55 protein-coding genes, 1 other RNA gene and 1 pseudogene (2 of these 57 only partly in view) are annotated in these 55,958 nt (G+C 67.2%); 35 read left to right on the forward strand and 22 right to left on the reverse strand.

Annotated features, from left to right (window positions below):
* The 3 genes from chrA to P7644_RS12040 form a co-directional block, all read right to left on the reverse strand.
* Positions 1–587, reverse strand: the start of a protein-coding gene (gene chrA, locus P7644_RS12030; protein WP_404299423.1) for a chromate efflux transporter. Its footprint begins 637 nt before the window's first position; only the first 587 of its 1,224 coding nucleotides appear in the window; the start codon lies at positions 585–587; the stop codon falls past the left edge of the window.
* A 141-nt stretch (positions 588–728) separates the two neighbouring features.
* Complete coding sequence (locus P7644_RS12035; protein ID WP_404299425.1) at positions 729–2,807, reverse strand: TonB-dependent receptor domain-containing protein; 2,079 nt, start codon at positions 2,805–2,807, stop codon at positions 729–731.
* A gap of 213 nt (positions 2,808–3,020) precedes the next feature.
* Positions 3,021–3,374: a hypothetical protein gene (locus P7644_RS12040; protein WP_404299427.1), complete on the reverse strand. Its 354-nt coding sequence runs from the start codon at positions 3,372–3,374 to the stop codon at positions 3,021–3,023.
* A 143-nt stretch (positions 3,375–3,517) separates the two neighbouring features.
* Between P7644_RS12040 and P7644_RS12045 the strand changes: the two are divergent.
* Positions 3,518–3,891 (forward strand): annotated as a pseudogene (locus P7644_RS12045) (transposase); the annotation flags it as partial.
* A gap of 325 nt (positions 3,892–4,216) precedes the next feature.
* Here P7644_RS12045 and P7644_RS12050 read toward each other — a convergent pair.
* From P7644_RS12050 to ompA, 7 genes are all read right to left on the reverse strand, one after another.
* Positions 4,217–4,444, reverse strand: coding sequence for a hypothetical protein (locus tag P7644_RS12050; protein ID WP_404299429.1), 228 nt, complete (start codon positions 4,442–4,444; stop codon positions 4,217–4,219).
* 3 nt (positions 4,445–4,447) lie between these two features.
* Positions 4,448–4,768, reverse strand: coding sequence for a type II toxin-antitoxin system YafQ family toxin (locus tag P7644_RS12055; protein ID WP_404299431.1), 321 nt, complete (start codon positions 4,766–4,768; stop codon positions 4,448–4,450).
* Positions 4,740–5,018, reverse strand: a complete 279-nt coding sequence (locus P7644_RS12060) for a type II toxin-antitoxin system RelB/DinJ family antitoxin (protein ID WP_114483913.1) — start codon at positions 5,016–5,018, stop codon at positions 4,740–4,742. The genes P7644_RS12055 and P7644_RS12060 overlap by 29 nt, the downstream gene beginning before the upstream one ends.
* A 323-nt stretch (positions 5,019–5,341) precedes the next feature.
* Positions 5,342–5,718: a transfer-messenger RNA gene (gene ssrA / locus P7644_RS12065) on the reverse strand.
* A 12-nt stretch (positions 5,719–5,730) separates the two neighbouring features.
* The gene (locus P7644_RS12070; RefSeq protein ID WP_404299433.1) at positions 5,731–6,402 is read right to left on the reverse strand and encodes an HAD family hydrolase; all 672 of its coding nucleotides are present in this window, start codon (positions 6,400–6,402) and stop codon (positions 5,731–5,733) included.
* Positions 6,399–7,118, reverse strand: coding sequence for a bifunctional 2-polyprenyl-6-hydroxyphenol methylase/3-demethylubiquinol 3-O-methyltransferase UbiG (gene ubiG, locus P7644_RS12075; protein ID WP_404299435.1), 720 nt, complete (start codon positions 7,116–7,118; stop codon positions 6,399–6,401). Before ubiG ends, P7644_RS12070 begins: the two co-directional genes overlap by 4 nt.
* Positions 7,119–7,196: 78 nt before the next feature.
* Positions 7,197–7,868 carry an outer membrane protein OmpA gene (ompA, locus tag P7644_RS12080; protein ID WP_404303190.1) on the reverse strand — a complete coding sequence of 224 codons (672 nt, stop codon included), beginning with the start codon at positions 7,866–7,868 and terminating at the stop codon, positions 7,197–7,199.
* 228 nt (positions 7,869–8,096) lie between these two features.
* Between ompA and gyrA the strand changes: the two genes are divergently transcribed.
* The 25 genes from gyrA (at position 8,097) to tolA (ending at position 33,278) form a co-directional block, all read left to right on the forward strand.
* Positions 8,097–10,730: a DNA gyrase subunit A gene (gyrA, locus tag P7644_RS12085; RefSeq protein WP_404299436.1), complete on the forward strand. Its 2,634-nt coding sequence runs from the start codon at positions 8,097–8,099 to the stop codon at positions 10,728–10,730.
* Positions 10,731–10,799: 69 nt separating this feature from the next.
* Entirely contained in the window at positions 10,800–11,909 is a 1,110-nt protein-coding gene (gene serC / locus P7644_RS12090; protein WP_404299438.1) for a 3-phosphoserine/phosphohydroxythreonine transaminase, read from the forward strand.
* Positions 11,910–12,027: 118 nt separating this feature from the next.
* Positions 12,028–13,128 carry a prephenate dehydratase gene (pheA, locus tag P7644_RS12095; RefSeq protein WP_404299440.1) on the forward strand — a complete coding sequence of 367 codons (1,101 nt, stop codon included), beginning with the start codon at positions 12,028–12,030 and terminating at the stop codon, positions 13,126–13,128.
* 9 nt (positions 13,129–13,137) lie between these two features.
* A complete protein-coding gene (locus P7644_RS12100) occupies positions 13,138–14,022 on the forward strand; it encodes a prephenate dehydrogenase (protein WP_404299442.1) in 885 nt (294 codons plus the stop codon).
* Positions 14,022–16,037, forward strand: coding sequence for a bifunctional 3-phosphoshikimate 1-carboxyvinyltransferase/cytidylate kinase (locus P7644_RS12105; RefSeq protein ID WP_404299443.1), 2,016 nt, complete (start codon positions 14,022–14,024; stop codon positions 16,035–16,037). Before P7644_RS12100 ends, P7644_RS12105 begins: the two co-directional genes overlap by 1 nt.
* 169 nt (positions 16,038–16,206) lie before the next feature.
* A complete protein-coding gene (rpsA, locus tag P7644_RS12110; RefSeq protein ID WP_404299445.1) occupies positions 16,207–17,892 on the forward strand; it encodes a 30S ribosomal protein S1 in 1,686 nt (561 codons plus the stop codon).
* 92 nt (positions 17,893–17,984) lie between these two features.
* Positions 17,985–18,278 carry an integration host factor subunit beta gene (locus P7644_RS12115; protein WP_404299447.1) on the forward strand — a complete coding sequence of 98 codons (294 nt, stop codon included), beginning with the start codon at positions 17,985–17,987 and terminating at the stop codon, positions 18,276–18,278.
* 138 nt (positions 18,279–18,416) lie between these two features.
* Complete coding sequence (locus P7644_RS12120) at positions 18,417–18,731, forward strand: lipopolysaccharide assembly LapA domain-containing protein (RefSeq protein WP_404299449.1); 315 nt, start codon at positions 18,417–18,419, stop codon at positions 18,729–18,731.
* A complete protein-coding gene (gene lapB / locus P7644_RS12125) occupies positions 18,721–19,878 on the forward strand; it encodes a lipopolysaccharide assembly protein LapB (RefSeq protein WP_404299451.1) in 1,158 nt (385 codons plus the stop codon). The genes P7644_RS12120 and lapB overlap by 11 nt, the downstream gene beginning before the upstream one ends.
* Positions 19,879–19,891: 13 nt before the next feature.
* Positions 19,892–20,236, forward strand: coding sequence for a ComEA family DNA-binding protein (locus tag P7644_RS12130; RefSeq protein WP_404299452.1), 345 nt, complete (start codon positions 19,892–19,894; stop codon positions 20,234–20,236).
* Positions 20,237–20,323: 87 nt separating this feature from the next.
* Complete coding sequence (locus tag P7644_RS12135) at positions 20,324–23,281, forward strand: monovalent cation/H+ antiporter subunit A (protein WP_404299454.1); 2,958 nt, start codon at positions 20,324–20,326, stop codon at positions 23,279–23,281.
* Positions 23,282–23,647, forward strand: coding sequence for a Na+/H+ antiporter subunit C (locus P7644_RS12140; protein WP_404299456.1), 366 nt, complete (start codon positions 23,282–23,284; stop codon positions 23,645–23,647). It begins immediately after the preceding gene.
* 94 nt (positions 23,648–23,741) lie between these two features.
* Positions 23,742–25,442 (forward strand): monovalent cation/H+ antiporter subunit D, encoded by a 1,701-nt coding sequence (locus P7644_RS12145; RefSeq protein WP_404303191.1) that lies wholly within the window; start codon positions 23,742–23,744, stop codon positions 25,440–25,442.
* Positions 25,439–25,930 (forward strand): Na+/H+ antiporter subunit E, encoded by a 492-nt coding sequence (locus P7644_RS12150; RefSeq protein ID WP_404299458.1) that lies wholly within the window; start codon positions 25,439–25,441, stop codon positions 25,928–25,930. Before P7644_RS12145 ends, P7644_RS12150 begins: the two co-directional genes overlap by 4 nt.
* Positions 25,927–26,208, forward strand: a complete 282-nt coding sequence (locus tag P7644_RS12155; RefSeq protein WP_404299460.1) for a K+/H+ antiporter subunit F — start codon at positions 25,927–25,929, stop codon at positions 26,206–26,208. Before P7644_RS12150 ends, P7644_RS12155 begins: the two co-directional genes overlap by 4 nt.
* Positions 26,205–26,576: a monovalent cation/H(+) antiporter subunit G gene (locus P7644_RS12160; RefSeq protein WP_404299462.1), complete on the forward strand. Its 372-nt coding sequence runs from the start codon at positions 26,205–26,207 to the stop codon at positions 26,574–26,576. Before P7644_RS12155 ends, P7644_RS12160 begins: the two co-directional genes overlap by 4 nt.
* Positions 26,577–26,914: 338 nt before the next feature.
* Complete coding sequence (locus tag P7644_RS12165; protein WP_404299464.1) at positions 26,915–27,208, forward strand: 2Fe-2S iron-sulfur cluster-binding protein; 294 nt, start codon at positions 26,915–26,917, stop codon at positions 27,206–27,208.
* Between the two features lie 145 nt (positions 27,209–27,353).
* On the forward strand, positions 27,354–28,475 hold the full coding sequence (ribBA, locus tag P7644_RS12170) for a bifunctional 3,4-dihydroxy-2-butanone-4-phosphate synthase/GTP cyclohydrolase II (RefSeq protein ID WP_404299466.1): 1,122 nt from the start codon (positions 27,354–27,356) through the stop codon (positions 28,473–28,475).
* A 2-nt stretch (positions 28,476–28,477) separates the two neighbouring features.
* Entirely contained in the window at positions 28,478–28,942 is a 465-nt protein-coding gene (ribH, locus tag P7644_RS12175; protein WP_404299468.1) for a 6,7-dimethyl-8-ribityllumazine synthase, read from the forward strand.
* Positions 28,939–29,466 (forward strand): transcription antitermination factor NusB, encoded by a 528-nt coding sequence (gene nusB, locus P7644_RS12180; RefSeq protein WP_404299469.1) that lies wholly within the window; start codon positions 28,939–28,941, stop codon positions 29,464–29,466. Before ribH ends, nusB begins: the two co-directional genes overlap by 4 nt.
* Positions 29,467–29,525: 59 nt before the next feature.
* Positions 29,526–30,710, forward strand: a complete 1,185-nt coding sequence (locus tag P7644_RS12185; RefSeq protein ID WP_404299471.1) for a pyridoxal phosphate-dependent aminotransferase — start codon at positions 29,526–29,528, stop codon at positions 30,708–30,710.
* 5 nt (positions 30,711–30,715) lie between these two features.
* The gene (locus tag P7644_RS12190) at positions 30,716–31,138 is read left to right on the forward strand and encodes a YbgC/FadM family acyl-CoA thioesterase (RefSeq protein ID WP_404299473.1); all 423 of its coding nucleotides are present in this window, start codon (positions 30,716–30,718) and stop codon (positions 31,136–31,138) included.
* The gene (tolQ, locus tag P7644_RS12195; RefSeq protein ID WP_404299474.1) at positions 31,135–31,836 is read left to right on the forward strand and encodes a protein TolQ; all 702 of its coding nucleotides are present in this window, start codon (positions 31,135–31,137) and stop codon (positions 31,834–31,836) included. Before P7644_RS12190 ends, tolQ begins: the two co-directional genes overlap by 4 nt.
* A 13-nt stretch (positions 31,837–31,849) precedes the next feature.
* Positions 31,850–32,275 carry an ExbD/TolR family protein gene (locus P7644_RS12200; protein ID WP_404299476.1) on the forward strand — a complete coding sequence of 142 codons (426 nt, stop codon included), beginning with the start codon at positions 31,850–31,852 and terminating at the stop codon, positions 32,273–32,275.
* A gap of 19 nt (positions 32,276–32,294) precedes the next feature.
* Positions 32,295–33,278 (forward strand): cell envelope integrity protein TolA, encoded by a 984-nt coding sequence (gene tolA, locus P7644_RS12205; protein ID WP_404299478.1) that lies wholly within the window; start codon positions 32,295–32,297, stop codon positions 33,276–33,278.
* A 128-nt stretch (positions 33,279–33,406) separates the two neighbouring features.
* Here tolA and P7644_RS12210 read toward each other — a convergent pair whose 3' ends face one another.
* Positions 33,407–34,738, reverse strand: coding sequence for an MFS transporter (locus P7644_RS12210; protein ID WP_404299479.1), 1,332 nt, complete (start codon positions 34,736–34,738; stop codon positions 33,407–33,409).
* Between the two features lie 307 nt (positions 34,739–35,045).
* Between P7644_RS12210 and cyoA the strand changes: the two genes are divergently transcribed.
* The 9 genes from cyoA (at position 35,046) to P7644_RS12255 (ending at position 44,337) form a co-directional block, all read left to right on the forward strand.
* On the forward strand, positions 35,046–36,092 hold the full coding sequence (cyoA, locus tag P7644_RS12215; protein WP_404299481.1) for a ubiquinol oxidase subunit II: 1,047 nt from the start codon (positions 35,046–35,048) through the stop codon (positions 36,090–36,092).
* Positions 36,093–36,151: 59 nt separating this feature from the next.
* The gene (cyoB, locus tag P7644_RS12220; protein ID WP_404299483.1) at positions 36,152–38,155 is read left to right on the forward strand and encodes a cytochrome o ubiquinol oxidase subunit I; all 2,004 of its coding nucleotides are present in this window, start codon (positions 36,152–36,154) and stop codon (positions 38,153–38,155) included.
* Positions 38,148–38,783, forward strand: a complete 636-nt coding sequence (gene cyoC / locus P7644_RS12225) for a cytochrome o ubiquinol oxidase subunit III (RefSeq protein ID WP_404299485.1) — start codon at positions 38,148–38,150, stop codon at positions 38,781–38,783. Before cyoB ends, cyoC begins: the two co-directional genes overlap by 8 nt.
* Entirely contained in the window at positions 38,784–39,200 is a 417-nt protein-coding gene (gene cyoD / locus P7644_RS12230) for a cytochrome o ubiquinol oxidase subunit IV (protein WP_404299487.1), read from the forward strand.
* Positions 39,201–39,220: 20 nt separating this feature from the next.
* Positions 39,221–40,024, forward strand: coding sequence for an SURF1 family protein (locus tag P7644_RS12235; protein WP_404299489.1), 804 nt, complete (start codon positions 39,221–39,223; stop codon positions 40,022–40,024).
* Positions 40,021–41,352, forward strand: coding sequence for an ATP-binding protein (locus P7644_RS12240; RefSeq protein WP_404299491.1), 1,332 nt, complete (start codon positions 40,021–40,023; stop codon positions 41,350–41,352). The genes P7644_RS12235 and P7644_RS12240 overlap by 4 nt, the downstream gene beginning before the upstream one ends.
* The gene (locus P7644_RS12245; RefSeq protein ID WP_404299493.1) at positions 41,342–41,875 is read left to right on the forward strand and encodes a response regulator transcription factor; all 534 of its coding nucleotides are present in this window, start codon (positions 41,342–41,344) and stop codon (positions 41,873–41,875) included. The genes P7644_RS12240 and P7644_RS12245 overlap by 11 nt, the downstream gene beginning before the upstream one ends.
* Positions 41,876–41,973: 98 nt before the next feature.
* Positions 41,974–43,350, forward strand: a complete 1,377-nt coding sequence (gene yegQ, locus P7644_RS12250; protein ID WP_404299495.1) for a tRNA 5-hydroxyuridine modification protein YegQ — start codon at positions 41,974–41,976, stop codon at positions 43,348–43,350.
* 105 nt (positions 43,351–43,455) lie between these two features.
* Entirely contained in the window at positions 43,456–44,337 is an 882-nt protein-coding gene (locus P7644_RS12255) for a plasmid replication/partition related protein (RefSeq protein WP_404299497.1), read from the forward strand.
* 4 nt (positions 44,338–44,341) lie between these two features.
* On the opposite strand, the gene P7644_RS12260 is transcribed toward P7644_RS12255, so the two are convergent.
* The 11 genes from P7644_RS12260 to P7644_RS12310 all read right to left on the reverse strand — a co-directional run.
* Positions 44,342–44,998, reverse strand: a complete 657-nt coding sequence (locus P7644_RS12260; protein WP_404299499.1) for an NTP transferase domain-containing protein — start codon at positions 44,996–44,998, stop codon at positions 44,342–44,344.
* The gene (locus P7644_RS12265; protein WP_404299501.1) at positions 44,998–46,038 is read right to left on the reverse strand and encodes an XdhC family protein; all 1,041 of its coding nucleotides are present in this window, start codon (positions 46,036–46,038) and stop codon (positions 44,998–45,000) included. Before P7644_RS12265 ends, P7644_RS12260 begins: the two co-directional genes overlap by 1 nt.
* 2 nt (positions 46,039–46,040) lie before the next feature.
* Positions 46,041–46,592 (reverse strand): CoxG family protein, encoded by a 552-nt coding sequence (locus P7644_RS12270; RefSeq protein ID WP_404299503.1) that lies wholly within the window; start codon positions 46,590–46,592, stop codon positions 46,041–46,043.
* 16 nt (positions 46,593–46,608) lie between these two features.
* Positions 46,609–47,871, reverse strand: coding sequence for a VWA domain-containing protein (locus P7644_RS12275; protein WP_404299504.1), 1,263 nt, complete (start codon positions 47,869–47,871; stop codon positions 46,609–46,611).
* A gap of 11 nt (positions 47,872–47,882) precedes the next feature.
* Complete coding sequence (locus tag P7644_RS12280; protein WP_404299506.1) at positions 47,883–48,803, reverse strand: AAA family ATPase; 921 nt, start codon at positions 48,801–48,803, stop codon at positions 47,883–47,885.
* Positions 48,804–48,872: 69 nt separating this feature from the next.
* On the reverse strand, positions 48,873–49,664 hold the full coding sequence (locus P7644_RS12285) for an FAD binding domain-containing protein (protein ID WP_404299508.1): 792 nt from the start codon (positions 49,662–49,664) through the stop codon (positions 48,873–48,875).
* Between the two features lie 13 nt (positions 49,665–49,677).
* Positions 49,678–52,050 carry a xanthine dehydrogenase family protein molybdopterin-binding subunit gene (locus P7644_RS12290; RefSeq protein ID WP_404299510.1) on the reverse strand — a complete coding sequence of 791 codons (2,373 nt, stop codon included), beginning with the start codon at positions 52,048–52,050 and terminating at the stop codon, positions 49,678–49,680.
* Positions 52,051–52,083: 33 nt separating this feature from the next.
* Positions 52,084–52,551, reverse strand: coding sequence for a (2Fe-2S)-binding protein (locus tag P7644_RS12295; RefSeq protein WP_404299512.1), 468 nt, complete (start codon positions 52,549–52,551; stop codon positions 52,084–52,086).
* A gap of 193 nt (positions 52,552–52,744) precedes the next feature.
* On the reverse strand, positions 52,745–53,893 hold the full coding sequence (locus P7644_RS12300) for a CaiB/BaiF CoA transferase family protein (RefSeq protein ID WP_404299514.1): 1,149 nt from the start codon (positions 53,891–53,893) through the stop codon (positions 52,745–52,747).
* A 5-nt stretch (positions 53,894–53,898) separates the two neighbouring features.
* The gene (locus tag P7644_RS12305; protein ID WP_404299516.1) at positions 53,899–54,891 is read right to left on the reverse strand and encodes a Bug family tripartite tricarboxylate transporter substrate binding protein; all 993 of its coding nucleotides are present in this window, start codon (positions 54,889–54,891) and stop codon (positions 53,899–53,901) included.
* A gap of 191 nt (positions 54,892–55,082) precedes the next feature.
* Positions 55,083–55,958, reverse strand: partial view of an acyl-CoA dehydrogenase family protein gene (locus tag P7644_RS12310; protein ID WP_404299518.1) — the 3' portion only. Its footprint extends 831 nt past the window's final position; the window shows 876 of its 1,707 coding nt (coding positions 832–1,707); its start codon lies beyond the right edge, outside the window — the gene reads right to left on this strand; it ends in the stop codon at positions 55,083–55,085.

Consider the following 55,958-nt stretch of genomic DNA (forward strand, 5'->3'; position numbering starts at 1 on the left):
AGCGGCACGCCGCCGCCCCGCCCCCACAGGGCCAGCCCGGCCAGGGCGGCCAGCAGCATGGCGCCAACCTGCCCCGCCACGCCCGGCCACAGCAGCACCAGGGCACAGGCCAAGGCCATCAGCAGCAGCCGCTCCCATCCCCGGCACAGGCTGCGCGCCATGCCCCACACCGCCTGGGCCACCACGGCCACGGCCGCGATCTTCAGCCCGCCGAGCACGCCCGCGGGCACCAGAGCCTGGCCCGCCACCAGGCCCAGGCCCAGCAGCGCCATGGCCAGGGCCGATGGCAACGTGAAGCCCAGCCAGGCCGCCAGCGCGCCCGGCATGCCGGCCTGGCGCAGGCCCAGCGCCATGCCCACCTGACTGCTGGCCGGGCCGGGCAAGAACTGGCACAGCGCCACCAGGTCGGCATAGGCATGCTCGTCAAGCCAGCGGCGGCGCGCGACAAACTCCTGGCGGAAAAAGCCCAGGTGCGCCACGGGCCCGCCAAACGAAGTCAGGCCCAGGCGCAGGAAGATGACAAACACCTGCCATGCGCTACTGCGGCTGGCGGCCATGGGGTCTGCGGGGATCGGGCGGTGGTGCATGCTGGCGGTGAGTATCGCCGCTGATACTCTCCCGCCGTGTCATTCCGTTTCCAAATCATTCGTGTCTAGGCGCGAAGCCGCAGACAGTGCTATAGCACGGCAAGGCGAAGCAACAACGACACGGATGGTTTGGAAGTGGAATCAGAACGACACGCGCATGCCGAGCGTGAAGTTGCGCCCGGCCAGCGGCGCCGCGTCCTTGATGAACGAGGTGTGGGCATAGGCCAGGCGGTTGGTCAGGTTGCGCGCCTTCAGGTACAGCTGCCAGGGCATGCCGCCGCGGGTCAGGCCGTTGTAGGCCAGGCCCAGGTGCAGCATGCCGTAGCCGCGGGTGGGGCTCTCGAACTGCGCCACGCGGTTCTGGCGCGCCACCTGCACCCATTCCACCTGACCTTCCCAGGACTGCCAGTTGGCGTCCAGGCGCAGGCCGGCCCGCATGGGCGCGATGCGCGGCAGCAGGCCGCCGCCGTCTAGGCGCGCGCGCACGCTGTCGCCGAACAGCGTCACGCCCAGGCGGGGCGTGAGGCGCTGGCGCACGCGGCCTTCGATGCCGGTAAAGGTGGCGTCCGCCTGGGCGTACTGCAGCAGCTGCAGGCCGTCGTGCTCGTCGAGCGTGCGGCCGTAGATGTAGTGGTGGATGCGGTTGCGGAACACGCTCACGTCGAAGGTGGTGTCGCCGCTGGTCTTGCGCAGGCTCAGGTCGATGTTGCGCGAGGCCTCCGCGCGCAGGCCGGCATCGCCGCGCTCGTAGGTGGAGGTGGCCATGTGCAGGCCGCGCGCGTACAGCTCCTCGGCCGTGGGCGCGCGGCTGGCGCGCGTGAGGCTGGCGCCCGCCGCGTAGCCGGGCGCGAAGCGCCAGACGGCACCCAACGACGCCGAGGTGCCGTTGTGGCTACGCCGGTCCGTGCCGTCCTCCAGCTCGGCCGTCTGCCGGTCGTGGCGCAGCGCGGCCTCAATCCTCCAGTCACCGTGCCAGTCGCCGATGCGGTATTCCTCCAGCGCGAAGACGCCCCACTGGCGCGTGCGCGTGGGCTGCACATAGGCCTCCTCGCCCACGGCGCTGAACCTGCGCTGCGCGGTCTGCACGCCGAACATGCCGCGCAGGCCCGCAACGGGCGCGTGCTGCAGCTCCACGCGCAGGTCGTGCGCCTTGTTCCTGAAGGTGGTGGCGATGACGCCGTCCTCCACCTCGTCGTGCCGGTAGTCCGTCACGCCGCCTCGCAGGCGCAGCGCGGTGAAGCCGGCAAACGGGTCGCGCAGCTCGCCGCGCAGGTCCATACGCTCGCTGCGCAGGTCCACCACCGGCACGTCGCCATGGTCGTGGTTGTGGTCATGGTCGTCGTCGTGGTCGTGGCCGTCGTGGCTGCCGCAGTGCAGGTGGTCGCCATGGGTGTGGCAATCCTCGAAGCCGTGGTTGTGGCCCGGCAGGCCGTACTTGGCGTTCTGACGCGTGAGTGCCATGCCCAGGTAGCCGCGGCTGCCCACCCACGACAGGCCCACGCTGCCCGTGTCGGTGCGGTTGAAGCTGCCGGGCACGCGGCTGCCGCCGGCCCAGCCGCTGCCCACGCGGTAGTCGCCCGCGTCGCGCCCCGCGGCCTCCACGTGCACAGCCACATTACCGGCGCCGCCGGTCAGTGCCACGGCACCGGCCTTCTCGCGCGCGGCGCTGCCGGCGCGCAGCTCGGCGCTGCCCTCGTAGCCCTTGTCCGGGATGGCTGTGGGCACCTTGCCGTCCAGCACATTGATCACGCCGCCGACGGCGCCCGCACCGTAGACCAGGGCCGACGGGCCGCGCAGCACCTCGACCTGCGTGGCCAGCAGCGGCTCGGAGACCACGGCGTGGTCCGGGCTGACGGTGGAGGCGTCCTGCAGCTGCGAGCCGTCGGACAGCACGCGCACGCGCGCGCCGTCCATGCCGCGGATCACGGGGCGGCTGGCGCCCGCGCCGAAGTGGCTGCCGGTGATGCCGGGCTCGCCCTCCAGGGTCTCGCCCAGCGTGGCCCCGCGCCGGTGCACCAGTTCGTCGCCCTCCAGCACAGAGACGGGCTGGGTCATCTCGGACGCACCCAGTTGCAGGCCGCTGGAGGACACGGTGACCTCGGGCAGGCTGGACTCGGCCTGCGCCCAAGCGGGTGCGACGCCGGCCAGGCACAGCAGTGCGGCCCAGGCCAGCGGATGGCGCACGCCCGGTGCACGGAAAGAGGATGGAAAGGAATACATGGATAAGTTCGTTCAAAAAGGCGGCAGGCGCGCAAGCACGGGCCGCGCGTGGCCGCACTGAAATTTCAATGAAAAGTGCATATAACGCTTATGAAGAAAGCGTTAGTAGCTATCAAAATAGTATTTATTGACAAGCCCTCCCAGACGCCTTCCCCCCTCTGGGGAAAGGCTGGGATGAGGGCTGGTGCCCCGGCACCCTGCCGGCAGCAAGGCTCAGGCGCCCAGTGGCGGGGCGCGTGCGTGAAACGGCGCCGCGCCGCCCGTGCCAGGTGCGGGCACGGGTGTGCCAGCGGGCGGCAACTGCGGCTGTGCCTGCAGCAGCGCCGGTGCTTGGCCGAGCGCCGCGCCCACCAGCGTCTGCTGGTCCAGCACCTGGCAGTCTGCATTGCCATGGCCGGCAAACAGGGCATGCAGCACGTCGAGCGCCTGCCGCTCCGCCCCATGCGCATGCACCTGGAGTGCCGCGCCGCCGGGCAGATGCAGCACCTGGTGCATGCGGCCCAGCGTAGGCCCGAGCACCAGCGCCAGCAGCAACCAAGCCAGCGCCAGGCGGCGGCTCAGAGGCAAGGCGTGAAGGTACGGTGAGCGCGGCATGGCGAACGGGAGTGAGATAAAGAAAGAGTGAGAGACGCGATAAATGGGGATTATGACCTTGCCCTCGAAAAACGTATCCCTTGCTGAGTGTTTCAATACAAGCAAGGAAGACGTAAATGATGAAGACGACGAGAGCGCGCTACACGCTCGAATTCAAGCAGGAGGCGGTGCGGCTGGTCGCTGGTGGCCAGAGCATCGCGGCGGCGCGCACATTGGGCATGGTCGAGCAAACGCTGTTCAACTGGGTCAAGGCGCGGCGCGAAGGCAAGCTCAGTGGTGCTGACAGCAAGGCTGTGAGTGCCGAGCAGATGGAGATCAGCCGGCTGCGTGCGGAACTGGCGCGCGTGAAGATGGAGCGTGACATCCTGGAAAAAACGACGGCGTACCTCGCGAAAGCGCAGCGGTGAAGTACGCCTTCGTCCAACGCCACCGACGCGTGTGGCCGATCTCGGTGCAATGCTGGGTGCTGCGGATCAGCGTGGCGGGATGGGGCGGTCAAGTCGCAGGGCAAGGTCGCCAGCCAGATCGACCAGCCCTTGCTGGTGGCGCTGACGCGGGCCTTCTTCTATTGGCAGCAGTTGCTCGACGATGGGGTGGTCGGCAGTGGCAGTGAGACCGCCCAGCGCGAAGGCCTGCTACCACTCGACGGTCAACGAGCTGCTGCGCCTGACCCTGCTGGAGCCTGCCATCATCCAGAGCATCTTAGCTGGCCAGCAGCCCAAATGTATGTGTTTGCTGTGGTTCCAGCGGAATCCGCTGCCGACCGACTGGGTGGGGCAACGGGAGGTGGTAGCGGGGTTTGATGCCTGATCGGCTTACGAGCCCTCGATGACCCGTGCTACATCACCATGGCATTCGGCGCACTTGCCCACCAGCAGCAAGTCGCCGCCCTTGATGGTGCCGGTGAAGTTGGTGATGGTCGTTTCGTGACGACACTGGCCGCACCAGACGTTGGACAACAGGCGCTGGCGGATGTCGGCGGGGATCGACTCCCAGCGCTGGCGGGCTGGCTTGGTGAAAGCGGGCAGTGATTCAATCGCCACGGATCACTCCTCGAATAATTCAGCGTGCGTGCCAGCCCGCACAAAGATGATATCGTTGGCATCCAGACGGTAAATGAGCAGGAAGTCGCCGCCGATGTGACATTCGCGGTGATCGGCCCAATCGCCCTTGAGCGGGTGGTCCAGCCATTCCGGGCCCAGCGGCGCATCGTTGCCAATGAGCAGTAGCATCGCCTCCTTCAGGCGCTTCAGGTCGTATCGGCCTGAGCGCGAGAGGCGTTCCCAGTCTTTGAGGAAAGTCTTGGTGTAGTCGCACGCCCTGGGCGGCGCTGCCCGCTTACTGCTGGCGGGCTTTTTCGAGGTCATCGATCAGGGCGTCGGCAGAGTCAAAACGGGTGGTGCGCGCCTTGGCCATGGCGCGGGCTTCTTCCATCGCAGCACGGGTCTGGGCGTTGGGCACCTTCAACTCCAGCGGGAACGCTTGGTCATTGACCACGCGCTTGAGCAGGATGCGAACAGCGTCGGACACCGACAGCCCCATGGCTGCGAGCGCCTCGCTGGCTTGCGTCTTGATTTCGTCGTCCACTCGGACGTGAAGCATCGTGGAATGGGCCATGGTCAGATTCTCCGTTTCCACAATTATGTATCTCGTTTGCGATACGGTCAAGCAACCGCTGACGATGCTCTGGTGGCGTTCGATGTCTGACCAGTGGCCTTGGTTGACAGCGAACCGGCGCGCGTAAGTTGTTGATTTTTATAAACCTCCATCTGCGCCTACCCGCAGGCCAAACGGAGAATAGAGACGACTCTGGTGGAGAAAGTGGCCGATTTCGGGCGTTTCGGCAGGTGGCCGCCCGCAGCAATGACAGCCGGAACCCCGCGTGGCGCGGGGATTTCAGGCAAGAAAAAGGGCCCGGAGACTATCCGAGCCCTTGTATATGGTGGAGCTGGCGGGAATTGAACCCGCGTCCGCAAGCCTTCATCGGACAGATCTACATGTTTAGCGGTCTGTTTTGGATCTCACCCGGAAGAACGCGCAGCCGCACGCTTTATTCCAAGCCAGTACCCTTGTTTCTCGCCTAGTGCCAAGGTACCCGACACCAAGCCAGCTGATGTGAATTCCCTTGCAGCCGGGAGGCCTTGCGACCCCCTTGCCCAGCCCATCAGCGTGCTGTTGCAAGGCTCACCGGATTAAGCGGCGAGTGCGAAACGTTCGTCGTTTGCAGTTAGTTTTTTGAATGCAGATTTACGAGCACCACTCAAGCTCGACATGCACCGCGCCGACTCCGAACCCACGTCGAAACCAGGACAGCCCCTCAAACACTATTTTAATCCGACTCCATAAATTTCAAGAGCTCGAGGGGAGAATAAATCATTGCATCGGCCCCCCAGCCTGCCGGATGCCCTCCGGTACCCAAGTAGCCATACATGGCAGCAATCGTTCCCATGCCTGCGGCGCGACCCGCCTGTATGTCGCGCTCATCATCACCCACGTAAATGCATTCCCGAGGCTCTACCCCCAGTCGCTCAGCCGCCGCCAGCAGCGGCGCGGGGTGGGGCTTCGAGTAGGGAGTGCTATCCCCACTGACTATGACACCTGCACCACCAAACAATGCGACGCGCTGCGCAATGAGCAAAGTGAAGCGGGATATCTTGTTGGTCACCACGCCCCATTGAAGCGAATGCTGCATCAGCGTTGCGACCAATTCCGGCACACCCGCAAACACATCCGTACGCTCATGAATGCAGCGTTCATAGTTGGCAAAAAACTCCTCCCTCAGATGTGGAAAGTCCGGGTGCTCGGGGGTGATGCCAAAAGCCACTGACAGCATGCCGCGGGCCCCCGCCCCAGCCATTGGACGATAGGCGCGCAGGGGCAGTGATTCGAGGCCGCGATCTGTGCGCAACCTGTCAGCGGCAGCCCCGAGGTCAGGCGCACTGTCAATCAGGGTTCCGTCGAGGTCGAACAGAACCGCACGCACGTTGGCAAACAGGCTCATGGGCATACAGCCGGGCGACGGGTAGCGAACAGGTAGTTCACACTGGTATCGCCACTGAGCCAATAGCGGCTAGTCAAAGGGTTGTATTGCATGCCGCGCATTTGCAGGACGTCCAGACCGGCATTGCGGCAGGCTGCGGCGAGTTCACTGGGTCGAATGAACTTGGCATATTCATGTGTGCCACGGGGTAGCATTTTGAGCAGGTATTCGGCCCCGACGATGGCCAAGGTAAAGGCCTTGGGGTTGCGGTTGATGGTGGAAAAGAACACCCATCCGTCAGGCTTGACAAGACGGGCACAGGCAGTCACCACGGACTGAGGATCAGGCACATGCTCCAGCATCTCCATGCAAGTCACCGTATCAAATGACGCGGGAGCCTCCTGAGCCAGAGCTTCAACGCTGATCTCGCGGTACTGAATGTTCGGTGTCTGCGCTTCCAGGGCATGCAGGCGTGCAACACGTAAAGCCTTGGACGCTAGATCAATCCCCGTCACAGCGGCACCTTTGCGGGCCATGGAGTCCGAAAGAATGCCGCCACCACAGCCTACATCGAGAACACACTGACCAGCGAGTGGCGACAGTTGGTTGATCCAGTCCAGTCGCAGCGGGTTGATCTGATGCAAGGGGCGGAACTCACTGTCGGGATCCCACCAGCGATGCGCCAGTTCTGAGAATTTGGCCAACTCAGCCGGATCAGCATTTACAGACTCTGTCATGCGCTCATTCTCCCATTGGAGTGGTCCCGGCCATAAAAAAAGCCCCGTCGCCGGGGCTTTTTCTGACCGATGGAATGATCAGTTGGCGCGGGTGCCAACGACTTCGATCTCGACGCGGCGGTTCTTGGCGCGGCCTTCCTTGGTCTTGTTGTCGGCCACGGGCTGCTTCTCGCCCTTGCCTTCGGTGTACACGCGGTTTTTCTCGATGCCCTTGGACACCAGATAGGCCTTCACTGCTTCGGCACGGCGCACCGACAGCTTCTGGTTATAGGCGTCAGTGCCGATGGAGTCGGTATGACCCACGGCAATGATCACTTCCAGGTTGATACCCTTGACCTTGGACACCAGGTCATCCAGCTTGGCCTTGCCTTCGGGCTTCAAGACAGACTTGTCGAAGTCGAAGAAAGCGTCAGCAGCGTAAGTGACCTTGCTGGCAGCAGCGGGGGCGGGCTTGGGAGCGGCAGGAGCTGCCGCAGCCGGTGCAGGAGCGGGGGCAGGAGCCGGAGCTGCTGCGGGGGCGGGGGCAGCCTTCACAAGGGCGCCGTCGCAGCCTTCGACGGCAGTGGCGGGCGTCCAGTTGGCATCGCGCCAGCACAGTTCATTCGTGCCATTTTTCCAGACCAACTCACCGCTGCCGTTTTGCCAGTTGTCAACCGTCTTGCCGCCATCAGCGGCCTTGACTTGAGCAATAGCCGAGGTTGCAAGCACGGCGGAGGCCAACAACATAGCCACTTTGTTCAGTTTTTTCATGGTTCTCCTCTTGGGGAATAAACCGCAGCCGTGCTGCGAATCGGGGACGTTATCAGTGACCACCACCAAAAACGTTGAAATGATTGTGCCATACGTGATTGGCGAAAACGCTTCAACAATTGCCGTGCAACGTAAGACGAACGCGCATTCGGTGCTATATGTTGCGCAGTTGCTACAGGCGCTTGCGCCTAGAATGACCCTTTCGCCCTGTCGCCAGCACCGTCTTCCATGACCCAGTTTGCCAAAGAAACCCTGCCCATCAGCCTCGAAGAGGAGATGCGTCGCAGCTACCTCGATTACGCCATGAGCGTGATCGTGGGCCGCGCCCTCCCCGACGCCCGAGATGGTCTCAAACCCGTGCATCGGCGCGTGCTCTTCGCGATGCACGAGCTCAACAACGATTGGAACCGGCCGTACAAAAAGTCGGCGCGTATCGTCGGCGACGTGATTGGTAAGTACCACCCGCATGGCGACAGCGCGGTGTACGACACCATCGTGCGCATGGCGCAGGATTTTTCGCTGCGCCACATGCTGGTCGACGGCCAGGGCAATTTCGGCTCGGTCGATGGCGACAATGCCGCCGCCATGCGTTACACCGAAATCCGCCTGTCGAAGATCGCCCACGAGATGCTGGCCGACATCGACAAGGAGACGGTGGACTTCGGCCCCAACTACGACGGCAGCGAGAAAGAACCGCTGGTACTGCCCAGCCGTCTGCCCAACCTGCTGGTCAACGGCAGCGCGGGCATTGCCGTGGGCATGGCGACCAACATTCCGCCGCATAACTTGAATGAGGTGGTGGACGCCTGCCTGCACCTGCTGCGTCACCCCGAGGCGAGCATCGACGAGCTGATGGAAATCATCCCGGCGCCCGACTTTCCCACGGCCGGAATCATCTATGGCATCCAGGGCGTGAAGGACGGCTACCGGACCGGCCGGGGCCGCGTTGTAATGCGCGCCAAGGTGCATTTCGAGGACATTGACCGGGGCCAGCGCCAGGCCATCATCGTCGACGAGCTGCCCTACCAGGTCAACAAGAAGACGCTGCAGGAGCGCATGGCCGAATTGGTCAACGAGAAGAAGATCGAGGGCATCAGCCACATCCAGGACGAGTCGGACAAATCCGGCATGCGCCTGGTGATCGAATTGAAGCGCGGCGAAGTGCCCGAGGTCGTGCTCAACAACCTGTACAAGCAGACGCAGCTGCAGGACACCTTCGGCATGAACATGGTGGCGCTGATCGACGGCCAGCCCAAGCTGTGCAACCTGAAGGATCTGATCGGGGTCTTCCTGCAGCACCGGCGCGAGGTGGTGACGCGGCGCACGGTGTTCGAGCTGCGCAAGGCGCGCGAGCGCGGCCATGTGCTCGAAGGCCTGGCCGTGGCGCTGGCGAACATCGACGAGTTCATCCGCATCATCCGCAACGCGCCCACGCCGCCGGTGGCCAAGGCCGAGCTGATGAGCCGCAGTTGGGACAGCGCACTGGTGCGCGAGATGCTGACGCGCACGCGCGAGGACGGTGGCGTGGTGAGCGCCGACGACTACCGCCCCGAAGGGCTGGAGCGCGAGTTCGGCATGCAGGAAGGCGGCCTGTACCGCCTGTCGGACACCCAGGCCCAAGAGATTCTGCAGATGCGCCTGCAGCGCCTCACCGGCCTGGAGCAGGACAAGATCGTGGCCGAGTACAAGGACGTCATGTCGGTCATCGAGGACCTGCTGGACATCCTGTCCAAGCCCGCGCGCGTCTCGACCATCATCGGCGAAGAGCTCTCCGCCCTGCGCCAGGAATTCGGCCAATCCAAGCTCGGTGCGCGCCGCTCCACCATCGAGCACAGCGCGCAGGACCTGTCCACCGAGGATCTGATCACGCCCACCGACATGGTGGTGACGCTCTCGCATACCGGCTACATCAAGAGCCAGCCACTATCCGAATACCGTGCCCAGAAGCGCGGTGGGCGCGGCAAGCAGGCCACGGCGACCAAGGAAGACGACTGGATCGACCAGCTCTTCATCGCCAACACGCACGACTACATCCTGTGCTTTTCCAACCGTGGCCGCCTGTACTGGCTCAAGGTCTGGGAGGTGCCGGCCGGCTCGCGCGGCTCGCGCGGGCGGCCCATCGTGAACATGTTCCCGCTGCAGGACGGCGAGAAGATCAACGTGGTGCTGCCGCTCACGGGCGACATGCGCAGCTTCCCCGAAGACCGCTATGTCTTCATGGCGACCAGCATGGGCACGGTGAAGAAGACGGCGCTCGACGAATTCTCCAACCCGCGCAAGGCCGGCATCATCGCCGTGGGCCTGGACGAGGGCGACTTCCTCATCGGCGCGGCGCTGACCGACGGCCAGCACGACGTGATGCTGTTTTCCGACGGCGGCAAGGCCGTGCGCTTCGACGAGAACGACGTGCGCCCCATGGGTCGCAATGCCCGCGGCGTCAAGGGCATGCAGCTTGAAGACGGCCAGAGCGTGATCGCCATGCTGGTCGCCGAGGACGAGCAGCAAAGCGTGCTCACGGCCACCGAGAACGGCTACGGCAAGCGCACCCCCATCGCCGAGTACACGCGCCACGGCCGCGGCACCAAGGGCATGATCGCCATCCAGCAAAGCGAGCGCAACGGCCGCGTCGTCGCCGCCACGCTGGTGCACACCGACGACGAGATCATGCTGATCACCGACACCGGGGTGCTGGTGCGCACGCGTGTTTCAGAGATCCGCGAACTCGGCCGCGCCACCCAGGGCGTGACGCTGATCGCCCTGGACGAAGGCGCCAAGCTCGGCGGCCTGCAGCGCATCGTGGAGAACGATGCCAATCCCGCAGAGACGGATGGCGCAGACGCAGCACCTGCGGCAGATGCTTGATGCCAACTTAAAAACAATAGCTACCAGCGCTTGTCACACAAGCGCTTTAGTCATATTTGACCCAAAACCATGAATCGTCCCTACAACTTCTCGGCCGGCCCGGCCGCCATTCCCGAAGAGGTGCTGCAGCAGGCAGCCAGCGAGATGCTCGACTGGCACGGCAGCGGCATGGGCGTGATGGAGATGAGCCACCGCGGCAAGGAATTCATCGCCATCTACGAGCAGGCCGAAGCCGACCTGCGCGAGCTGCTGGCCGTGCCGCCCGAATACAAGATCCTGTTCATGCAGGGCGGCGGCATTGCCGAGAACGCCATCGTGCCGCTGAACCTCTCGCGCGCCGCCGCGGTGGACTTTGTCGTCACCGGCAGCTGGAGCCAGAAGTCGCGCAAGGAGGCGCAAAAGTACGCTGCCGAGGTGCGCACGGCTGCCTCCAACGAGGGCGATGGCTTCACCACCCTGCCCGCCCCCGCCTCGTGGCAGCTCTCCCGCGGCGCGAGCTACGTGCATATCTGCAGCAACGAAACCATCCACGGCATCGAATTCCACGAGCTGCCCGACCTGAAGGCCCTGGGCAGCGATGCGCCCCTGGTGGTGGACTTTTCCTCCCACGTGGCCTCGCGCCCGTTCGACTGGAGCGGCGTGGGACTGGCCTTCGGCGGCGCGCAGAAGAACATCGGCCCGGCGGGGTTGACCATAGTCATCGTGCGCGAGGATCTGCTGGGCCACGCCCTGCCCGCCTGCCCCAGCGCCTTCGATTACAAGATCGTGGCCGAGAACCAGTCCATGTACAACACGCCTCCCACCTGGGGCATCTACATGGCGGGCCTGACCTTCCAATGGCTCAAACGCCAGCGCGAGGGTGAGCTGACCGGCGTGGCCGCCATGGAACTGCGCAACATCGCCAAGGCGCAGCTGCTGTACGACTTCATCGACGCCTCGCCCTTCTACGTGAACAAGGTGGCGGCCAACTGCCGCTCGCGCATGAACATCCCGTTCTTCCTGAGCGACGAAAGCCGCAACAACGCCTTCCTGGCCGGCGCCAAGGAGCGCGGCCTGCTGCAGCTCAAGGGCCACAAGTCCGTGGGCGGCATGCGCGCCAGCATCTACAACGCCATGCCCATGGCAGGGGTGCAGGCGCTGGTGGACTACATGCGCGACTTCGAACGCAGTGCGGCCTGAATCCACTCATAAAAAATGAGCTGCCAGCGCTTGTCATTCAAGGCGTTCCGATTTTTTTCATAGTCAACACCAAGAAATACATGCGTCGGCAGCTATCAAAACCATGGCAGACAAACCAATGAGCACCACCCCACAGGCCAGCCCCGCGCTGGCCGATCTGCGCGTGCAGATCGACTCGCTGGACCACCAACTGCTTGAGCTCGTCAACCAGCGCGCCCGCGTGGCCGAGCAGGTGGGCGAGCTGAAAAAGCGCGAAGGCACGCCCTTCTTCCGCCCGGACCGCGTGGCCCAGGTGATCGAGAAGATCCAGAAGGCCAACCCCGGCCCGCTCAAGGGCGCGCATGTGGCGGCCATCTGGCGCGAGATCATGTCGGCCTGCCTGGCGCTGGAATCGCCCCAGCGCGTCGCCGTACTGGGCCCCGAGGGCACGTTCTGCGAGCAGGCGGCCATCGAATACTTCGGCGGCGCGGCCGACCTGATGTACTGCGCCAACTTCGACGAGGTGTTCCACGCCACGGCCGCGGGCAGCGCCCAGTACGGCGTGGTGGGCGTGGAGAACTCCAACGAGGGCGTGGTCACGCGCTCGCTGGACATGTTCCTGCACACGCCCTGCCATGTGGTGGGCGAGGTCAGCCTGCTGGTACGCCACAACCTGTTGCGCCAGGTGGGCCACGCCGAGGACATCGAGGCCGTGCTGGCCCACCCGCAGGCGCTGGCGCAATGCCAGGCCTGGCTGTCCAAGCATCTGCCGCACGCCGAGCGCCGCCCGGTGTCGAGCAACGCCGAGGGCGCACGCCTGGCCGCCACGAATCCGAAATGGGCCGGTATTGCCAGCGAGCGCGCGGCCCAGCAATACGGCCTGCATGTGGTGGCGCACGCCATCCAGGACGAGGCCTACAACCGCACGCGCTTTGCCATCATCTGCCTGCCGCACACGCTGGCCACGCCCGCGCCGTCGGGCAAGGACTGCACCAGCCTGATCATCTCCGTGCCCAACCGCCCGGGCGCGGTGCATGACCTGCTGGTGCCGCTGAAGAAACACGGGGTCTCCATGACGCGCTTCGAGTCGCGCCCCGCACGCACCGGCCAGTGGGAGTATTACTTCTACATCGACATCGAAGGCCACCCCGCCCAGGACAACGTGGCCGCCGCGCTGGCCGAGCTGCAGCAGCTGTGCGCCTTCTACAAGCTATTGGGCACCTATCCGGTCTCTGCATGAGGAATGGCGATGTTTGAGCAACTCGGCCTGATAGGCTGCGGACTCATGGGCGGCTCGTTCGCGCTGGCCATGAAGAAGGCGGGACTGGTGCAGCGCGTGGTGGGCTACAGCAAGTCGCCCTCCACCACCGAACGCGCGCGCCAGCTCGGCGTGATCGACGTGGAGGCCTCCTCGGCCCTGCTGGCCGCCGCCGGCTCCGACATCGTGCTGCTGGCCGTGCCCGTGGCGGCCACCGAAGCCACGCTCAAGGCCATCAAGCACCTGATCACGCCGCAGGTGCTGGTGATGGACGTGGGCTCCACCAAGGCCGACGTGGTGCAGGCGGCGCGCAACGCGCTGCGCGATCAGTTCGGCTCCTTCGTGCCCGCGCACCCGATCACGGGCCGCGAGGTCTCCGGCGTGGAGCATGCCGAGGCCGAGCTGTACCACGGCCGCAAGGTCATCCTCACGCCCACCGAGCGCACGCTCACGGCCCAGCTGCGCCGCGCCGAGGAACTGTGGACCAGGCTCGGCGCGCGGGTGAGCAGCATGTCGCCCGAATCACACGACGCGGCGTTTGCCGCCGTGAGCCACCTGCCCCACATGCTGGCGTTCGCCATGCTCTCGAGCATCATCGCCCAGCCCCAGGCCAACGAACTGCTGGCCCTGGCCGGCCCGGGCTTTCGCGACTTCACGCGCATCGCCGCCAGCGACCCGAAGATGTGGCGCGACATCCTGCGCGCCAACCGCGACGAGGTGCTGGCCCAGTCCCAGCTGTTCAAGCAGGCGCTGCAAGGCCTGGAGGACGCCGTGCTTGCGAGCAGCGACCAGCCCCTGGAAGACCTGATCACCCTGGCCAGCCACACCCGCGCCCACTGGCGCATGGGCGCCCAGCGCGGCCACAAGGACGACTGATGTTTTCTACCGAATTTCTCGACCTGCCGGCCCTCGCCAGCGCCGGCGGCAGCGTGCAGCTGCCCGGCTCCAAGAGCATTTCCAACCGCGTGCTGCTGCTGGCCGCCCTGAGCCAGGGGACGACAGCGGTGCACGACCTGCTGGCCTCGGACGACACGCGCGTGATGCTGGATGCGCTGCGCCAGCTCGGCTGCACGGTCGATGAGCGCGGCGGCGGCCTGGTGCACATCACGGGCCTGGGTGGAGCGACACCGCGCTCGCCCACCAAGCTGTTCATGGGCAACGCGGGCACGGCCATGCGCCCGCTGACGGCGGCGCTGGCGCTGCTGGGTGGCGAATACGAGCTGTCCGGCGTGCCGCGCATGCACGAGCGCCCCATCGGTGACCTGGTGGATGCGCTGCGCCAGCTCGGCTGCCGCATCGACTACTTGGGCAATGAGGGCTACCCGCCGCTGTCCATCCAGCATGCCGCCGGCCTGCCGGCGCTGCGGCTGCAGGATCCGATCCGCGTACGCGGCGATGTCTCCAGCCAGTTCCTGACCGCGCTCTTGATGGCGCTGCCGCTGGTCGCCCAGCAGGACGTGGTGATCGAGGTCGTGGGCGAGCTGATCTCCAGGCCCTACATCCATATCACGCTGGAGCTGCTGGCACGCTTCGGCATCGCCGTGCGCCACGACAACTGGCAGCGCTTCACCATCCCGGCCGGCAGCCGCTACCAGTCGCCGGGCAGCATCCATGTCGAGGCGGATGCCTCCTCCGCTAGCTACTTCATAGCGCTTGGCGCAATTGCTGCAAGCACTGAAGGCCAAAAAGGCATCAAGATCCTGGGCGTGGGGCTGGACTCCATCCAGGGCGACATCCGCTTCGTGGAGGCCGCCCGCGCCATGGGCGCGCGGGTCGAAGGCGGCCCCAACTGGCTGCAGATCGAGCGCGGCGCCTGGCCGCTCCAGGCCATCGACCTGGACTGCAACCATATTCCGGACGCGGCCATGGCTCTTGGCCTGATGGCGCTCTATGCCCAGGGCACAACGACCCTGCGCAATATCGCCAGCTGGCGCGTCAAGGAAACCGACCGCCTGGCCGCCATGGCCATCGAGCTGCGCAAGCTCGGCGCCAGCGTGGAAGAAGGCGCCGACTACCTGCGCGTCACGCCGCCCGCGCGCGCGGCCGACTGGCGGCCCGCCAGCATCCACACCTACGACGACCACCGCGTGGCCATGTGCTTCTCGCTCGCGGCCTTCAACCCGGCCGGCCTGCCGGTGCGCATCGAAGACCCGAAATGCGTGGCCAAGACCTTCCCCGACTACTTCGAGGCGCTGTTCCAGGTCGCCCGGGCCGAAACGGCCAGCATCCCGGTGATCTGCATCGACGGCCCCACGGCCTCGGGCAAGGGCACGGTGGCAGCAAGCGTGGCCGAGCGGCTGGGCTATCACTTCCTGGACTCGGGTGCGCTCTACCGCGCCACGGCGCTGGCGGCCACGCGCGCCGGCATCGCCATCGAGACGGCCGAGGAGACACGCATTGCCGAGCTGGCCCGCGAGCTGCCCGTGCGTTTTGAAGGTGGCCGCATCTGGCTGGGCCAGGACGACGTGAGCGACGCCATCCGCACCGAAGAGGCCGGCATGAAGGCCTCGCGCGTCTCCGCCCTGCCGGCCGTGCGCGCGGCCCTGATCGCGCTGCAGCACGGTTTTCGCCGCCTGCCGGGCCTGGTGGCCGACGGGCGCGACATGGGCACGGTGATCTTTCCCGGCGCGCCGCTCAAGGTGTTCCTCACGGCCAGCGCCGAGTGCCGCGCCGAGCGGCGCTACAAGCAATTGATTTCCAAGGGAATTTCCGCTAATATCCTCGACCTTCGCGCAGACCTTGAGGCGCGCGACGCACGGGATCAGTCCCGCGCCGTCGCCCCCTTGACGCCGGCACAAGATGCCCTGCTCCTGGACAGCTCGGCGCTCACGGCAACGCAAGCCGCGGCGCAGGTGCTTGACTGGTGGCAGGCCCGCCGCCCCTTCGGCTGAAGAGGCGGCTTTTTTGGTCCCGCAAGGCTCCCGCCGCGCACCAACAGCGCATCGGCCTTGCGGTTTTTTGCAACTTGACCGCGGTTTCAAACCGCACCCCCCTCCGCAGGCAGTCTTAGAAACGGTGGCAATAGTGCTGCCGGAAACCTGTTTGCGGGCAAGGAAACACATGTCTGAATCTTTTGCCGCCCTGTTTGAAGAATCGCTGCAACGCACCGAAATGCGTCCCGGCGAGGTCATCACCGCCGAAGTCGTGCGCGTGGAGCACAACTTCGTCGTCGTGAACGCCGGCCTGAAGTCCGAAGCCTATGTGCCGATCGACGAATTCAAGAACGACCAGGGCGAGATCGAAGTCCAGGTCGGCGACTTCGTGTCGGTGGCCATCGGCTCCATCGAAAACGGCTACGGCGACACCATCCTGTCGCGCGACACCGCCAAGCGCCTGGCCTCCTGGCTGTCGCTGGAAAAGGCCCTGGAATCCGGCGAGTTCGTCACCGGCACCACCAGCGGCAAGGTCAAGGGCGGCCTGACGGTGCTGGTCAACGGCATCCGCGCCTTCCTGCCCGGCTCGCTGATCGACACGCGCCCCGTCAAGGACCTGACCCCCTACGAGAACAAGACCCTGGAATTCAAGGTCATCAAGCTCGACCGCAAGCGCAACAACGTGGTGCTGAGCCGCCGCGCCGTGGTCGAAGCCTCGATGGGCGAAGAGCGCGCCAAGCTGATGGAAACGCTGCGCGAAGGCGCCATCGTCAACGGCGTGGTCAAGAACATCACCGAATACGGTGCCTTCGTGGACCTGGGCGGCATCGACGGCCTGCTGCACATCACCGACATGGCCTGGCGCCGCGTGCGCCACCCCTCCGAGGTGGTCACAGCCGGCCAGGAAATCACGGCCAAGATCCTCAAGTTCGACACCGAGAAGAACCGCGTCTCCCTGGGCCTCAAGCAGATGGGCGACGATCCCTGGATGGGCGTGGCGCGCCGCTATCCCTCCAACACCCGCCTGTTCGGCAAGGTCACGAACATTGCCGACTACGGTGCGTTCGTCGAACTCGAACCCGGTATCGAGGGCCTGGTGCACGTCTCCGAGATGGACTGGACGAACAAGAACATCGCCCCCAACAAGCTGGTGTCGCTGGGTGACGAGGTCGAAGTCATGGTGCTGGAGATCGACGAGGACAAGCGCCGCATCAGCCTGGGCATGAAGCAGTGCCGCGCCAACCCCTGGCAGGAATTCGCGCAGAACACCAAGCGCGGCGACCGCGTCAAGGGCCCGATCAAGTCGATCACCGACTTCGGCGTGTTCGTCGGCCTGGCGGCCGGCATCGACGGCCTGGTGCACCTGTCCGACCTGTCGTGGAACGAAACCGGCGAAGCCGCCGTGCGCAACTACAAGAAGGGCCAGGAAGTCGAAGCCATCGTGCTGGCCGTGGACGTGGACCGCGAGCGCATCTCGCTGGGCATCAAGCAGCTCGACGGCGACCCGTTCACCACCTTCGTGACCGTGAACGACAAGGGCCAGACGGTGACCGGCAAGGTCAAGACCGTGGACGCCCGTGGCGCCGAGATCGACCTGGGCGACGACATCGTGGGCTACCTGCGCGCCTCGGAAATCTCCCGCGACCGCGTGGAAGATGCCCGCAACGTGCTCAAGGAAGGCGACGAAGTCACGGCCGTGGTGGTGAACGTGGACCGCAAGACGCGCAACATCCAGCTGTCGATCAAGCAAAAGGACATGATCGACGAGCAAGGCGCCATGGCCCACCTGTCGGCCCAGTCGGCCAAGGAAAACGCCGGCACGACCAGCCTGGGCGCCCTGCTGCGCGCCAAGCTGGACAGCTCGGACAAGTAATCCGTGCAACGAGCGCCGCTGATGCTCGCATCGGCGGCTAACATGGCGGGCGCCCTGGAGCGCCCGCTGTTTTTTTAAATCGAGCCCCGACCATGACCCGATCCGATCTCGTCGAAGAGCTGGCAGCACGCTTTGGTCAACTAACCCAGCGCGATGCCGAATTTGCCGTGAAGACCATTCTGGACGCCGTGGGCGACGCCCTGGTGCGCGGGCATCGCATCGAAATCCGTGGCTTTGGCAGCTTCTCGGTCAGCCGTCGGCCCCCGCGCATGGGCCGCAACCCGCGCAGCGGTGAGGCCGTGCATATTCCCGAAAAACGCGTGCCGCACTTCAAGCCCGGCAAGGCCTTGCGCGAGGCCGTGGATCAGCCGTCCCAGGCATCCTGAGCGAGGAGATATTCAAAAATAGTAGCTTCTTGTGCTTATCCAGCAAGCGTTAGACCTATTTTTTTTGCTTGATACTTGACAGCCCGCTCCGATGCCATGGTGCTGCCCGTAGAATCTCGCCCACCACTGGGGAGATGCATGAAATACCTCCTGTGGCTGCTCAAGGCAGCCATTTTTTTCACCCTGTTTGCCTTTGCGCTGAACAATCAGCAGGACGCCACGGTGCACTTCTTCTTCGGCACCCAGTGGACGGCGCCGGCCGTGCTGATCGTGCTGTCGGCCTTCGCGCTGGGCGTGGTGGTTGGCGTGCTGGGCATGGTGCCGCGCTGGTGGCGTCACCGCAGCGCCGCACGCCAGGCCCAGGCCACAGCGCCGCAACCTGGCACTCCTGCCGCTGCTGCGCCCGCTGCGGCCGAGCCCGTCCCCCCACATCTGCCCATCGATGGAATTTGATTTCACCTGGCTTCTGCTTGGCCTGCCGCTGGCCTTTGGCCTGGGCTGGCTGGCCTCGCGCCTGGACCTGCGCCAGCTGCGCGAGGAAAACCGGCGCGCGCCCAAGGCCTATTTCAAGGGGTTGAACTACCTGCTCAACGAGCAGCAGGACCAGGCCATCGACGCCTTCATCGAGGCCGTGCAGAACGACCCCGACACCACGGAGCTGCACTTTGCCCTGGGCAACCTGTTTCGCCGCCGCGGCGAATACAACCGCGCCGTGCGCGTGCATGAGCACCTGCTCTCGCGCGGAGACCTCAGCCGCGCCGACCGTGAACGCGCGCAGCACGCGCTGGCGCTGGATTTCCTCAAGGCCGGCCTGCTCGACCGCGCCGAGGACGCCCTGCGCCGCCTGGAGGGCACGCCCTTCGAGGCCCAGGCCCGCATGGCCCTGCTGGCGATCTACGAACGCTCGCGCGACTGGGCCCTGGCGTCCGACATCGCCCGGCGCATGCAAGCCGCCAGCCAAGGCGACTTCAGCACGCGCCAGGCGCATTACCTGTGCGAGCAGGCGCTGACGCTGGCGGCCCGTGGTGAACTGCCGGCGGCCCAGGCACGGCTGGAGCAGGCCGTGGCCACCGCGCCGCAGGCTCCACGCGCGCGTATCGAACTGGCACGCCTGCAGCAGCGCATGGGCCAGGCCGATGCCGCCCTGGCCACGCTGCAGGCCCTGGCCGGCACCACGCCCGCGGCCCTGGCGCTGGCCGCGCCCCTGCTGGTGGAAACGGCGCTTGCCACCGGACGCACGCAGCAGGCCAGCGCCCTGTTGCGCCAGCACTACCAGGACATGCCGTCGCTGGACCTGCTCGACGCCGTGGTGGCGCTGGAGAGCGCCACCGGCGGATCTGCCGAGGCGGGGCGCGCATGGTATGTGCGCCACCTGGAAAAGGAGCCCTCCCTGGTGGCCGCCACCAAATGGCTGGCCGGCGAAACCCTGGGCCACGAGCAGTTCCACCCGCAGATCCAGCGTGCGCTGGAGCAGGCCGCCAAGCCACTCACACGCTACCGCTGCGCGGCCTGCGGCTTCGAGGCGCGCCAGCATTTCTGGCAATGCCCCGGCTGCCAGAGCTGGGACAGCTACCCCGCGCGCCGCGTGGAAGAGTTGTAAGCAAGGATCAGCCATGCGCTACCTGGGCCCAGCTTTCCTGTGGCGCGCCACCTGCCTTGCCACGCTGCTGCACGCCGGCCTTGCCCTGGCCGCCACCGACGTGAACCAGGCACGCGAAGCCGATCTGGACGGCATCAAGGGCATAGGCCCGGCCCTGTCCGCGCGCATTCTTGCCGAGCGCGCCCAGCGGCGGTTCCAGGACTGGCCAGACCTGATTGCGCGCGTCAAGGGCCTGGGCCCGGCGGCGGCTGCGCGGCTGTCGGACAACGGGCTGACGGTGAACGGCGCAGCCTATGTGCCGCACAGCCCGGGCGCCGAGCCCGAAGACGCCGCCGCGGGCACATCCGGCAAGAATTGATTACGCAGCAGGCGCCCGTCCAGTGTTCGGTGCCCGCTCAGGTTTCCATAGCACCCACGAAACTGCTTGCCCCTAGAATCAGGCGCAATGCCCCTGCTTCTGCTCATCATTCTGCCCTTTGCCGGCAGCCTGCTGGCCGCCCTGCTGCCGGCCAACGCACGCAATGCCGAATCCACGCTGGCGGGCGTGACTGCCTTGCTCTGCACGGTATTGGCGGCACTCACCTTTCCCGACATTGCCAACGGCGGCGTGCTGCGCCAGGAGGTCGCCTGGCTGCCCTCCCTGGGCATGAACCTGGTCATCCGCATGGACGGTTTTGCCTGGATGTTCTGCATGCTGGTGTTCGGCATAGGCGCGCTGGTGGTGCTGTATGCGCGCTACTACATGTCGCCGGCCGACCCGGTGCCGCGCTTTTTCTCCTTCTTTCTGGCCTTCATGGGCGCCATGGCCGGCGTGGTGCTGTCGGGCAACCTCATCCAGCTGGTGTTCTTCTGGGAGCTGACCAGCCTGTTTTCGTTTTTGCTCATCGGCTACTGGCACCACCGCGAGGACGCGCGCCGTGGCGCGCGCATGGCCCTCACCGTAACCGGCACAGGTGGCCTCGCCCTGCTGGCGGGCGTGTTGATCCTGGGCCACATCGTCGGCAGCTACGACCTCGATCGCGTGCTGGCCGCGGCCGAGCTGGTGCGCGGGCACCCGCTCTACCTCTGGGCCCTGGTGCTCGTGCTGCTGGGCGCCTTTACCAAAAGCGCGCAGTTCCCATTCCAGTTCTGGCTACCCAACGCCATGGCGGCGCCCACGCCGGTGTCCGCCTACCTGCATTCGGCCACCATGGTCAAGGCCGGGGTGTTTCTGCTGGCGCGCCTGTGGCCGGTGATGGGGGACACCGAGCCCTGGTTCTGGCTGGTGGGCGGCGCGGGTCTGGCCACGCTCTTGATCGGCGGCTACGCCGCCATGTTCCAGGACGACTTGAAGGGCTTGCTGGCCTACTCCACGCTCTCGCACCTGGGCCTGATCACGCTGCTGCTGGGCCTGAACAGCCCGCTGGCCGCCGTGGCCGCAGTGTTCCACATCATGAACCACGCGACCTTCAAGGCCTCGCTGTTCATGGCCGCGGGCATCATCGACCACGAGAGCGGCACGCGCGACATCAGGCGCCTGTCAGGCCTGCGCCGCATGATGCCCATCACCGCCACGCTGGCCACGGTGGCCAGCGCGGCCATGGCCGGGGTGCCGCTGCTCAACGGTTTCCTGTCCAAGGAAATGTTCTTCGCCGAAACCGTATTCCTGGACGCCACCCCCATGGTGGCCACGCTTTTGCCTGTTGCCGCCACCGTGGCCGGCATGTTCAGCGTGGCCTATTCCCTGCGCTTTATCGTCGATGTGTTCTGGGGCCCGCCAGCTACGGATCTGCCGCTAGAACCCCATGAACCGCCGCACTGGATGCGCGTGCCGGTCGAGTTGCTGGTCTGCGCCTGCCTGGTAGTGGGCGTGGTGCCGGCCTGGTCCATAGGCCGCCTCCTCGATGCTGCGGCGCTGCCGGTCGTCGGCGGTGCGCTGCCGGCCTTCAGCCTGGCGGTGTGGCACGGCCTGAATACGCCATTGCTGATGAGCTTTGTCGCGCTGATCGGTGGCGCCACCCTGTACCAGGCGCTGCGCACTCAGCGCAAGCTCGGCCGCATCGAGGCGCCACCGCTCATGCACCATATCAGCGGACGGCGCATCTTCGAGACCACGCTGACGCAGCTCACGCGCATGGCACGCACGGGCCGGCGACTGCTGTCCACGCGACGCCTGCAGTGGCAGATGCTGTGGCTGCTGCTGTTCACCCTGCTGGCGGGCGCCCTGCCGCTGCTAACCCGCGGCATGCAGCTGGGCGAGCGCGGCACGCTGGCGCTGTCGCCGGCCTTTGTGCTGATCTGGCTGCTGGGCAATATCTGCGCCGTGGCCGCGGCCTGGCAGGCCAAGTACCACCGGCTGGCGGCCCTCGCGCTCATGGGCGGCGCGGGCCTGTGCACCAGCATCACCTTTCTGTGGTTCTCCGCGCCCGACTTGGCACTCACGCAGCTGGCGGTGGAGGTGGTGACCACCATTCTCATCCTGCTGGGCCTGCGCTGGCTGCCCAAGCGCGACGAGAGCCTGCCGCCGGCGCCCGCCAGCGCCACCCTGGCGCGTGCGCGCCGCCTGCGCGACCTGGCCCTGGCCATCACTGCCGGCGGCGGCATGGCCTGGCTGGCCTTTGCCATGCTGAGCCGCCCGTTTGCGCAAAGCACCTCCACCTTCTTCCTGGAGCGCGCGCTCACCGAGGGCGGCGGGACCAACGTGGTCAACGTCATGCTGGTGGACTTCCGGGGCTTTGACACCTTCGGCGAGATCGTGGTGCTGGGCATCGTCGCGCTCACCGTGTATGCGCTGCTGCGGCGCTTTCGCCCCGCGGGCGAGGCCATGGACCTGCCGGAGCAGCAGCGCCACCTGCCACCCGACCTGCAGACCGATCTGCTGAACCCGCGCAACGCCCAGGACACTGCCGTGGGCTACCTGATGGTGCCCGCCGTGCTGGTGCGCCTGTTGCTGCCGTTCACGGCCCTGGTGGCCTGCTACCTATTCCTGCGCGGCCACGACCAGCCGGGCGGCGGCTTCGTGGCGGGGCTGGTGTTCTCCGTGGGGCTGGTGCTGCAGTACATGATCTCTGGCACCGAATGGGTGGAGGCACACCTGCCCGTGTTTCCGCGCCGCTGGATCGCCGCGGGTCTGCTGCTGGCGCTGGGCACGGGCCTGGGCGCGGTGGCGCTGGGCTACCCCTTCCTCACCAGCCACATGGCCCACCTGGACCTGCCCGTGGTCGGCCAGATCCACCTGGCCAGCGCCATGTTCTTCGACGCTGGCGTGTTCGCGCTGGTCGTCGGCTCCACCCTGATGATTCTTACGGCGATCGCACACCAGTCGGTGCGCAGCCACCGCTACCACGCCCGACTGCAGGAAGAGCAGCAACTGGCCATGGCGGCCGTGGTGAGCTATGACGACGACGCACAGGAGGCGCGCTGAATGGAAATCGTGCTGGCCATCTCCATCGGCGTGCTTACCGGCTCCGGCGTCTGGCTGCTGCTGCGTCCGCGCACCTTCCAGATCATCATGGGTCTGTCGCTGCTGTCCTACGCGGTGAATCTGTTCATCTTCAGCATGGGGCGGCTGGGCCTGGCCGTGGCCAAGGAGCCGGTGCTCGTGGCCGGTGTGGCGCAAGACCTGCAGCACTACGCCGACCCTCTGCCCCAGGCCCTGGTGCTCACGGCCATCGTCATCGGCTTTGCCATGACGGCGCTGTTTCTCGTGGTGCTGCTGGCCTCGCGCGGCATATCCGGCACCGACCATGTGGACGGCACGCATGCGCGTGAGTCCCAGGAGATGCCATGAGCGCGCGCCGGGCCGTTCCCAAGCAAGCTCGCACCGCAGTGCGCAGCACGGAGGTTACCCAGTGAGCCACCTGCCCGAATTCACCGCCGCGCTCATGCCGCACCTGATGCTGGCGCCCATTGCGCTGCCCATGCTCACGGCGGCGCTGTTGCTGCTGCTGCGCGAAGAACAGCAGCGCCTGAAGTTCGGCGTGAGCCTGGCCTCCACGCTCATGGGCTTGATGGTAGCCATTGCGCTGCTGCAATGGGCACACCGCGCCGACACGGCTGCCGGCATGGGCGTCTACCTGCCGGGCAACTGGCCGGCACCGTTTGGCATCGTGCTGGTGCTCGACCGCCTGACGGCACTCATGCTGCTGCTGACCAGCCTCGTCGCCCTGTGCTCGGTGCTGTTTTCGGGCGCGCGCTGGCAGCGCGCCGGCGTGCTCTACCAGGCGCTGTTCCAGTTCCAGCTGATGGGCCTATCGGGCGCGTTTCTCACCGGCGACCTGTTCAACCTGTTCGTGTTCTTCGAGATCATGCTCGCCGCCTCCTACGGCCTGCTGCTGCACGGATCGGGGCGCGCGCGCGTGCAATCGGGCCTGCACTACATCGCCATCAACCTGGCGGCCTCGTCGCTGTTTCTGGTCGGCGCCGCCATGCTCTACGGCCTCACGGGCACGCTGAACATGGCCGATCTGGCACAGGCCGTGCCCCAGGTATCGCAGGCCGACCGCGGCCTGCTGCACACGGCAGCCGCCATCCTGGCCACGGCCTTCCTGATCAAGGCTGCCGTCTGGCCCCTGAACTTCTGGTTGGTGCCGGCCTACAGCGCGGCCACGGCGCCCGTGGGGGCACTGTTCGCGCTCATGACCAAGGTCGGCCTGTACGCACTGCTGCGCCTGTGGTCGCTGATGTTCGGCGCCGAGGCCGGGCCCTCGGCGCAGTTCGGCAGCCTGTGGCTGATCGTGGGCGGCATGGCCACCATGGCCTTTGGCACCATAGGCATGATGGGCTCGCAGCGCCTGACGCACCTGGCGAGCCATGCGGCGGTGCTGTCCTCGGGCACACTGCTGGCGGCAGCAGGCTTTGGGCAAACCATGCTCTCGGCCGGCCTGCTGTACTACCTGCCCAGCTCCACGCTGGCCGTCGCCGCACTGTTCCTGCTGGCCGACCTGACCGAGCGCTGGCGCAACGGCGGCGCCACGCGCCCCCCTTACGAGAGCGATGACGACGCCCCCTTTCTGTCACCCGAGCTGGTGCCCACCGCAGGCCTGAACCTGGACGACGATGAGCAGGTGCTGGTCGGCCGCGTCATCCCCGCCGCCACCGCCTTCATGGGCCTGGCCTATCTGACGAGCACACTGGTGATTGCCGGCCTGCCGCCGCTGTCGGGCTTCATCGGCAAGTTCGCCATGCTCACGGCCTTGCTCAATCCGCTGGGCCTGGGCTCCTCGGCCGGCAGCGCACCCGGGCTGGCCGGCTGGACGCTGCTGGTACTCATGATAGGCACGGGCCTGGTGGCGCTGATGGCCCTCACGCGCTCGGGAATTCGCCATTTCTGGGCCGCCCCGCACAGGCCCACACCGCAGCTGCACGTGTTCGAGGGCCTGCCGATCGCCCTGCTGCTGGGCATCTGCGTGACGCTGACCGTGCAGGCCGAGGGCGTGATGCGCTTCACCACGGCCACGGCCCAGGCCCTGCACACACCGGACAGCTATGTGCGGGCCGTGATGAGTGCGGCACCGCAGTCCGGCCCGCTCGCCCCCGCCAGCGCCGGCACCCCACAGCCGCCCGGCAAGGAGGCCGCCCCATGATGAAGAGAATCCTGCCCGCTCCACTGGTCTCGCTCGGCCTGTTCGTGGTCTGGCTGCTGCTCAACCAGTCGCTGAGCCGTGGCCACCTGCTGCTGGCCCTGCTGCTGGCCCTGGGCCTGCCGGTGATGTTCAAGGAACTGCGCCCGCAAAAGGTGCGCGTGCGCCACCTGGGCACGGTGCTGCGCCTGTGCCTCACGGTGGCCGTGGACACCACCCAGTCCAACCTCGCCGTGCTGCGCTTGCTGCTGCTGCCCGGCACGCGCCGCCACGCGCCCGATTTCGTGAAGATTCCGCTGCAACTGCGCGACCCCAATGGCCTGGCCGTGCTGGCCATGATCGTGTGCATCACCCCCGGCACAGTCTGGGCCGAGCTGTCGCGCGACCGCTCCATGCTGATGCTGCATGTACTGGAGGTGCATGACCGCGAGGCCATCGTGCACCATGTGCAGACGCGCTACGAGCGCCCCCTGATGGAGATTTTCGAATGACGCCCTCGCTGCTGAGCTGGGCCCTGCCCAGCGCCTTGTTTCTGCTCGTCGCCGCCATGGTGCTGTGCCTGGCGCGCCTGCTCAAGGGCCCGGCCGCGCAGGACCGGGTCCTGGCGCTCGATTGCATCTACCTCAACGGCATGCTGCTCATGCTGGTGCTGGGCATCTACTACGGCAGCGAGCATTATTTCGAGGCCGCCATGCTCATCGCCCTGCTGGGCTTCGCCAGTTCCACGGCCATGGCCAAGTTCCTGCTGCGCGGCGAGGTGATCGAGTGACGGACCAGGCCCTGCCCCTGTGGCTGGATATCAGCGTCTCGCTGCTGGTGCTGGCCGGCGCCGTGATCGCCTTGCTGGGTTCGCTCGGCCTGCTGCGCCTGAAGACCTACTTCGAACGCGTGCATGCCCCCGCCATCATCGCCACCATGGCCTGCTGGTGCGTCATGCATGCCACGCTGCTGTACTTTTCCGTGGTGGGCGACGGCCTGGCGGTGCATGCCCTGCTCATCGCCCTGTTCGTGGCCATCACCGTGCCCGTGACGAACATCTTCCTGATGCGCGCTGCGCTGTTTCGTGCGCGCCGCATGGGGGAAAACGTGCCGTCCAACCTGAGCCGCACAAGCAGCGACGATATCCACGACTCCTGAGCGTCCGGGCACAAGGGTTATCCCTTATCGCACTGGACAACCATGTGGATAAGCCTGAACAACCGCTGTATGACAAACCCAAGTCATTGATTTTCAAAGGACTAACTTGCATTGATGATTTTTTAGGCAGGCCGGCCAGCGGTTATCCCGCCACCCGTTGGACAATCATGGGGATAACTTTGGACAACTGCTGTATGGCGGCCGCAAGTACTTGATTTGTAAGCAAGTCCCCTGCATTGCCTGTTTTTCGGGCAATGTCGCACCGCACCAACACTATTGATTCAATAGCTGCTGACGCTCGATACAAGCATGCCAGCAGCCAATTTGATGCTTAAACGATGAACACACCCACCCCACCCTTCTTCATAGCCCGTATCGGTGACGATGGCACGCAGTGCGACGCCTGGCCCGAGCAGCCGCTGCTGCAGTCGCTGGAGCAAGGCGGCATAGCCTGGCCCAGTTCCTGCCGCAACGGCAACTGCCGCACCTGCATGGGCGTGCTGGTGGAGGGCCAGGTGCGCTACGCCATCGAGTGGCCGGGCCTGTCGCCCGAGGAGAAGGCCGAGGGCTGCGTGCTGCCCTGCGTGGCCTATCCTTTGAGTGACATCAGGCTCCAAGCTCCCGCGATCTAACTGGATTAAAATCCCTCCCTTTCGGGATCAACGCATCCCTGACCCGTGCGGCCCTCGGCCGCATCGCCGTTCTTTGGGGGCTCAGGCCCACGCGCCGGGGAACGCGCGCTGCCCCTGGGGCGCACGGCCTACCCGAGAGCCCCGCATGAACATCCCCCTCACGCCCGCGCCCATCTCGCCCGTGCAAGACATCGTGGCCGAACTCGCTGCCGGGCGCATCGTCATCCTTGTTGACGAGGAAGACCGCGAGAACGAAGGCGACCTGGTGATCGCCGCCGACCATGTCACGCCCGAGGCCATCAACTTCATGGCGCGCTTTGGCCGCGGCCTGGTGTGCCTGACGCTCACGCGCGAGCGCTGCGAGCGCCTCTCGCTGCCGCCCATGGTGGCGCGCAACGGCACCAAGATGGGCACTGCCTTCACCGTCTCCATCGAGGCCGCCGAGGGCGTGACCACGGGCATCAGCGCCGCCGACCGCGCGCGCACCGTGCAGGCGGCCGTCGCGGCCAATGCCCAGGCCGCCGACCTGGTGCAGCCCGGCCACATCTTCCCGCTGCAGGCCGTGGACGGCGGCGTGCTCATGCGCGCCGGCCACACCGAGGCCGGCTGCGACCTGGCCGCGATGGCCGGCTGCAGCCCCGCCGCCGTGATCTGCGAGGTCATGAAGGACGACGGCACCATGGCGCGCCTGCCTGACCTGCAGTTGTTCGCCGCCGAGCATGGCCTGAAGATCGGCACCATCGCCGATCTGATCGAGCATCGCAGCCGTACCGAGTCGCTGGTGCACAAGGTGGGCTCGCGCCCGATCCAGACCGCCTTCGGCGAATTCACCGCCCACGCCTTCCGCGACGAGCCCAGCCAGGCCGTACACCTGGCCCTGGTCAAGGGCCAGTGGGACACCGAGGAGAGCGTGCCGGTGCGCGTGCACGAGCCGCTGTCGGTGCTCGATACGCTGGAGGTCAGCCGCTCCATGCACTCCTGGAACCTGGACGCCAGCCTGCGCCATATCGCCAACGAGGGCCGCGGCGTGGCCGTGCTGCTCAACTGCGGCGAAACGGGCGAGCAGCTGCTGGAGCAGTTCGAGGGCAAGGCACGCGCCGCCCAGGCACCCGAGCGCGGCCGCATGGACCTGCGCACCTATGGCGTGGGCGCACAGATCCTGCGCGAGGTGGGCGTGGCGCGCATGCAGCTCATGGGCCAGCCGCGGCGCATGCCCAGCATGGCCGGCTACGGCCTCGAAATCACCGGCTATATCCCCAAGGAATAACTATGTTTGGCGCAGACAAAGGCGTAGCGGACAGGCTCGACGGCAGCAAGCTGCACATCGGCATCGTGCAGGCCCGCTTCAACGAAAACATCACCAACACCCTGGCGGCAGCCTGCCGCGCCGAGCTGCTCAGGCTGGGCGTGCAGGAGGCACACATACACCAGGTGCTGGTACCCGGCGCGCTGGAGGTTCCGCTGGCGCTGCAGGCCATGGCCGAGCGTGACGAATACGACGCGCTGATCGCGCTGGGCTGCATCATCCGCGGCGAGACCTACCACTTCGAGCTGGTGGCCAACGAGTCGGGCGCCGGCGTCACGCGCGTGGGACTGGACTATGACATCCCGATCGCCAACGCCATCCTGACCACGGAAAACCTCGAGCAGGCCATCGCGCGCCAAAGCGAGAAGGGCGTGGACGCGGCCCGTGTCGCCGTGGAGATGGCCAACCTGCTGGAGGAGCTGTCGTGAACGACGCCGCCCCACAACAACGCCCGCCGCGCCAGTCGCGCACCGGCCTCACGGCCACCGGCGTGCGCAAGGCCGGTGCCAAGTCGGGCCGCTCGCGCGCGCGCGAATTTGCCCTGCAGGGCCTGTACCAGCATCTGGTGGGCGGCAACGACGCCACGGCCATCGACCTGTTCACGCGCGACCTGTCAGGCTTTCACAAGGCCGACGCCGCGCATTACGACGCGCTCCTGCACGGCTGCATCACCACCGCCCAGTACATGGACGAGCTCATCACGCCGCAGCTCGACCGCAAGATGGCCGAGATCTCGCCCATCGAGCATGCCGTGATGTGGATCGGCGTATACGAGTTCCAGCACTGCCAGGACGTGCCCTGGCGCGTGATCATCAACGAGTGCATCGAACTGGCCAAGGAATTCGGCGGCACCGACGGCCACAAGTACGTCAACGGCATCCTGAACGGACTGGCCCCGCAGCTGCGCGCCGTCGAGGTCGAGGCCGACAAGGCCGCCGGCAAGGCCGGCTGACGTCTCCTCGTTTGTTTTCACGCCCGCCGGCCGCCGGCCGCGCACAACCTGCTTTTGCCATGAAGTTCTCCACCCGCGCCGAGCGCATCGACCCCTTTTACGTGATGGAAGTGGCCAAGGCCGCGCAGCAGATGGCGCGCGAGGTGGCCGGCACGCGCGAGCCGATGATCTTCCTGAACATCGGCGAGCCCGACTTCACCGCGCCGCCGCTGGTGGTGGAGGCGGCCGAACGCACCGTGCGGGACGGCCTCACGCAGTACACCAACTCCCTGGGACTGGACGCTTTGCGCGAGCGCATCAGCGGCTGGTATGCGACACGCTTTGGCGTGGATGTGCCAGCCCGGCGCATCGTGGTCACGGCCGGCGCCTCGGCCGCGCTGCAGCTGGCCTGCCTGGCGCTGATCGACGCGGGCGACGAGATCCTGATGCCCGACCCGAGCTACCCCTGCAACCGCCACTTCGTGAGCGCAGCCGAGGGCAAGGCGGTGCTGATCCCGACCACGGCCGAAGAGCGCTTCCAGCTGAGCGCCGCCAAGGTCGAGGCGGCCTGGGGGCCGAAGACGCGCGGCGTGCTGCTGGCCTCGCCCTCCAACCCCACGGGCACCTCCATTGCGCCCGAGGAGCTGCGCGCCATCCACGAGGTGGTGCGCGCCAAGGGCGGCCTGACCGTCATCGACGAGATCTACCTGGGCCTGTCCTACGAAGAGCATTTCGGCCACAGCGCCCTGGCGCTGGGGGACGACATCATCAGCATCAACAGCTTCAGCAAGTACTTCAACATGACCGGCTGGCGCCTGGGCTGGATGGTGGTGCCGGACGCCATGGTGCCCGTGGTCGAGCGCCTGGCGCAGAACCTGTTCATCTGCGCCTCTACCGTCTCGCAGCACGCGGCCCTGGCCTGCTTCGAAGCGGAGAGCATCGCCGAGTACGAGCGCCGCCGCGCGGAGTTCAAGGCCCGGCGCGACTTCTTCATCCCGGCGCTGAACCAGCTGGGTTTGAGCGTCCCCGTCATGCCCGACGGCGCCTTCTACGCCTGGGCCGACTGCACGCAGGTGGCGCACAAGCTCGGGGTTGAGGGCAGCTGGGACTTTGCGTTTGAGCTCATGCGCCGCGCCCACCTGGCGATCACGCCGGGGCGCGACTTCGGCACGGACCAGACGGCGCGCTTCGTGCGCTTTTCCACCGCCAACTCCATGGCGCAGCTGCAGGAGGCCGCGGCGCGCCTGAAGGCCCTGATCGGCTGAGCGCGATGTTCGAGTGGCCCGTACGCATCTACTGGGAGGACACGGATGCCGGCGGCATCGTGTTCTACGCCAACTACCTGAAGTTCTTCGAGCGCGCGCGCACCGAGTGGCTGCGCTCGCTGGATCTGGGTCAGCAGCAATTGCGGGAACTCACCGGCGGCATGTTTGTCGTAACCGACGCGCGCCTGCGCTACCTGCGCCCGGCCCGGCTGGACGATGAACTGATTGTTACCTCCCGGCTGCAGGACAGCGGCCGCGCATCGCTCACAATCGACCAACAGGCGCTCTTGAAACCGCAGCAGATGAACACCGACTGCCGGCCCGCACTGCTGTGCGAAGGCCGCATCCGCATAGGCTGGGTGGAGGCCGCCAGCCTGCGCCCGGCCCGCATTCCGGGCCTCGTTTTGCAAAAACTCTCCTCATCATGAATTCCCAAGACATGTCCATGCTCAGCCTGGTGCTCAATGCCAGCTGGGTGGTGCAGCTCGTAATGCTGCTGCTGCTGGCCGTCTCCGTGGCCAGCTGGGCCGCCATCTTCCGCAAGCTGTTCGCCCTCAAACGCGTGAAGGCGCTGAACGAAGACTTCGAACGCGACTTCTGGTCCGGCACCAGCCTGAACGAGCTGTTTGCCACCGCCGCGCACAACGCCAAGAGCGCCGGCCCCATGGAACGCATCTTCGCCAGCGGCATGCGCGAGTACCAGAAGCTGCGCGAGCGCCGCATCGCAGACCCCGGCACGCTGCTGGACGGCGCGCGCCGCGCCATGCGCGCGAGCTTCCAGCGCGAGATGGACGTGATCGAGTCCAGCCTGTCCTTCCTCGGCTCGGTGGCCTCGGTATCGCCCTACGTGGGCCTGTTCGGCACGGTGTGGGGCATCATGCACGCCTTCACGGGCTTTGCCGGCATGGAGCAGGTCACGCTGGCCACCGTGGCGCCGGGCATCGCCGAGGCCCTGGTAGCCACCGCACTCGGCCTGTTCGCCGCCATTCCGGCCGTGATCGCCTACAACCGCTTCGCGCGCGACATCGACCGCGTGGCCATCCACCAGGAGACCTTCATCGAAGAGTTCTCCAACATCCTGCAGCGCAACCTGGGCACCCAGCCCGCGTCGCCCTCAGGCCACTGAACGGAGGCACTACATGCCTGCCATGGCGTCCCGCAGCGGCACGCGCCGCCGCTCCATGAACGAGATCAATATGGTGCCGTTCATCGACGTGATGCTGGTGCTGCTGATCATCTTCATGGTGACGGCGCCCATGCTCACGCCCAGCTCGGTGAACCTGCCCTCGGTCGGCAAGGGCAGCAAACTGCCCAAGACGCGCGCCGACGTCATCGTGGACAAGGACGGCAGCCTGCGCTTCAAGGCCGACGGCAATGAACGCAGCGTGCCGCTGGCGCAACTCGGCGCGACGGTCAATAACTGGCGCAAAGACCAGCCCGAGGACACGCCCGTGCTCATCAGCGCGGACAAGAACGTCTCCTACGATTCCGTGATGAAAGCCATGTCCGCGCTACAGGCTGCGGGCGTTCCTCGCGTTGCGCTGGCCGTCAACAGCGGCGGCTGACGACAAGGAAATTCCGCGCATGCATGCCACCAACGACCGCGATCAGTTCGCCCCGCCGCGCCCGCCCGGGCGCGTGCGGGCCATCGCGTTGGCGGTGCTGGCCCATGCCATCTTGATTGGCGCGCTGACCTGGGGCGTGAACTGGAAGAGCAGCAGCGACCAGCCCGCGGTGGAGGCCGAACTCTGGGCCGCCGTGCCCCAGCAGGCTGCCCCGCGTGCCGCGGAGCCGCCCCCGCCACCCGCCCCCGAGCCCACGCCACAACCGGCACCCGCCCCCGCGCCCCCGCCTCCCCCGTCCCCGCCGCGCCAGGCCGAACCTGACCAGCACGAGGCCGACATCGCCCTGCAAAAGAAGAAAAAGCGCGAGGAAGAGGCGAAAAAGCTGCGCCAGCAGCAGCTGGAGCAGGAAAAGAAGGACAAGGAACGCCGCGAACGCCTGGAGCAGGAGAAAAAGGAACGCCTGCTGGCCCAGCAAAAGGCCGAGCGCGAGAAGGCGCAGCGTGAAAAAGAACTGCGCGAGAAGCAGTTGGCCGAACAGAAGAAGCTGGAGCAGCAAAAGGCCGAGCAGGAAAAGCAGAAGAAGCTGGCCGAGGAGAAACGCCGCAAGGCCGACGAGGCCCGCGAAGCCAGGGAGGCCGAGGCGCGCCACCAGGCGAATGTCCGGCGCATGCAGGGCCTGGCCGGCGCCACGGGCGGCGAGACCGCTACGGGCAGCGCGCTGCGCAGCGCCGGCCCCTCGGGCAGCTACGGCGGCAAGGTCGCGGCCAAGGTCAAGCCCAACATCGTCTACCCCGACACGGTGGACGGCAACCCGCGCGCCGAGGTCGAGGTGCGCGCCGCGCCCGATGGCACCATCGTCGGCGCGCGCATCACCCAGTCCAGCGGCAACAAGGCCTGGGACGATGCCGTGGTCCGCGCGCTGCAGCGCACCGAAACCCTGCCGCGCGACGTGGACGGCCGCGTGCCGTCCTCGCTGGTGATCGGCTTTCGCCCCAAGGATTGACGTAAAAAAGAGAGCTGCCAACGCTGGCCTGTACTGGTTTTCAACCCATTTTGTGGGCAAAACCCTTTACAAACATGCGCTGGAAGCTCTCATTTTCACTAGCGCCCGCCAGCGTGGCGGGCGCCGGCTCAGGCGCGCCGCTCAATCATGCGGTTGATGCGCAACGCGCCCAGCGTGCACACCACGCCCGACAGCAGGTACAGCGTCACGGCCCCGAGGCCGAAGCGCGCCGACAGGCCCAGGGCCACCAGCGGCGCGAAGGCCGCGCCGATGAGCCAGGCCAGGTCGGCCGACAGCGCCGCGCCGGTATAGCGGTACTGCGCGGAGAAGTTCGCCGTCACCGTGCCCGAGGCCTGCCCGTACGACAGCCCCAGCAGCACGAAGCCCAGCAGCAGGAATACCGTGCCGCCCAGCTGCCCCCCGCCCAGCAGCCAGGGCGTGGCCAGGCTGAAGACGCCGATCAGCACGGCCATGGCGCCCAGCAGGTTGCGCCGCCCCAGGCGGTCGGCCAGCCGGCCCGAAACCGCGACGGCACCGACCGACAGGAAGGCCCCCAGGATCTGCACGCACAGTACCTCGGTCATGGAGCGCTCGGAATACAGCACGATCCACGACAGCGGAAACACCGTCACCACATGGAACAGCGCAAAGCTGGCCAGCGCCGCGAACGCGCCCAGCACCACGTTGCCGCCCTCGTCGCGCATCAGGCGCGTGACGCCCACGGGCACCAGCTCCTTTTCCTCCAACAGCTCGGCATAGGACTGCCCGACCACCAGCCGCAGGCGCGCAAACAGCGCCACCACGTTGATGGCGAAGGCCACGCAGAACGGGTAGCGCCAGCCCCAGTCTAGGAACTCGGCGCTGGAGAGGCTGCCGTACAGGTAGGCGAACAGACTGGCCGCCAGCACGAAACCCAGCGGCGCGCCGAGTTGGCCGAGCATGGCGTACCAGCCGCGGCGCTCCGGCGGCGCCGCCATGGCCAGCAGCGACGGCAGGCCGTCCCAGGTACCGCCCAGCGCCAGGCCCTGGCCCAGGCGCAGCACCGCCAGCGCCACGATGGCCGCCATGCCGGCCGCCTGGTAGCTGGGCAGGAAGGCCATGCCCACCGTGCACGAGCCCAGCACGACCAGCGCCAGCGTGAGCTTGGTGCCGCGCCCCCAGCGCCGCTGCACCGCCATGGAGATGGCCGTACCGAACGGCCGGGCGATAAAGGCGATGGCAAAGAGGGCGAAGGCCGCCAAGGTGCCGTCCAGGCGTGACAAGAACGGGAACAGCAGCGACGGAAAGACCAGCACGCAGGCGATGCCGAAGACGAAAAAGTCGAAATACTCCGACGAGCGCCCGATGATCACGCCGACGGCGATCTCGCCGGGCGTTACGTCCTCGTCGGTGTGGGCGCGCGACAGCGAGGTCGCATCCTCGTGGCCGTAAACGGGGTATGCGATGGAATCGCTACTCATGACCGAGCTCCTTGGCGTTGCTGACACAAGCCCGTTCTACACGCAAGCCAACAGGTCAACAAGTGCGCTTACACTGACGCCCGACACGGGAAAACCCTTATGTAATATCAACCACTGGCTCCTTACGCGATACGCATGCAAGCCAAGCCTGGCGCGCCATAGCGCACATTGCTTGACCTTGGACAAAATGTCCAATCGACAAACGCGATAGGCGTATTACATTTGCGCTCGTCCAGTAATCCACGTTTACACCTACCGCGCCGCATGCCTGCGGTGCGGCTGTGAACTCGTTTGTCACGCCCCTAGCATGCTCACAATGAAGAAACTCCGCGGGCCAGGCTGGCTCGCCGCGGCCATTGCCGCTGCCGGACTGGCCGGCTGCAGCAAGGCCGTCGTACTCAACCCCGCGGGTGACGTCGCCGCCCAGCAGGGCAACCTGGTGATCACCGCCACGCTGCTGATGCTCATCATCATCGTGCCGGTGATCCTGCTGACGCTGCTGTTTGCCTGGAAGTACCGCCAGGGCAACACCGATGCCGAATACGACCCGGACTGGCACCACTCCACGTCGCTGGAGCTGGTGATCTGGAGCGTGCCGCTGCTGATCATCATCGCCCTGGGCGCGCTGACCTGGATCGGTACCCACAAGCTCGACCCCTACCGCCCGCTGGACCGCATCGACGCCCAGCGCGCCCTGCCCGCCGATGTCGAGCCGCTGGAGGTCCAGGTGGTGGCCATGGACTGGAAGTGGCTGTTCTTCTACCCCGAGCAGGGCATCGCCACGGTGAACGAGGTGGCCGCGCCGGTGGACCGCCCGATCCTGTTCAAGCTCACGGCCACGTCGACCATGAACGCGTTCTACGTGCCCGACCTGGCCGGCATGATCTACGCCATGCCCGGCATGCAGACCGAGCTCAACGCCGTGATCAACAAGCCCGGCGTGTTCCACGGCCTGGCTTCGCATAACAGCGGCCCGGGCTTTTCCGGCATGACCTTCAAGTTCCACGGTCTGTCCGACGCCGACTTCGCCCAGTGGGTGAACAAGGCCAAGACCGAGGGCAAGCCGCTGGACAAGGGCAGCTACCTGCAGCTCGCCAAGCCCAGCCAGCGCGACCCTGTGCAGCGCTTCTCCAGCGTGGAAAGCGGCCTGTACGACAAAGTGCTCGGCCGCTGCGTGGAAGACGGCCAGATGTGCATGCACGAGATGATGGCCATCGACGCGCGCGGCGGCCAGGCCTTCGTCAAGGCCTCCGGCCTGGACTTGCCGCAGGACCTGTGCACCGTCGGCAATGCGCCGCAGATCCTCGCCGCGCTGGATGCCCGCGCCACCCCCGAGGCCACCACCCCACAGTGAATTTGACGAGCTCGGCGCAGGCATGAGCCGGCGCAGGGCCATTAGCCAAGAGATTCGATATGTCTGAACAAACAACCCCGGCCCATTGGCTGTTGGGCCGCATCACCTGGGACTCCATCCCGATGGCGCACGAGCCCATCGTGCTGTGGACCTTCATCGCGGTGGTACTGGGCGGCATGGTGATGCTGGCCGTCCTCACCAGGTTCCGCCTGTGGGGCCCGCTGTGGCACGACTGGATCTGCTCGATCGACCACAAGAAGATCGGCATCATGTACATGATCCTCGGCCTGGTCATGTTCCTGCGCGGCTTCGCCGACGCGGTGATGATGCGCCTGCAGCAGTCCATGGCCTTCGGCGAGAGCATGGGCTACCTGCCGCCGCACCACTACGACCAGATCTTCACCGCCCACGGCGTGATCATGATCTTCTTCGTGGCCATGCCGTTCGTAACGGGCCTGATGAACTACCTGGTGCCGCTGCAGATCGGCGCGCGCGACGTGTCCTTCCCGTTCCTGAACAACTTCAGCTTCTGGATGACCACCGGCGGCGCCGTGCTGGTGATGATCTCGCTGTTCCTCGGCGAGTTCTCCACCTCCGGCTGGCTGGCACTGTCCAACCTCGGGGCGCAGGACCCGGGCGTGGGGCTGGACTACTACATCTGGGGCCTGCAGGTCGCGGGCGTAGGCACCACTCTGTCGGGCATCAACCTGATCGTGACCATCATCAAGATGCGCGCGCCGGGCATGAACCTGATGAAGATGCCCGTCTTCACCTGGACCGCCCTGTGCACCAACGCGCTGATCGTGGCCTCGTTCCCGGTGCTGACCGGGGCCCTGGTGCTGATGACGCTGGACCGCTACCTGGGCACGAACTTCTTCACGAACGACCTGGGCGGCAACCCCATGCTGTACGTGAACTTGATCTGGATCTGGGGCCACCCCGAGGTCTACATCCTGGTGCTGCCCGCATTCGGCGTGTTCTCCGAGGTGGTGGCGACGTTCAGCCGCAAGCGCCTGTTCGGCTACACCTCGATGGTCTACGCCACGGTGTGCATCACGGTGCTGTCGTACCTGGTGTGGCTGCACCACTTTTTCACCATGGGCTCGGGCGCCACGGTGAACACCTTCTTCGGCATCACGACGATGATCATCTCGATCCCGACAGGCGCCAAGATCTTCAACTGGCTGTTCACCATGTACAAGGGCCGCATCCGCTTCACCGTGCCGATGCTGTGGACGGTGGGCTTCATGTGCACCTTCGCCATCGGCGGCATGACCGGGGTGCTGCTGGCCGTGCCCCCGGCCGACTTCGTGCTGCACAACTCGCTGTTCCTGATCGCGCACTTCCACAACGTGATCATCGGCGGCGTGGTGTTTGCCGTGTTCGCCGGCATCAACTACTGGTTCCCCAAGGCCTTCGGCTACAAGCTCGACGAGTTCTGGGGCAAGTGCTCGTTCTGGTTCTGGCTGGTGGGCTTCTGGGTGGCGTTCACGCCGCTGTACATCCTGGGCCTGATGGGCGTGACTCGCCGCGTGAGCCATTTCGAGGATCCGTCGCTGCAGATCTGGTTCGTCATCGCCGCCTGCGGTGCCGCGCTGATCGCCATCGGCATCGCCTGCTTCTTCATCCAGCTGTTCGTGAGCTACCTCAGGCGCGAGCAGCTGCGCGACGTGACCGGCGACCCCTGGGGCGGCCGCACGCTGGAATGGGCCACCTCCTCGCCCCCGCCGCAATACAACTTCGCCTTCACCCCCGTGGTGCACGAGATCGATGCCTGGTGGGACATGAAGAAGCACGGCTACCGGCGCCCGCTCTCCGGCTTCCAGCCGATCCACATGCCCGCCAACACGGGCGCCGGCGTGGTGATCGGTGCGCTGTCCACGGTGTTCGGCTTCGCCATGATCTGGCACATGTGGCCGCTGGCGATCGCCTCGTTCGTCGCCACCGTGCTGGCCTCGATCATCCACACCTTCAACTACCAGCGTGACTACTACATCCCGGCCGCCGAAGTCGCCGCCACGGAAGACGCACGCACCCAGCAGCTTGCAGCAGCCCATGTCTAATACGCACACCCTCCACGCCGGCGGCGCGTCCGCCCTGGCACAGCGCGAGTACCACCTGGCGCACGAGCCCCATCCCGAGAACGGCACGTCGCTGGGCTTCTGGCTCTACCTGATGAGCGACTGCCTCATCTTTGCCGCCCTGTTCGCCACCTACGGCGTGCTCGGCCGCAGCTATGCGGCCGGCCCCACGGGCGCCGAGCTGTTCGACCTGCCGCTGGTGGCCCTCAACACGGCCTTCCTGCTGCTGTCGTCCATCACCTTCGGCTTCGCCATGCTGCAAAAGCAGGCGGGCAACGTGAAGGGCACGCTGGCCTGGCTGGCCGTCACCGGCCTGCTGGGCCTGGCCTTCCTGGCCGTGGAGCTCTACGAGTTCGCGCACCTGATCCACCAGGGTGCCACGCCGCAGCGCAGCGCCTTCCTGTCGTCGTTCTTCACGCTGGTGGGCACGCACGGCCTGCACGTGACCTTCGGTGTCATCTGGCTCGTCACGCTGATGTTCCAGATCGGCAAGCACGGCCTGATCCATGAGAACAAGCGCCGCCTGAACTGCCTGTCGATGTTCTGGCACTTCCTGGACGTGGTCTGGATCTGCGTCTTCACCTTTGTGTACCTGATGGGGGTGCTGTAAATGAGTGCACACGAACTTCACGCCGGCCATGACGACCACCACGGGCACGACGACCTGCACGTCAGCAAGGGCGACTACGTCAAGGGTTTCATCCTGGCGGTCATCCTCACGGTGATCCCCTTCTGGCTGGTCATGGGCAACGTGATCCAGGACCGCACCACCACGGTGCTGGTGCTGGGCATCTTCGCCATGGTCCAGGTGGTCGTGCACATGGTGTACTTCCTGCACATGAACGGCAAGATCCAGGGCGGCTGGACCATGCTGTCCACCATCTTCACCGTGGTGTTCCTGGCCGTCGCGATCGTGGGCACCCTGTGGGTCATGTTCCACATGAATGCGCAGATGATGGCCCCGCACGCCAACCCCATGGCCGCGCAGCACCAGGGCGCCCAGGCGCACCAGCCCAAGGCGCCCTGACCACGGCGGCTGCCCGCACCATGGAGCCGCTGCGCGCACGCCCGCACTCCAACCTGACGATGGCGATGCTCGCTCTGGCGGGCATCGCCTTGTTCGTGGGGTTCTGCGCCCTGGGCGGGTGGCAGGTGGAGCGCCGCACCTGGAAGCTGGCACTGATCGAGCGCGTGCAGCAGCGCCTGCAGGCCGCGCCCACGGCCCTGCCGCCCCGCACCGACTGGCCGCGCGTGGACGCCGCCGGCCATGAATACCGGCCCGTGTACGCCCAGGGCCGCTGGCTGGCCGACAAGACCGTGCTGACCCAGGCCACCACCGAGCTGGGCGCGGGCTTCTGGGTGCTCACCCCGCTGCAGCTCGATGCCGGCGGCCAGGTGCTGGTCAACCGGGGCTTCATCCCGCAGGCACGGCGCGGCCCATGGGCCACGGGCGCCAGCGGCCCGGACGCGCCGGCCGACGCCAGCGTACGCGTCGAAGGCCTGCTGCGCATGACCGAGCCCGGTGGTGGCTTCCTGCGCCGCAACAACCCGCAGCAACAGCGCTGGCACTCGCGCGACGTGGCCGCCATCGCCCAGGCGCAGGGCCTGGCAGACACGGCCCCGTTCTTCATCGACGCCGGCATTCCCGACCCGCGCGCGGGCGTCGTGGCGGAGATGGCCAACCCCGACGCCGGCCCCTGGCCACGGCCCGGCATGACGGTGGTGCGCTTTCACAACAGCCATCTGGTGTACGCCATCACCTGGCTCTCCCTGGCGACCATGGTCGTGGCCGCGGCGGTCTATGTGGCACGCTACGAGCTCCGGCTGCGCGCCACCTTCCGCGCCCCATGACCCCTCCCACCGCCTCGCCCCCCGCCCGCAAGGCGCGCTCGGCCGACGCCGCGGCCGGACTGAAGAACCTGCACCAGCTCATCCAGTTGCGCTGGATCGCCGTCATCGGCCAGGTCTTCACCATCGAGGTGGCGCACTACGGCCTGCACCTGCCCCTGCCCCTGCGCGAGATGCTCATGGTGGTGGGCTGCCTGGTGCTCTACAACGTGGTGAGCTTCCTGCGCTGGCGCACCGGGCGCGGCGTGCGCGATGTGGAGCTGTTCCTGGCGCTGCTCGTGGACGTGGCCGTGCTCACGGTGCAGCTGTACCTGAGCGGCGGCACCAGCAACCCCTTCGTCTTCCTGTACCTGCTGCAGATCGCGCTGGGCGCCGCCCTGCTGCGCGGCGGCCACATCTGGACCATGGTCTTGATCACGGCGATGTGCTTTGCGCTGCTGGCGCACTACAGCGTGCCCCTGCAGCTGCCGCCCGACTTTTCCCGCGGGCTGGCCAGCCCCTACGTGCTGGGGCTGCTGGTCTGTTTCATGCTGAATGCGGCGCTGGTGGTGATCTTCATCAGCCGCATCGGCCATAACCTGCGCCAGCGCGACGCGCGCCTGGCCGCCATACGCCAGCGCGCGGCCGAGGAGGAGCATGTGCTGCGCATGGGGCTGCTGGCCTCGGGCGCGGCGCACGAGCTGGGCACGCCGCTGGCCACCATGGCCGTGATCCTGGGCGACTGGCGGCGCGACCCGGCGCTGGCGACCGACGCCGCGCTGCAGGAGGACGTGGCCGAGATGCAGACGCAGGTGCAGCGCTGCAAGACCATCGTCAGCGGCATCCTGCTGTCGGCCGGCGAGGCGCGCGGCGAGGCCTCGGCCCAGACCACGGTGTGCCAGTTCCTGGACCAACTGGCAAGCGAATGGCGTGCCACGCGCCCGGTGGGCCGCTTTGTCTACGACAACCGCTTCGGGCAGGACAGTCCCATGGTGTCCGATGTCACGCTGCAGCAAATGGTTTTCAATGTGCTGGACAATGCGCGCGATGCATCGCCCCACTGGGTCGGCCTCGTCGCCGAGCGTGATCGAGAAATGTTGCGCATGATTGTCTTGGACGAAGGCCCTGGCTTCGCGCCTGCAATGCTCACGCAGTTCGGCAAACCCTACCAGTCCAGCAAGGGTCGCCCCGGCGGCGGGCTGGGGCTGTTCCTGGCGATGAACGTGGCCCGCACGCTGGGCGGCAGCGTGCAGGCCGAGAACCGCCCCGGCGGTGGCGCGCAGGTCACCATCACGCTACCGCTGGCCGCGATCGCGCTGCAGGACACGGGACATGACAACCATGGACGCTGAACGCTTGCTGCTCATCGTCGAGGACGACGAGGCCTTCACGCGCACGCTCGCGCGCTCCTTCGAGCGCCGCGGCTACCGCGTGCTGCAGGCGGACAGCCTGGCGCAGGTCCAGCAGCTGCTTGCCGAACACCGTCCCGGCTACGCCGTGGTGGACCTCAAGCTCAAGGGCGAGGCCACGGGCCTGGCCTGCGTGCGCCAGCTGCACGCGCACGACGAGGACATGCTCATCGTCGTGCTCACCGGCTATGCGAGCATCGCCACCGCCGTGGAGGCCGTGAAGCTCGGCGCCTGCCACTACCTGGCCAAGCCCTCCAACACCGACGACATCGAGGCCGCCTTCGGCCTGACCGAGGGCAATGCCGACGTGGAGCTCAGCAACCGCTCCAGCTCCATCAAGACGCTGGAGTGGGAACGCATCCACGAGGTGCTGGCCGAAACCGGCTTCAACATCTCCGAGGCCGCGCGGCGCTTGGGCATGCACCGGCGCACGCTCACGCGCAAGCTGGACAAGCGGCGCGTCTAGCGCCGACGCTCGACACAAAATAGCCCTGAAACGCTTATACAGCGTACGTCAATAGCTCCTTATTCAGGAGCAAATCGGAAAAGTACGACAATCCACCCATGACCCTCAAAGCCCCCGAACTGCTGCTGCCCGCCGGCTCGCTCGACAAGATGCGCGCGGCCTACGACTTCGGTGCCGACGCCGTCTACGCCGGCCAGCCGCGCTATTCCCTGCGCGCGCGCAACAACGAGTTCCGCCTGGAGCAGATCGCCCAGGGCATCGCCGAGGCCCACGCCCGCGGTAAGAAATTCTTCGTCACCAGCAACCTGATCGCGCACAACGACAAGGTGCGCACCTACCTGCGCGACATCGAGCCCGTCATCGAGTGCAAGCCCGACGCCTTCATCATGGCCGACCCCGGCCTGATCATGATGGTCAAGGAAAAGTGGCCCGAGACCGAGATCCACCTCTCGGTACAGGCCAACACCACCAACTCGGCGACGGTGAAGTTCTGGCAGAAGGCGGGCGTGTCGCGCATCATCCTGTCGCGCGAGCTGAGCCTGGACGAGATCGCCAAGATCCGCCAGGAATGCCCGGACATGGAGATCGAGGTCTTCGTGCACGGGGCCCTGTGCATCGCCTACTCGGGCCGCTGCCTGCTGAGCGGCTACTTCAACCACCGCGACCCGAACCAGGGCACCTGCACCAACGCCTGCCGCTGGGAATACAAGACGCACGACGCGGCCGTGGACCCGAACACCGGCGAGGCCCTGGCCACCGGCATGGACAAGGGCTTCAACTTCGACCAGGCGCGCGAAGAGGCCGACAGCCAGTTCAGCAGCACCTGCGGCGGCGGCCAGCGCCACCCCAAGGCGGACCAGGTCTACCTGATCGAGGAGATCGGCCGCCCCGGCGAACTGATGCCCATCATGGAGGACGAGCACGGCACCTACATCATGAACAGCCGCGACCTGCGGGCGGTCGAGCATGTGGAGCGGCTGGCGAAGATCGGCGTCGATTCGCTGAAGATCGAGGGCCGCACCAAGAGCCTGTACTACGTGGCGCGCACGGCCCAGGTCTACCGCCGCGCCATCGACGACGCCGTGGCGGGCCGCCCCTTCAACCCGCATCTGATCACCGAGCTCGAAGGCCTGGCCAACCGCGGCTACACCGGCGGCCTGCTGGAGCGCCGCCCGGCCAACGACTACCAGAACTACGAAACCGGGCACAGCGTGCTGCAGCGCAGCCACTTCGTGGGCGAGGTGCGCGGCTATGCGGACGGCCTGGCCGAGGTGGAGACCAAGAACCGCTTCGCCGTGGGCGACACGCTGGAAATCATCCACCCCCAGGGCAACCGCCAGGTGCTGCTGGAAAAAATGTTCAACCTGGACGGCGAGCCGGTGCAGGTGGCCCAGGGCAGCCCGGTGCGCGTGCGCATTCCATTGCAAGGCCCGGTGGAGGGTGCGCTGATCGCACGCTTGCTGCGACCAGACTAAAAACCATAGCTTCCGGCGCTTTATCCACGGGCGCTACAGGCTTTTTTGACTCAAAGGCCCCGCCGGGGCCTTTGGCTATTTTTGCTTTGTTTGTTTTGAAATCCCATGAATCCTGAAGACATCGTCGTCCTGCCCGAACTCAAGGCCTACATCGATCCCCTGACACCCGATGAGCACGATGCGCTGGAGCGCAGCATCCTGGCCGAGGGTTGCCGCGACGCGCTGGTGCTGTGGGGCAATGTCCTTGTCGATGGCCACAACCGCTTCGGCATCTGCCAGCAGCACGGCCTGCCGTTCCAGACGGTGCAGAACACGCGCTTTCAGAGCATGGAGGACGTGCACCTGTGGATGATCGACCAGCACCTGGGCCGGCGCAGCGTGTCGGAGTTCCAGCGCGGCGTGCTGGCGCTGCGCAAGCGCGAGATCATTGCCGAGCGGCGCGCGCAGGCCGCGGCCGCCGTGGTGGCCGCCAAGGCCGAGGCTGCCCAATCGCCTGAAGCAGAGGCCCCCTGGGAGGGCGACACCGACCCGGTCGTCGCCAAGGCCCTGGCGGGCGTACCCAAGGTGCCCGAGGACGCGCTGGACACGCGCGAGGCCCTGGCCCGCGCCGCGCGCCTCACCGCCGCGCAGGTGAAGGCGATCGAGGCCATTCACCAGAATGCGGCGCCGGAAGTGGTGGCCGCCGTGAAGTCGGGAGAGCTGTCGCTGAACGCCGCGGCCGTGGTGGCCACGCTGCCCGTGGACGAACAGAAGACGGCCGCAGCCGGCGGCGCGCAGGAGCTCAAGCAGGCCGCCAAGCGCGCGCGCGATGCCAAGAAGAAACCCAAGGCCGCCGCCACCGAAGGCGCCGAAACGGACGGCGCAGCGGCGCAGGCCGCACCCGACGCCGCCAGGCTGCAGCAGCGCGTGACCGAGCTGGAGGCCGAGAACGAGCGCCTGCGCCAGCAGGTCAAGGCGCTGCAGGACCTGTTGGCCGAGACTGCCTGAGAAGCTACACCCGAGGCTGCTCCAGCCACACGCCAAAGCGCTCGCCCAGGCGCTGCAGGTCCTCGGGCGTATCCACGTCGGTGGTGCAGCGCTCGTGCTGCAGCGCCACGGCCTGCACCTGGGCCGGATGCGCGCGGCGCCACTCGCGCACGCCCTGCCCGCCCGCCGCCTGCATCACCGCCTGGCGCAGGGCCGCGCCAAAGACGATGGGGTGGCCCGGCTGGCCGGCATGCTGGGGCACGACCAGCTCCACGCCGGCGGCGCGTGCCTGCCAGGCGGCCAGCATGGCCTGGACATCGGCCAGCTCCAGCAACGGCTGGTCGGCCAGCAGCACCAGCAGCGTGCCCGCCTCGGGCGGCAAGGCCGCCAGGCCGCAGCGCAGGGACGAACCCGGCCCCTCGTCGGGCGCGGCATTCACCGCCCAGCGCAGCGACACCCCGGGCGGCACCCGCGCCTGCGCCAGCACGGCCTGCAGCGCCTGTGCATGGTGGCCCAGCACCACCACGATATGCGCCGCGCCGGCCTGCGCCAGCAGGCGGATCTGGCGCAGCAGCAAGGGCTCGCCAGCGCGCAGCAGCAGGGATTTGGGCACATGGCCCAGGCGCCGGCCCGCGCCCGCGGCCATGAGCACGGCGGCCACGCCCTCCGCCTGCTGATCCATCAAGCCACCTTGCAGGCCGAGCCCGCTGCCGCCAGGCCCTGGCGATCCTTGACATGGGCCACGTCCATGTCGCGCGGCAGGGGCACGCCGTTCTTCACCGCCAGCACCTCGGCCATCACGCTCACCGCGATCTCGGGCGGCGTCTTGCTGCCGATATAGATGCCGATCGGCCCGCGCAGGCGCGCCAGGCTCTCCTCGGTCTGGCCCAGGTGCTCGGTCATGCGCTGGCGCCGGGCCTGGTTGTTGCGCCGGCTGCCGATGGCGCCGATGTAGAAGGCCGGCGTCTCCAGCGCCTGCAGCAGCGCCAGGTCGTCGAGCTTGGGGTCGTGCGTGAGGGCCACGACGCAGCTGCGCGCATCGGGCGCAAAGTCGGCCACGGTATCGTCGGGCATGGTGCTGAGCAGGCGCACGCCGGGCACGGCAAAGCCGCCGCGGTATTCCTCGCGCGGATCGCAGACGCTGACGGCAAAGCCGCAGAACTGCGCCATGGTGGCCAGGTATTCGCTCATCTGCCCGGCGCCGATGATGAGCATGCGGTACTCCGGGCCAAAGGTGTTGGTGAGCCGCTCTGCATCCAGCACCAGGTCGGCCGGGGTCTCGGCGGCCTCAAGCGTGACAAGGCCGTCCGCCAGGCGCACGCTGCGGTGCATCAGACAGCCGGCATCCAGCGCCTGCACCAGGGCGGCCAGGCTGGCGGCATCGGGGTCGAACTCCAGCAGCAGCTCCAGCGTGCCGCCGCAGGGCAGGCCGAAGCGAAAGGCCTCCTCGGCCGTCACGCCGTACTTGGCGAACTGCGGCGCGCCGCTGCGCGGCAGGGCATCCTTGGCCGCGGAACGGGCGTAGCGGGCAATCAGGTCGTCCTCGATGCAGCCGCCCGAAACCGAGCCCATCACCGCCCCGTCTTCGCACAGGGCCATGATGGAACCCACCGGCCGCGGCGACGAACCCCAGGTGCGCACCACGGTGGCCAGCAGCGCCTGCCGGCCGGCCTGGCGCCAGTCGCGCAGCGCGCGCAGCACGGTGACGTCGAGGTTTTCCATGGCTACATCTCCTCGTCTGCGGCAGCAGCATCCTTGCTGCCGCCCTTAAGCTTGGACCACATCTTCTTCAGAGCCCCGGGCTTGGCCTCGGGTTCCTCCTCGGCCGGGCCGTAGCGGCGCTGCATTTCCTCGTCAAAGCGCTTGAAAAAGCTCTCGGCCATGGACTTGGCCACGCCATCGATCAGGCGCTGGCCCACCTGGGCGATCTTGCCGCCCACGGTGGCGTGCACCTGGTAGCCCAACTCGCAGCCCTCGCCCTGGGGCGTGAGCGACACCTGGGCGCTGCCCTTGCCAAAGCCGGCCACGCCGCCGTTGCCCTCGAAGTGCAGCGTGTAGCTGCGCGGCGCATCGACATCGGCCAGTGCGATGGAGCCCTTGAACCTGGCCGCCACCGGGCCGACCTTGATGGCGTTGACCAGGGCGTAGGCGTTGTCGCCCGTGGCCTCGATGCTGTCGCAGCCGGGGATGCAGAGTTTGAGCACCTCGGGGTCGTTCAGCGCCTCCCAGGCCTGCTGCTGGGTGATGGCCAATGTGCGCGAGCCTTGCATTTCCATGGTTTGTCTCCTTCATTCACTGCTTCATCAAGTCGGCGATGGCACCGGCCAGCTGCTGCAGCTTGGTGACGTTGTGCACGGCCAGCATGGCATCGGCCGCGTGGTGGAGCACGGCAGCGCCACGCGCGCTGGGCTGATAGCCGTCAAAGCGCAGCAAGGGGTTGAGCCACAGCAGGCGCCGGCAGCGGCGTTTGAGCCAGTCGAGTTCGCGCGCCAGGTCTTCGGGCTCGCCCGTGTCCAGCCCGTCGCTGACGATGAGCACCAACGTGCGCCGCCCCACCAGGCAGCGCGCATGCTGGCGGCGCAAGCAGGCCAGGCTGTCGCCCAGGCGGGTGCCGCCGGCATAGTCGCGTATGGCCTGGCCGGCGCGCTGCAGCATGGCGTCGGTGTCGCTTTCCTTGAAGGCCGGGCCCAGGTCAGTGAGGCTGGTGCCGAAGGCGAATACCTGGCGGTGCAGCTGCCGGGCCTGCCCGTCCAGGCGCACGCGCGCCGTGGCCGCATGCACAAAGGCCAGCAGCAGGCGGGCGTAGCGCTCCATGGAGCCGGACACATCCACCAGCACCAAGAGCGGCAGCGGCTGGCGCCGCCGCTCTTGGCGCTGCAGGGCCACCAGGTCGCCGCCATGGCGCGCGGCCTGGCGCAGCGTGCGCGCCCAATGGATGCGCGCTCCCCGGCCGCCGACGCGGGTGCGGCGCGAGGGCACGCTGGGCAGCGGCAGCGCAATATCGCGCACCAGGCGCTCCACCAGCTGGTATTCGCTGGCGCTGAGCTGGTTGAAGTCGGCCTGCCGCAGGCGCTGCAGGCGGCTGGCGGTCATGGCGGCGTCCAAGTCCACCTGCTGCTCGGGCGCGGCTTCGCGGCCAGCCTGGGGCCTGGGCGGCTGCAGGGCCTCGCGCACGCGCGGGCGCTGGCGCGGGGGCTCGGCACGGCCCTCGGCGCGCGGCAGCATTTGCGCGAGCAGCTTGCTGGCAAGCTCGGGGTCGCGGAAAAAGGCCGCGAACAGCTCGCGGAACACCAGGCGGTCCTGCGCGCGGCTGAGCAGCACGGCCTCCAGCGCGGCGGCCATGTCGTCCTTGCGCGCCACGCCCACCATCTGCACGGCCTGCTGGGCCAGGGCGATCCGCGCCGCATCCACGGGCACCCCGGCGCGGCGCAGCGCACGACAGAAGGCCGCCAGGTTGCCGGCGAGCTTGCCGCTGCGCGCATCGCCCAGCGGGGAGACGCGCTGCGGCGGATGGCCTGGGAGTGGCGCGGGCGGCGTTGCGAACGGGTCGGGCATGGCAAGGCCCGTCAGTCACCGGCCTGGCTGGCTTGCAGGGCCTGCTCTGCCAGTGCGCGATCGAGCGCGGCCACGTCGTCACGCTGCTTGAACAGGATGCCGGCGGTATCGACGACGACCTCGGGGTCCAGCACCACCGTGTCCAGCGCCACCAGCGCGCGCGCCCATTCCACCGTCTCGGCAATGCCCGGGGCACGCTGGAAACGCTCGGCATGGGGACTGGCGCGCAGCTGCTGCACAAAGGCCGCCACCTGGTCGGCAAGCTGCACCGGCGCCTGGGGCACGAGGGCGCGCACTATCGCCAGCTCGCGTTCACGCTCGGGATAGTCCAGCCAGTGGTACAGGCAGCGGCGCTTGACCGCGTCGTTGAGCTCGCGCGTGCGGTTGCTGGTCAGGATGGTCACCGGCGGCACGGCCGCGCGTATGGTGCCCAGCTCCGGGATGCTGACCTGGTACTCGCCCAGGTATTCGAGCAGAAAGGCCTCGAAGGGCTCGTCGGCGCGGTCCACCTCGTCGATGAGCAGCAGCGCGCCGGGCTCGGGCGCCTCCAGCGCCTGCAGCAGCGGACGGCGCACCAGGTAGCGCGGCTGGTAGACCTCCTGCTCCAGGGCGCTGGCGCTGGAGGTACCCTCATGGGCGCGCAGGTGCAACAGCTGGGCGGCGTAGTTCCACTCGTACAAGGCCTCGCGCTGCTCCATGCCGTCAAAGCACTGCAGGCGCAGCAGCTGGCGGCCCAGGGCCTGCGCCAGGGCCGTGGCGAGTGCCGTCTTGCCCACGCCGGGCTCGCCCTCCAGCAGCAGCGGGCGCTGCAGCTTCAGCGCCAGGAACACCGCAGTGGCCAGGCGCCGGTCGGCAAAATAGCCCACGGCCTGCAGCGCCGCGGCCAGTTCGTCGATGGAGTTGCAGGCGCAAGGAGGCGTGGGTGCGTTCATGGACTCAATTTTGATAGCTGCCTGCGCTTTTCACACAAGCGCTGCAGCCTGTTTTTGCCATACATTCCATCAAGCCAGCGCCTGGGCCACGGCGCGCTGTGCCATCACGCCCACCAGATGCGCGCGGTAGGCGCTGCTGGCGTGCAGGTCGCCCGACATCTGCTCCTCGTCGGTGGGCACGCCGGCAAGGGCCGTGGGCGTGAAGCTGGCGTCCAGCGCCTGCTCCATCGCCGCGTGGCGGAACACGCCATTGCCGCCACCCGTCACCGCCACGCGCGCACCGGCGTCCGTCTGTGCGACGAACACGCCGATCATTGCGAACCGCGAGGCCGGCTGGGCGAACTTGACGTAGGCGGCCTTTTGAGGGATGGGAAAACGCACGGAGGTGATCAGCTCGCCCTCCTGCAGCGCCGTGGCGAACAGGCCCTGGAAGAAGTCGGCAGCGGCAATCGCCCGCGCCGTGGTGTGCACGGTGGCGCCCAGCGCCATGAGCGCCGCCGGGTAATCGGCCGCGGGGTCGTTGTTGGCGACCGAGCCGCCAATGGTTCCGCGCGCGCGCACCTGCTTGTCGCCAATGCCGCCGGCGAGTTGGGCCAGCGCAGGAATGGCGGCGCGCACCTCGGCGCTTTCGGCCACGTCGCAGTGGCGCGTCATGGCGCCGATGACCAGCGCGTCGCCGTCACGGCAGATGCCGCGCAGCTCGGGCACCGCCCCCAGGTCCACGATCTGCTCGGGCGCGGCCAGGCGCAGCTTCATCGAGGCCAGCAGGGTCTGGCCGCCGGCCAGCGGCCTGGCACCGGCCTGGGCGAACTTCAGGGCGTCGGCCAGGGCGGCGGGACGCTCGTAGGTGAATGCGTACATATGCGGTTCCTCCTCAAGCCTGGGCGTTCTGGATGGCCTGCCACACGCGGTGCGGCGTGGCGGGCATGTCGAGCTCGGTCACGCCCAGCGGGCGCAGGGCGTCGAGCACGGCGTTGATCACCGCCGGGGGCGAGCCTATGGCCCCGGCCTCGCCGCAGCCCTTGCTGCCTATGGGGTTGTGCGTGCAGGGCGTGCACACATGGCCGAGCTGGAACGTGGGGAAGTCGGCCGCGCGCGGCATGGCGTAGTCCATGTAGCTGCCGGTGAGCAACTGGCCCGAAGCGGGGTCGTACACGCCATGCTCCAGCAGCGCCTGGCCCATGCCCTGCACCACGCCACCATGCACCTGGCCCTCGACGATCATCGGGTTGACGATGACGCCGAAGTCGTCCACGGCGGTGAAGCGATCCACGCGCACCACGCCCGTCTGCGGGTCCACCTCCACCTCGCAGATGTAGGTGCCCGCGGGGAAGGTGAAGTTGGTCGGGTCGTAGAACGCGGTTTCGTTCAGGCCCGGCTCCAGCTTGTCGAGCGGATAGTTGTGCGGCACGTAGGCCGTGAGCGCCACCTGGGCAAACGGCACCTTCTTGTCCGTGCCCTTCACCGTGAATTCGCCGCCCGCGAACTCGATGTCGGCGTCCGAGGCCTCCATCAGGTGCGCGGCAATCTTCTTGGCCTTGGCCTCGATCTTGTCCAGCGCCTTCATGATGGCCGTGCCGCCCACGCTCAAGCTTCGGCTGCCATAGGTGCCCATGCCAAACGGCACGCGGCCGGTGTCGCCATGAACGATGTCCACCTGCTCTGGACTCAGGCCCAGGCGCGCCGCCACTAACTGGGCGAACGTGGTCTCGTGCCCCTGGCCGTGGCTGTGCGAGCCGGTGAAAACCGTCACGCTGCCCGTGGGGTGCACGCGCACCTCGCCGGCCTCGAACAGTCCGGCCCTGGCGCCCAGCGCGCCGGCGATGTTGCTGGGCGCGAGGCCGCAGGCCTCGATGTAGCAGCTGTAGCCGATGCCGCGCCTCAGGCCCTTGGCCTCGCTGGCCTGGCGCCGGGCCTCGAAGCCGGCCACGTCGGCGAGTTGCTGCGACTGGTTCATGCAGGCGTGGAAGTCCCCCGTGTCGTACTGCAGCGCCACTGGCGTCTGGTAGGGGAACTGGGTGATGAAGTTGCGCTTGCGGATCTCGTCCTGGGACAGGCCCAGCTCCCAGGCGCAGCGCGTGACCAGGCGCTCGACCAGGTAGGCGGCCTCGGGCCGGCCCGCGCCGCGGTAGGCGTCCACCGGCGCGGTGCTGGTGAACCAGCCATCGACCTCGACGTAGATCTGCGGCGTGGCGTACTGGCCCGCCAGCAGCGTGCCGTACAGGATGGTGGGAATGGCCGAGGCGAAGGTGGACAGGTAGGCGCCCAGGTTGGCGTGGGTGTGCACGCGCATGGCCAGGAACTTGCCTTGACTGTCCATGGCCATCTCGGCATGGCTGATGTGGTCGCGCCCGTGCGCATCGCTGACAAAAGACTCGCTGCGCTCGGCCGTCCACTTGATGGGGCAATTGAGCTGCCTGGCGGCCCAGGTCAGCGCCACATCCTCGGCGTACAAAAAGATCTTGGAGCCGAAGCCGCCGCCCACATCGGGCGCGATGACGCGCACCTTGTGCTCGGGCAGGCCGAGCACGAAGGCGGTCATCAGCAGGCGCTCCACATGCGGGTTCTGGTTGGCCACGTAGAGCTGGTACTCGTCGGTGCCGCGGTTGTAGCTAGCGTTGGCCGCGCGCGGCTCCATGGCGTTGGGGATGAGGCGGTTGTTCGTCAGGTCGATGCTGGTGACGTGGGCCGCGCCGGCAAACGCGGCGTCCACCGCGGCCTTGTCGCCCAGCGTCCATTTGTAGCAATGGTTGTCGGGCGCCTCGGCGTGCAGCGCGGGGCCCTGGCTGGCCGTGCGCATGTCGATCACGGCGGCCAGTTCCTCGTAGTCCACCTGCACGGCCTCGGCGGCGTTTTTGGCCTGCTCCAGCGTGTCGGCCACGACCATGGCCACATGGTCGCCCACATAGCGCACCTTCGTTGCGGCCAGCACCGGGTGCGGCGGCTCCTTCATCGGGCTGCCGTCGGGGTTGGAGATCAGCCAGCCGCAGGGCAGGCCGTTCATCTTGCCCGCTATGTCCTTGCCGGTGAATACGGCAGCCACGCCGGGCATGGCGGCGGCGGCGGCCGTGTCCACGCCCCTGATATTGGCGTGCGCGTAGGGCGAGCGCACGAAGACGGCGTACTTCTGGCCCGGCTGCACGATGTCGTCGGTGTAGTTGCCCACGCCGGTGAGAAAGCGCAGGTCCTCCTTGCGCTTCACGGACTCGCCGATGTGCGGCAGCTTGGCAAATTCAGTGGCACCCATGGTTGTGTCTCCTTGTGCTGGTTGCCGGGGCCGTCAGGCGGCCATGGTCTTTTGCGCGGCCTGCACCGCGTGGACGATGTTCTGGTAGCCGGTGCAGCGGCAGATGTTGCCCTCCAGTTGCTCGCGGATCTCGGCCTCGCTGGCCTTGGGGTTGTGCGCCAGCAGGTCCACCGCGCTCATCACCATGCCCGGCGTGCAGAAGCCGCACTGCAGGCCGTGGCATTCCTTGAAGGCCGCCTGCATGGGGTGCAGCGTGCCGTCGGCCGCGGCCAGGCCCTCGATGGTGGTGATGTCCGCCCCCTGCATCTGCAGCGCCAGCAGATTGCAGGCCTTGATGGCGCGGCCGTCGGCGATCACCGTACAGGCGCCGCACTGCGCGGTGTCGCAGCCCAGGTGCGTGCCGGTCAGGCGCAGGTGCTCGCGCAGGAACTGCACCAGCAGGGTGTTGGGCGGCACGTCGGCCGTAACGGCACGGCCATTGACCTTGAGTTGGATTTGCATCGCGGGCGTCTCCTGCTTGTGGTGGTGAAAATGGTGGGGCTGCGAAGCCTCCCATTCTTGAAACCTGTCGCCGCCACGCACATGGGTGAAACCCTTGGAGCCATCCGCCAAAATGCCAACGCCCGCCATGGACCAAACCATGGCGGGCGTTTGCAGCTTGGAATATTACGAGCGCGCGCGCCCGGTGCGGCCTTCAGCCGGGCAGGAAGTCCTGCCCCTCGCTCAGGGGCGCGTGCCGATAGCTGGCGGGCGTGCGGCTCAGCTTCACCGGCGCGCCCAGGCCCTGGTAGCCGCCCTCCATGGCCACCACCATCTCGCGGTGCGCGGTGTGCGGGTGCTTGAGGGCCTGTGCCACATCCAGCACCGGAGCGGCCGGCACACCTATGGCCATCAGCGCATCGGCCAGTTCCTGGCCGTCGCGCTGGGTGAAGGCCTGTTCCAGCAGCGGCTTGAGCTCGTGGCGGTGCACCGAGCGCTGCCCCGCCGTGGCAAAGCGCGCGTCCTGCGCCAGCGCGCCCTGGCCGATGTAGTCGCACAGCAGAGCGAACTGGCGGTCGTTGCCCACGGCCAGAAAGATCGGCGCGCCCCCCGTGCGGATCACGTCGTAGGGGTAGATATTGGGGTGGGCATTGCCGGTGCGCTGCGGCAGCTTGTCGCTCATGAACCAGTTGGCCGCGTGCGGGTGCAAGAGCGACAGGCCCGAGTCGTACAGCGCGGCATCGACCAGCTGGCCCTGGCCGCTACGGGCGCGCTCGTGCAGCGCCAGCAGCACGCCGATGGCGGCGTTCATGCCCGTGACCATGTCCACCACCGGCAGACCCACGCGCAGCGGGTCGCCATCGGCATCGCCGTTGATGCTCATGAGCCCGGCCATGGCCTGGATGGCGGCGTCGTAGCCCGGCAGGCTGCCCAGCGGGCCGTCGGCGCCGAAGCCGGTCACACGGCACCAGATGAGGTGCGGGAATTCATGGCGCATCTGTTCGTAGCCAATGCCCCATTTTTCCATGGTGCCGACCTTGAAGTTCTCCACCACCACGTCGGCCTGGGCCATGAGCTCGCGCACGCGCTGCTGCCCCTCGGGTGCCGAAAGATCCAGGAACTGGATGCGCTTGTTGCGGTTCAGGCCGAAGTAGTACGACGCCACGCCGTCCCGAAACGGCGGCCCCCAGGCGCGCGTGTCGTCGCCCTGGGGCGGCTCCACCTTGAGCACGTCGGCGCCGTGGTCGCCCAGAATCTGGCCGCACAGCGGCCCGCCGAGGATGCGCGACAGGTCCAGCACCTTGATGCCCGCCAATGCGCCCATCCTGCCCGGCGTCTGCTGCATGTCTTGCTTTTGTGTCATGAATGTCAATCCAGTTGCACGCCCGACTGCCTGACCACCTTGGCCCAGCTGTCCACCTCGGCCTTGATGAATTTCCCCAGATAGGCGGGGCTGCGGTCGGGCGAGGCCTCCAGCCCCTGGACCGCGAAGGCCTGCTTGACCTTGTCCGCATCCAGCGCACGCGAGAACGCCTGGTTGAGCGCCTTGACGCGCTCGGCCGGCGTGCCCTTGGGGGCCACCACGCCGAAGAACACGCTCACGTCATAGGCCTTCAGATCCTTGCCGCCCTGCTCGGCAATGGTGGGAATGTCCGGCATGGCGCTGGAGCGCTTGGCCGTGGCCACGCCCAGGGCCTTCACCTTGTCGCTCTTGATGTAGGGCATGGCCGTGAGGATGTCGGTGAAGGTCATGTCCACCTGGCCCGCCAGCAGGTCGTTGAGCGCCGGGCCCGTGCCCTTGTAGGGCACATGCACCAGCTGCGTGCCCGCCATGCCGTTGAACAGCACGCCCGCCAGGTGCGACGAGGCGCCATTGCCCGAGGAGGCGAAGTTCAGCGCGCCAGGCTTGGCCTTGTCCTTGGCGATCAGCTCCTGCACGCTGTTCACGCCGAGGCTGGGGCGCACCACCAGCACATTGGGCAGGTAGCCCACGTAGATCACGGGCTCGAAACTGGTGCGCGGGTCGTACTTCAGCCCCTTGTACAGGCTGTGGTTGATGGCCAGCGGGCCCGAGGTGCCGAACATGATGGTGTAGCCATCGGGGTTGGCGCGCGCCACGAAGTCGGCGCCGATGTTGCCGCCCGCGCCGGCCTTGTTTTCCACCACCACGCTCTGGCCCAACTCACGCGTGAGTTCGGTAGCCAGGATGCGCGCCATGGCGTCCGTGGGCCCGCCGGGCGGGAACGGCACCACGAACATGACGGGGCGGTCGGGGAATTTGTCCTGCGCCTGTACGGGCAAGGCGGCGAGCATGGCGGCGCCGGCGATCAGGCCGAGCAGATGGCGTTTGGCTAGGGTCATGGTGTGTCTCCTGTTATTTAATTGATAGCTACTGACGCTTTATCCATAAGCGACAGCGGTTGTTTTTGCTTAAAAACCTCAAGGGGATGGAGCGCCGGCATCTTGCCGGCATCAAGGTTCCAGCGTCGCCGGCCCTCACCCCTGCCCTCTCGAGGGAGTAAAGATCGCCCTCGCCCCAAGGAGGGGGCTGCTTACGCCAGCCACTCCGCCGGCACCTGACTTTCGGCCAGCGGATCGCGCGGCAGCACGCGGTGCGCCAGGGCCAGCTGCGACAGGCGCAGGCGCTCGGCGCTTCCGGTCTTGCCCGCCTCCCAGGCCATGGCGATGGCCGTGGTGCAGTGGTACAGGCCGGTCGCGGCCTGGCGCGCCAGCTTTTCGCCGCCCTCGGCGGCGGCGCGCTCGGCCAGCTTGACAGCACGCGCCAGCGCATCCGCCAGCGCCTGGCGGTAGGCGGCGGTGATGGCCTGGGTGTCAGCCAGCAGGCCCAGCAGGTAGTCCTGCAGCACCGGCAGCGAGCCCTCGCGCTTGATGGCGCGCACCACGTCCAGCGCCACGATGTTGCTCGTGCCCTCCCAGATCGAGCCCAGGTGGGCGTCGCGCACCAGGCGCGGGTCGGCCCATTCCTCGATGTAGCCGCAGCCGCCGCGCACCTCCATGGCGTCGCCCGTCACCTTGCGCGCATCGCGGCAGGCGCGGAACTTGATCAGGGGCGTGAGGATGCGCAGCAGCGCATAGGCCGTCTTGTCGCCCGCGTCCGAGCGCGCCAGCGTGGCCGCGGTCTGGAACACCATGGTGCGCGCCTGCTCGGCCGGCACGCGCAGCTTGTCGAGCTGCACCTGCATCAGCGGCAGGTCCTGCAGGCGGCGGCCGAAGGCCCAGCGCTCGCGGGCGATGAATTCGGCCTCGGCGACGGCCCGGCGCATCATGCCGGCCGCGCGCATGCCGTTGGACAGGCGCGAGTTGTTCACCATGTCCGCGATCTGCACGAAGCCCCGGCCCTGCTCGCCCACCAGGTAGGCCACGGCGCCCTGCATGCGGATCTCGCCGCTGGCCATGGAGCGCGTGCC

Source organism: Alicycliphilus denitrificans (genome assembly GCF_044792555.1).
Classification (GTDB): Bacteria; Pseudomonadota; Gammaproteobacteria; order Burkholderiales; family Burkholderiaceae_C; genus Alicycliphilus; species Alicycliphilus denitrificans_A.

Bases quoted from the DNA above. Each gene is read 5' to 3' on its own strand.
- cyoA (WP_404299481.1), top strand. From the start codon at position 35,046: ATGCTCACAATGAAGAAACTCCGCGGGCCAGGCTGGCTCGCCGCGGCC.
- P7644_RS12100 (WP_404299442.1), top strand. From the start codon at position 13,138: ATGTTTGAGCAACTCGGCCTGATAGGCTGCGGACTCATGGGCGGCTCG.
- P7644_RS12275 (WP_404299504.1), bottom strand. From the start codon at position 47,871: ATGCCCGACCCGTTCGCAACGCCGCCCGCGCCACTCCCAGGCCATCCG.
- P7644_RS12265 (WP_404299501.1), bottom strand. From the start codon at position 46,038: ATGGAAAACCTCGACGTCACCGTGCTGCGCGCGCTGCGCGACTGGCGC.
- tolQ (WP_404299474.1), top strand. From the start codon at position 31,135: ATGAATTCCCAAGACATGTCCATGCTCAGCCTGGTGCTCAATGCCAGC.
- P7644_RS12270 (WP_404299503.1), bottom strand. From the start codon at position 46,592: ATGGAAATGCAAGGCTCGCGCACATTGGCCATCACCCAGCAGCAGGCC.
- P7644_RS12130 (WP_404299452.1), top strand. From the start codon at position 19,892: ATGCGCTACCTGGGCCCAGCTTTCCTGTGGCGCGCCACCTGCCTTGCC.
- cyoD (WP_404299487.1), top strand. From the start codon at position 38,784: ATGAGTGCACACGAACTTCACGCCGGCCATGACGACCACCACGGGCAC.
- P7644_RS12055 (WP_404299431.1), bottom strand. From the start codon at position 4,768: ATGACCTCGAAAAAGCCCGCCAGCAGTAAGCGGGCAGCGCCGCCCAGG.
- P7644_RS12145 (WP_404303191.1), top strand. From the start codon at position 23,742: ATGCCGCACCTGATGCTGGCGCCCATTGCGCTGCCCATGCTCACGGCG.
- P7644_RS12210 (WP_404299479.1), bottom strand. From the start codon at position 34,738: ATGAGTAGCGATTCCATCGCATACCCCGTTTACGGCCACGAGGATGCG.
- P7644_RS12260 (WP_404299499.1), bottom strand. From the start codon at position 44,998: ATGGATCAGCAGGCGGAGGGCGTGGCCGCCGTGCTCATGGCCGCGGGC.
- P7644_RS12035 (WP_404299425.1), bottom strand. From the start codon at position 2,807: ATGTATTCCTTTCCATCCTCTTTCCGTGCACCGGGCGTGCGCCATCCG.
- ubiG (WP_404299435.1), bottom strand. From the start codon at position 7,118: ATGACAGAGTCTGTAAATGCTGATCCGGCTGAGTTGGCCAAATTCTCA.
- cyoC (WP_404299485.1), top strand. From the start codon at position 38,148: ATGTCTAATACGCACACCCTCCACGCCGGCGGCGCGTCCGCCCTGGCA.
- P7644_RS12255 (WP_404299497.1), top strand. From the start codon at position 43,456: ATGAATCCTGAAGACATCGTCGTCCTGCCCGAACTCAAGGCCTACATC.
- P7644_RS12165 (WP_404299464.1), top strand. From the start codon at position 26,915: ATGAACACACCCACCCCACCCTTCTTCATAGCCCGTATCGGTGACGAT.
- P7644_RS12140 (WP_404299456.1), top strand. From the start codon at position 23,282: ATGGAAATCGTGCTGGCCATCTCCATCGGCGTGCTTACCGGCTCCGGC.
- P7644_RS12135 (WP_404299454.1), top strand. From the start codon at position 20,324: ATGCCCCTGCTTCTGCTCATCATTCTGCCCTTTGCCGGCAGCCTGCTG.
- serC (WP_404299438.1), top strand. From the start codon at position 10,800: ATGAATCGTCCCTACAACTTCTCGGCCGGCCCGGCCGCCATTCCCGAA.
- P7644_RS12290 (WP_404299510.1), bottom strand. From the start codon at position 52,050: ATGGGTGCCACTGAATTTGCCAAGCTGCCGCACATCGGCGAGTCCGTG.
- tolA (WP_404299478.1), top strand. From the start codon at position 32,295: ATGCATGCCACCAACGACCGCGATCAGTTCGCCCCGCCGCGCCCGCCC.
- P7644_RS12300 (WP_404299514.1), bottom strand. From the start codon at position 53,893: ATGACACAAAAGCAAGACATGCAGCAGACGCCGGGCAGGATGGGCGCA.
- P7644_RS12295 (WP_404299512.1), bottom strand. From the start codon at position 52,551: ATGCAAATCCAACTCAAGGTCAATGGCCGTGCCGTTACGGCCGACGTG.
- lapB (WP_404299451.1), top strand. From the start codon at position 18,721: ATGGAATTTGATTTCACCTGGCTTCTGCTTGGCCTGCCGCTGGCCTTT.
- P7644_RS12240 (WP_404299491.1), top strand. From the start codon at position 40,021: ATGACCCCTCCCACCGCCTCGCCCCCCGCCCGCAAGGCGCGCTCGGCC.
- P7644_RS12120 (WP_404299449.1), top strand. From the start codon at position 18,417: ATGAAATACCTCCTGTGGCTGCTCAAGGCAGCCATTTTTTTCACCCTG.
- yegQ (WP_404299495.1), top strand. From the start codon at position 41,974: ATGACCCTCAAAGCCCCCGAACTGCTGCTGCCCGCCGGCTCGCTCGAC.
- rpsA (WP_404299445.1), top strand. From the start codon at position 16,207: ATGTCTGAATCTTTTGCCGCCCTGTTTGAAGAATCGCTGCAACGCACC.
- pheA (WP_404299440.1), top strand. From the start codon at position 12,028: ATGAGCACCACCCCACAGGCCAGCCCCGCGCTGGCCGATCTGCGCGTG.
- P7644_RS12235 (WP_404299489.1), top strand. From the start codon at position 39,221: ATGGAGCCGCTGCGCGCACGCCCGCACTCCAACCTGACGATGGCGATG.
- P7644_RS12285 (WP_404299508.1), bottom strand. From the start codon at position 49,664: ATGTACGCATTCACCTACGAGCGTCCCGCCGCCCTGGCCGACGCCCTG.
- P7644_RS12115 (WP_404299447.1), top strand. From the start codon at position 17,985: ATGACCCGATCCGATCTCGTCGAAGAGCTGGCAGCACGCTTTGGTCAA.
- P7644_RS12070 (WP_404299433.1), bottom strand. From the start codon at position 6,402: ATGAGCCTGTTTGCCAACGTGCGTGCGGTTCTGTTCGACCTCGACGGA.
- gyrA (WP_404299436.1), top strand. From the start codon at position 8,097: ATGACCCAGTTTGCCAAAGAAACCCTGCCCATCAGCCTCGAAGAGGAG.
- ribH (WP_404299468.1), top strand. From the start codon at position 28,478: ATGTTTGGCGCAGACAAAGGCGTAGCGGACAGGCTCGACGGCAGCAAG.
- P7644_RS12280 (WP_404299506.1), bottom strand. From the start codon at position 48,803: ATGAACGCACCCACGCCTCCTTGCGCCTGCAACTCCATCGACGAACTG.
- P7644_RS12105 (WP_404299443.1), top strand. From the start codon at position 14,022: ATGTTTTCTACCGAATTTCTCGACCTGCCGGCCCTCGCCAGCGCCGGC.
- cyoB (WP_404299483.1), top strand. From the start codon at position 36,152: ATGTCTGAACAAACAACCCCGGCCCATTGGCTGTTGGGCCGCATCACC.
- P7644_RS12185 (WP_404299471.1), top strand. From the start codon at position 29,526: ATGAAGTTCTCCACCCGCGCCGAGCGCATCGACCCCTTTTACGTGATG.
- P7644_RS12155 (WP_404299460.1), top strand. From the start codon at position 25,927: ATGACGCCCTCGCTGCTGAGCTGGGCCCTGCCCAGCGCCTTGTTTCTG.
- P7644_RS12305 (WP_404299516.1), bottom strand. From the start codon at position 54,891: ATGACCCTAGCCAAACGCCATCTGCTCGGCCTGATCGCCGGCGCCGCC.
- ompA (WP_404303190.1), bottom strand. From the start codon at position 7,868: ATGAAAAAACTGAACAAAGTGGCTATGTTGTTGGCCTCCGCCGTGCTT.
- P7644_RS12150 (WP_404299458.1), top strand. From the start codon at position 25,439: ATGATGAAGAGAATCCTGCCCGCTCCACTGGTCTCGCTCGGCCTGTTC.
- P7644_RS12190 (WP_404299473.1), top strand. From the start codon at position 30,716: ATGTTCGAGTGGCCCGTACGCATCTACTGGGAGGACACGGATGCCGGC.
- P7644_RS12245 (WP_404299493.1), top strand. From the start codon at position 41,342: ATGGACGCTGAACGCTTGCTGCTCATCGTCGAGGACGACGAGGCCTTC.
- P7644_RS12060 (WP_114483913.1), bottom strand. From the start codon at position 5,018: ATGGCCCATTCCACGATGCTTCACGTCCGAGTGGACGACGAAATCAAG.
- P7644_RS12200 (WP_404299476.1), top strand. From the start codon at position 31,850: ATGCCTGCCATGGCGTCCCGCAGCGGCACGCGCCGCCGCTCCATGAAC.
- ribBA (WP_404299466.1), top strand. From the start codon at position 27,354: ATGAACATCCCCCTCACGCCCGCGCCCATCTCGCCCGTGCAAGACATC.